This window comes from Pseudocalidococcus azoricus BACA0444 (assembly GCF_031729055.1).
Classification (GTDB): Bacteria; Cyanobacteriota; Cyanobacteriia; order Thermosynechococcales; family Thermosynechococcaceae; genus Pseudocalidococcus; species Pseudocalidococcus azoricus.
The window spans coordinates 1-57671 of record NZ_JAVMIP010000007.1; the positions used below are offsets into that span (position 1 = coordinate 1).

Here is a 57671-nt window from a genome sequence, read left to right on the forward strand (position 1 = left end):
CATAGATTAAGGATGCAAATGACTTCAGCTTTGATTTTTCCAAGGCTATCATTACATTTAGGGTTCTACCAAATTGTGAAAGTGTCTCAATTACTGTCTTATAACGTCCAGTTAGACCCTCGGCAACTAGGACGGCGATATGACGAGAATTAGTATTTTTTAATCTTTACTCTTGCCCAATAATCAAGGGTGCGAAAGCCATGATCAGAATCACACTCCCCTAGCATTAATTCAATTTCATAGTAAGTATCTAAGTCAGCACGATAAGCTAAGAGATCAAGTTTTCCACCTCGATTTTTATAGTGCCGCAATTCATGATTAATAATTTGAATATCGCCAAGGCCAAGCCTAGAAGGTTTTTCGATGATCCACCTTTGTAGCCAAGCCTCATCTTTCCCAATAGCCCGTATGGTTGTATCAAAACTATCAATAATTTCCATGATAATCTCCTCACTAGGGAGTTGTATTTTCTAGATTCTCAGCTTCTAGTTCCCGGATTTTCTCAATCGTGGCTTTGACGGTGGCAGCAATGGGAATGGAGAGAAAAACTCCTAACAATCCCGCAACTCGTCCCCCAATTAAAAGAGCAATAAACTGCCAGAGGGGATTCAAGCCAATAATATTCCCCAACAGTCGGGGAGCTAGAAAATTGTCCTTGATTTGCTGAAAAAAGACGGCTATTACGAGCACATTTACCGCCAACCAAACATTCTGAAATACCACCACCAAAACTACCAGGCCAATGCCAACGGTGGCTCCAATTACTGGAATTAACTGGGCCAGGCCAATGATTAAGGCAAACAAGAGGCTAAAGTTAACTCCCAAATAAATCATCACGGGCAAGAGGACTAAAAACATGAATAGCCCCAAGACCAACTGGGCTGAAAAGAACCGTTGAATGTTTAGGCGTAACGATTGATCAATAATTGGCCCCCAAGGCCGGGGAATACATCCGACTAAAGCTGTCCACAGTTGCCCACCATAGAAAAGCATATATACAGTTAAGACCAGCACTAAAAGCGCATCCACAAACCGTCCCAAAGTTGTAAATGCAACATCTGGTAAAACACTCAAAATCGCCTTCAATTGATTTAGTAATTCTTCCGTTACCTGTTCAAAATTAAAAGGAAACCGAAACCGATGCCCAAAGGCAATCACGCCGCGTAAGCTATCATTTCCAGAATTGACAATTTCCGGTAAACGTTCAATGAGCTGCTGAGATTGAGTGGCAATGGCTGGAATTAGGGTAAACCCGACTAAAGTAAAAATAATTAGGACAAAACCCAACACCATGATCATGGCCTGGAGCCGAGTTAGGGAAAAACGTTGTAACCAGGCCGCCAACCCGTCCAATAAATAGGCCAAAATTGCTGCAATGATCAGTACAGACAGGAGATATTCAAAATAGAGAAATAGCTGATGCCAAACCCATAAATTCAGGGCAATGATCGGCCCCAGGCCCGCTAGGGTTAAATAGCGTTGTAAGGAGTGGCGTGGCCCTAACCAATTCATCAGGATGCAGCAGGGTTACTATTAATTACTTTTTGGGCAGCCAGAGCTAGGGGCCGATACCGCCAATACCAGGCCAGGGACAGCAACCCAACAATGCCCAGCGCGCCCCAACCCAGCAAACTGGGATAAATAAAGACCGCTTGGAGATGATTAATATAGCCCGGCTCTAAGGCCCAGGTGAGGGTATGCCCGTGTTTTTCCAGATGGGGATTGATGAGGGTGACGCTGTTATCTTTGACTGATGCTTGCCCAGGCCTGGCCCCCCAAGGCGTTTCTAAGCTAATGGTTAAGGCAACTAATTCCTGGGGACTGAGAACAATCGGATCAGAACTACTGCCAGAGGCAATGCCAAAAGCACGTAAATCTATGGTGTAGTCAAACTGTCCCCGGATAAACAATAAAAGATTTTGATCCGTCACCTCGGCCTGGGCGGGAATGATTGGTAAGGTGGGGGCCTGGGTTTGATGCAGGGGAGCTAAGAGGGCATTGAGTTTCCTGGATAGATCCTCAGGGCGATCAAAGGGAATGCGTAGATCTAGGGTTTGTCCATTTTGATGTTTGCTCGTTCCCCCGAGTTTCCGGGCTTGCTGTTGGAGTTGCTCTAGAAATGGACGAGCGGAACGGGAGACTTGTAGATGTTGCTGGATTTCGCCGCCGGCCTGGCCCTTGATTTGAATGGCTAAGTCGGCCTGGACACACCCTGATAAGCCCAAGGCAAACCCCAAAATGACAAGTCCCCCCAACAGCCGCCATCGAATCAGAAGCTCCAACTGGGAAATCTGAGGAAATAATTGCCGCACCAAAAGGAGAGATGGGGTCTTGTTCACAACTGCAACTCCAGGCCAGCCTAAGCAGGACTATAACACCATCGCGTCTGAAGGGGCAAAATGAAACCAGTAGGATCCCCTTTGATAATCTGAGACAAGAATGGCATGGCCCTGAATCTGAAATTGCGCGCCCACCAGGCCTGGGTAATGCTCACGGTCTATTACGCCTATATGAACGAATATCGAGCCGAGTTATTGCTCTGGATGCTTTCTGGTTCGTTGCCCTTAATTCTGATGGGGGTTTGGATTCAAGCGGCTGAACAGGGAGACTTTGGGATCACTTCGGTGGCCTTGGCGCGCTACTTTTTAGCCGTATTTCTCACGCGGCAGTTTACGGTGGTCTGGGTTATCTATGACTTTGAAAAGGAAGTAGTCGAAGGAACCTTATCATCACGCCTCCTACAGCCCATAGATCCGGTTTGGCATCATTTTATGGGTCACTTAGGAGAACGGGTGGCCCGCTTGCCCTTTAGTTTTGCCCTGATTCCCCTCTTTTTTCTTCTCTACCCCGAAGCAGCTTGGATTCCAGAAGGAGGGCGGCTGTTGCTGTTCATCCCCTTAATTTTGCTTACCTTTGCCTTGCGTTTTCTGATTCAATACACCCTGGCTCTATTGGCGTTTTGGACGGAACGAGCGACGGCCCTAGAGCAATTTTGGTACTTGTTTTATCTATTTCTATCAGGAATGATCGCTCCCTTATCGCTCTATCCCCCCGGCCTGGCTGCGGCACTGATGTGGACTCCCTTTCCCTATCTGATCTATATCCCCGCCAGTTTATTGGTTGGTTTACCCGTCAATTGGCTCCAGGCCTTTGGGGTGAGTTTGCTATGGTTGGGGATTGTCTGGATCCTGAATCGCTGGTTGTGGCGCAAGGGACTGAAACAATATTCAGGTATGGGGGCGTGAGTACAACGCTGGGGCAACCCACAATCCCAGGCCCAGACCAGCAACCGCGCCAAAGGGAAATACTACCCAGTTGATGTAATCCCAAACCCCCACCTGCTGCAACCACCATTCCAGGGGATAGAACAGCATCATCACTACGGCAATCAGACCGCCCCAAACCCCATACTGCCCTAACCAATAGGCTTCCTGGCCAGAACCACGACTCCATAGCCAGCGACAAAACACCAGGGCCAAGACCGTGCCATAACAGCGCATACAAACCGCCATGAGCCAATGGGGCCAGAGCATCAAACTCATTTCCGGCTGGGGACAGACAAACATCCCCATGGTGTAAATGATGTCGGCAATTTGGGTCAGACCGGGTAAACCACTGGCGGCTAAAAACGGGGCAGCAATCGGGCCAGTCACCAGGCCGGCAAGGAGGAGATCCGCAGTTTGGCTTTTGAGGCGGGTTTTGCGGGATTTTTTTTCCTGAGTCGGTTTGTTGAGCGGTGGTTGGACTAATTTAGTGGTCATTGCGCCCCCTGATGCGGCCAGTTCCTCAAAAAATTAAGAATATCTTAAACTCATGACTATCCTTTAGTTTTAACGAACTCCGGGGCCTGGACGCAAATCTGTGAGGCCTGGGGGATTGGGGCCGATCACAAGTCAAATAAAATGCGATGATAGGGCGTGACTGGGACTATTCTGGACAAGTAAAAATCACTGTAAGAGCTAGATCAAGTCACTATTTTGAGCAGGGGCCTCTCTGGGTTAAGGTGGCGGGGAGTTTCCGAAGCATTTTTTAGGCAGACCGCCAAGGATAGTTAGGACAAAACCATGGAAAAAGCGGGCATGAATCGGCGGAAACTGTTCACTCTGATTGTTCTGGTGATTGGCATTCTCCCATTTTTGGTCATTTCCCTTGCACCTCTAATCGGTTCAATTTTTCGGACTGGCCCAACCACGCCCATCACCACACCCTCCCCCACCGCCCAAGCTGCTGATACGGTCAAAAAGTATGAGGCTGAGGAAACGGGATACCAGGCCGTCTTAGAACGAGAACCCGATAATATTGCGGCCTTGGAAGGACTTATTAACGCCCGCCTCCAACTGATTGGCCTGGGTAAACGCCCGGTGGAGACTATCATTACTCCCCTGGAACGATTGACAACCCTCAACCCGACCCAACCCCAATATGCTGTCCTTCTCGCCCAGGCCCAGGAACAAGCTGGCAAACCAGAGGAGGCTGCACGCACCTATCAGACCGTATTGGATAAGAATCCAACCAATATTAATGCCTTACGAGGCCTGGCCCAACTGGAACTAAAACAAGATCGTCCAGAGGCGGCCCTTGGGCTGGTGCAAGATGCGATCCAGACCTTAAAAACTGCCCCGGAAACCCCAGAATCTCAAGAAAATTTACTGGCTGTCAACTTAATTTTGGGGGATATTTATATGTCTAGACAGGACTACGCCCAGGCCCTGACCCACTTTACCCAACTTGCTCAAGATCACCCGAATGACTTCCGCCCCATCCTCGGCCAGGCCATTGCGCTCAAAAGTGAAGGGAAAAGTGCGGATGCTGCCCCCCTCTTTAATCAGGCTGTAAGTCTGGCCCCCCCCCAAGTCAAGGATAAAATTAAACGACTTGCGGCCGCCAACACCCCAAATGCCGCCACCAGCCCTGCCCCTAGCTCAACTGATAGTCCCACTCCGGCTCCTTAGACGCTAATGATTGGTTTTTTGCGCGGGACAATTCTTGGCACCCAAAAACTCGGAGTCAACCGAATCATTCTCTGCTTGGACGTTCAAGGCGTAGGCTATGACCTCTTAATCACAACTCGTCTCCTCAACGCGCTCCCGCCCGTAGCTGAACCGGTGGCCCTGTTTACCCATCTGCAAGTGCGCGATGACCAACTCCTGCTTTATGGGTTTGGTTCCGCACCAGAACGGGATTTATTTCGACAGCTGATTAGTGTCAGTGGCGTTGGTCCCCAGTTAGGATTAGCCCTCTTAGACAGCTTGGGATTATCAGAGTTAGTCCAGGCCATTGTCAGTGGCAATACGCGCCGCCTGAGTCGGACTCCTGGGGTCGGGACAAAAACGGCGGAACGCTTGGCCTTGGAACTAAAAACTAAACTTGCGGCCTGGCGGGATCAAACGGGCCTGGTGACCACTCCCGCCGCCGGGCCAATCGTGGCCATTCAAGAAGACGTGGAAATGACCCTCTTGGCTTTGGGTTATACTGCCCAGGAAATCCGCCAGGCCCTGGAAGCCGTTGGACAATCAACGGCCTTAGCCAAAAATGCCGATGCCGAGGCCTGGTTACGGGAAACAATTACTTGGTTGAGTCAGTAAGGTCTATAGATGAGTCAATGGCTACAGCCTCCAATCAGCAAATAACGAGAGGATTTGATCCAGGCCTGGGAAAGGGAAGAGCGTATAATAAATCGGAATTAGCCTTTTAAGATGATCCCCAGACTCTATGCAGACCCAAGACCGGATTCCTGAGACTTTGACTGCTCCTCTGCCCCCCCTCGATGCCGCGATCCAGGCCAGTCAAAACTATCTGCTCTCCCAACAATATGCAGAAGGGTATTGGTGGTCAGAACTGGAATCCAACTGCACCATGACGGCGGAAGTGGTCTTGCTCCATAAAATTTGGGGCACTGACAGTACGCGACCTTTAGCCAAAGCCAAAACCTTTCTCCAATCCCAACAACGGGAGCATGGCGGCTGGGAACTGTTCTATGGCGATGGGGGCGATCTCAGCACCTCTGTTGAAACCTACACAGCCTTGCGGCTCTTGGGTGTGGCGGCCGATGATCCGGATATGGAGCGGGCCAAGGAGTTTATTCTCTCTAGGGGTGGGATCAGCAAAACCCGCATCTTTACCAAGCTCCATTTAGCCCTGATTGGCTGTTACGAATGGCAGGGGATTCCTTCACTTCCGCCCTGGGTGATGTTGTTGCCGGAGTGGGGGCCATTCACGATCTATGAAATGTCCAGTTGGGCCCGCAGCAGCACTGTTCCCCTGTTAATCGTCATGGATCGCAAGCCGGTCTATGTCACAGATCCAGGTGTGAACGTGGATGAGCTTTATGTGGAAGGTCGGGCGAATGTGAATTGGAGTTTGCCCCGCAAAGGCGATTGGACAGATTTATTCCTGGAACTCGATAACGTCTTTAAGTTTTGCGAGGAATGGAATTTAACCCCATTACGGGACGAGGGCCTGGCGGCGGCGGAAAAATGGGTTTTAGAACGTCAGGAAGCCAGTGGGGATTGGGGCGGGATTATTCCGGCGATGTTGAATTCCCTCTTAGCCCTGCGTGCTCTGGGGTATAACGCCCATGATCCGATTGTCCAACGGGGCCTGGCCAGTGTGGATCGCTTTGCCATTGAGACAGAAGATTGGTATCGGGTGCAGCCCTGTGTGTCGCCGGTGTGGGATACGGCCTTGGTGATGCGGGCCTTGGTGGATTCTGGTCTGTCACCGGATCATCCGGCGTTGGTCTCAGGCGGCAACTGGCTGATTGAAAAACAAATTCTCGACTATGGCGATTGGGCGGTTAAAAATAAAATCGGCAAACCCGGGGCCTGGGCCTTTGAATTTGAAAATCGTTTCTATCCCGATGTGGATGATACGGCCGTAGTCGTCATGGCTCTGGAGGCGGTGAAACTCCCCGATGAAAAACTCAAACAGGAAGCGATGCAGCGGGCTGTGGATTGGATTGCCACCATGCAGTGTAAACCAGGGGGGTGGGCCGCTTTTGATATTGACAACGATCAAGACTGGCTCAATGACATTCCCTATGGGGATCTGCGGGCGATGATTGACCCCAATACGGCAGATGTCACGGCTCGCGTTCTGGAAATGATTGGCCGCACCGACATGACCACCGGAGAAGCCAGCGTGGATAAAGCCTTGGCCTATTTACGAACGGAACAGGAACAGGAAGGCTGTTGGTATGGGCGGTGGGGCGTGAACTATGTCTATGGCACCAGTGGCGTGTTGGCGGCCTTGGCGTTGGTGGCTCCTCCCTATGATCGCTGGCGGTTGCGGCGGGCTGTCAAGTGGTTAGAATCTGTCCAAAATCCCGATGGGGGTTGGGGCGAAACCTGTCAGAGTTATAAGGATCCGAGTTTGAAAGGCCAAGGGCCAAGTACCCCCTCTCAGACGGCCTGGGCCTTGATTGGGTTACTAGCTGCGGGTGAGGCCGTAGGGGAATATGCCACAGAGGCCATTAAACGGGGGGCTGAACATTTGCTGACCACCCAACGCGCCGATGGGACTTGGAATGAGGATTATTTCACCGGGACAGGGTTTCCTTGCCACTTTTACCTGAAATATCACCTCTATCAGCAGCATTTCCCGCTCACAGCCTTGGGACGCTATCGCCATTATCAGCAAACGGTTCTAAATCTTGATCCGGTCACGGCCTAACCCCTCCTTGATGGTCGTCTCCTGGGGCTAACTCGTGGGGACAGATGGGGAAATTTTCCGACTGGCTAAAGATGAACCCTAACAGTGACAATGGGGATAGTCCTATGTCTGATAAATACCCCCAATGGTTGCTGCTTTACCCATTGCTCCGACTTTTCCCCTGACGGCCGTTGTTGGACAGGAGGCGATTAAACTGGCACTGTTATTAGCGGCTGTTGATCCAGGCCTGGGGGGTGTCGTCATTGCCGGGCGGCGGGGCACAGCTAAATCTGTGATGGCCCGGGCGATTCATGCCTTGTTACCCCCCATTGAAATCGTCACAGGCTCCCTGAGTAATTGTGATCCAGCCAATCCTGGGGCCTGGGATCAAAAATTAATTGAGCAGATTGAATCCGGTGAACTTGTGGATCCACCCCCCACGGAAATCATTCCGGCTCCATTTATTCAAATTCCTTTGGGGATTACGGAAGATCGGCTGATTGGGGCAGTGGATGTCAGTCAATCGGTACAAAAAGGAGAAGCCATTTTTCAGCCTGGCCTGTTAGCCTCTGCCCATCGAGGAGTGCTTTATGTGGACGAAATTAACCTCCTAGAGGAGCAGATTGCTAACCTATTACTGACTGTCTTAACCGAGGGGCGGAATCTGATTGAGCGGGAAGGGATTAGTTTTCAGCATCCTTGTCAGCCCTTACTCCTGGCAACCTATAACCCCGAGGAAGGCCCATTACGGCCCCATTTACGCGACCGAATTGCCATTGCTCTTAGTGCTGATGCCGTTTTGGGATTAGATGAACGGGTGCAAGCGGTAGATCAAGCGACCAATTTTGCCAACTCTCCCCAGGCCTTTATGGCCCAATACAGCACGGAACTAGAAGACTTACAAACTCAAATTATTCTGGCCCGGGAGTGGCTCAAGGATGTCAAAATTCAACGCCAACAAATTGCCTACTTAGTTACCGAAGCAATCCGGGGCGGTGTCCAAGGCCATCGGGCGGAGTTGTTTGCGGTTCGGGTGGCCAAAGCCCATGCAGCCCTTAATGGTCGTTCTGAAGTCACCGCCGAAGACTTGCGCCGGGCCGTGGAATTGGTGATTGTTCCCCGAGCTACCCTCATTGATACCCCACCGGATCAACCCGCCCCGCCACCACCACCCCAACAAAACCCGGCCGAGGATCAAGACGAGCCGGATCAAGAAGATGAGGATGAACCGGAAGAGAACGAAGAACAGCAGGCCGAACCGCCCAGCATCCCAGAAGAGTTTGTCTTTGAAGCCGAAGGGGTAATTCTCGATGAGTCGGTGTTGTATTTTGCCCAATCGGCCCAACGGCAAGGCAAATCGGGGAGTCGGAGTTTAGTCTATTCCCAGGATCGGGGGCGGTATGTGCGGCCAATGTTACCCAAGGGCCGGGGGGGCCGAATAGCCGTAGATGCCACATTAAGAACGGCGGCTCCCTATCAAAAATCGCGGCGGGCCAAACAACCCCAACGGCGGGTGATCGTTGAATCGGGGGATGTCCGGATTAAACGGTTAGCGAGAAAATCGGGAGCCTTGATTGTTTTTGTTGTCGATGCCTCTGGATCCATGGCCTTGAATCGGATGAATGCAGCCAAAGGAGCCGTTTTACGCTTACTAACCCAGGCCTATCAAAATCGGGACATGATTGCCTTAATCCCATTTCGGGGCGAACAGGCCGATGTGTTGCTACCCCCGACTCGTTCCATTGAAGCGGCCCGGCGGAGATTAGATACCTTGCCCTGTGGCGGTGGATCACCCTTGGCCCATGGCTTAATCCAGGCCGTGCGAGTTGGTTTGAACGCGCAACAATCCGGGGATGTGGGGCAGGTGATGATTGTGGCGATTACGGATGGGCGGGGCAATATTCCCTTGGCCCGGTCGTTGGGTGAACCGATCCCAGAGGGGAAAAAACCGGATATTAAAGCTGAGTTACTGGAAATTGCCGGTAAAATGCGGGGCCTGGGGCTAAAGTTGTTGGTGGTGGATACGGAAAATAAATTTATCTCGACCGGATTTGGCAAAGAACTGGCAGCCCAGGCCGGGGGGAAATACTACCATCTTCCCAAAGCAACCGACCAGGCCATTGCTGCTGTCACCCAAAACGCCCTTAACTTCTAACTGGCCTCTCTAGCATTACTCATTTAGGGATCTTATTGGGACAAGTCAGACCATGCTTGATGGGCAGTTTTTTAAGATTTCTACTCTCTTAGAACAGTCTGCGTAAGGGGATAAACCTGACTGAATAACTCTATCCCCACAGATATTTCCTTAAAATGCATCACTCCCTCCTCAGTCCGTAGGCATAGCGATCATGGCCGGCTAAATCCGTGAAAATCTGCGTCTCAGAAAAAGCCGGGCTAGATTCTAGTAATTGTTTAACCGCTGCCCCTTGCCCGGCCATGATTTCTAACAATAGAATTCCACCCGGCCGCATAAACCTCTTGGCCCCGGCGACAATTTCCCGCACTGCCCCCAGGCCATCCGCGCCACCACTTAAGGCTAAATGGGGTTCATGGTTTTGGACTTCTGCTTGGAGGTTAGCAATCTCGGCCTGGGGAATATAGGGGGGATTACTGACAACTCCAGTGATCTGACCTTCTAAGCCAACTAAGGGCTGCCACCATGATCCTTGTAAGAGTTTAAGCGGGGCTTGAGTATCGTTTTGCTCAATATTAGCTGCTGCGACCCTTAACGCGGCTGGACTGACATCTACGCCATAAACAGTTGCCTTCGGAAAAACTGCCCCCAGGCCAATGGCAATCGCCCCTGAACCTGTGCCGAGATCTACCCAAATTCCCCCCTGATCTGGATCCGGATTGAACCGTTCAGCCAAATCAATCAAATACTCAGTTTCAGGGCGGGGAATGAGAACATCAGGGGTAACGGTTAACTTAAACTCGCGCCAATATACCCAACCCAAGAGATAGGACAAGGGAACCCGATTTTGCCAGCGTTGTTGCCAAAGAGTTGTCAGTTCTGCCAGGCCATGGGAACTATGCATTTGATTTGTCTCATCCCAGGCCCCCAAGGCTAAACTGAGGCCATCTAAATTCGTCACTTCTCGGAGCAAATAGCGTAGTTCTCCTAGCCCAGTGGCCATCTCGGCGGCCGGAATAATCGTTTTAGCCCAATTCACCCAGGCCTGGAGTTCCGCACCGGCAAGAGAATGACGATCAGCAGGGGAAAGCATTGGGGAGCTTACTCAGCAAACTGGAGAATCAGATCATAAAGTTTATGGGCCAACTTGAGTTTTGTCGTCAAGGGGACTGTAATTTTTGCACCGGATTTATGGAAAATCACGGCCTGGTTGGTGGGGCTGTTAAATCCAGAATCCGGGCGATCAATGGGATTCGCGACAATCAGATCCAACTCCTTATCTTGGAGCTTTGCCCAGGCCGGTGTGGCAATATCTTCCGTTTGGGCCGCAAACCCAATCACCTGTTGATCGGGGCGTTTCCGGCTGGCCAAATGTTTGACTAAATCGGGAATAAATTCCAAGGGTAAGGGGTTCGGAATCTGGTCTTTGGGCAGTTTTGTCGTTGCATTTGTTTTGGGCCGGATATCCCCCACCGCTGCCGCCATAATTAACCAGTCAAAATCCGCCCAGGCCTGGTTTAATCTCTCCGCCATCTCCAACCCACTCGTCACCGCTATGTGGTCAATTTCCGGGGGAATCTCCAAGGCTTGGGGGCCATGGACGAGTAACACTTCTGCACCGCGACTCTGACCGGCCTGGGCCAACGCAAGCCCCATTTTTCCCGCAGCCGGATTTCCTAAAAAGCGCACCGCATCCAAATGTTCCCGTGTCCCACCCCCGGTAATTAAAATCTTGTTGCCCCTTAAGTCCCGTTTGCCCCCAGTTATTAATAAAGAGTCGAGTAATGTTAGAAGTTCTTCCGGTTCCGCCATCCGCCCCGGCCCCACCGCATCACAGGCCAAGCGACCCGAGCGCGGACTCAACCAATGGTAACGAGGATCAGTCGTTAAGTTAGCCCAATTTCGCTGCACCACGGCCTGAGACCACATCACCGTATTCATCGCCGGAGCCAAGACAATCGGACAGGTTGAAGCCAAAACCGTACTGGTGAGCAAATCATCCGCTAATCCCTGACTCAGTTTGGCGAGGGTATGGGCCGTTAAGGGGGCAATTAAAAATACCTCTGCCCATTCTCCCAATTCAATATGTAAGGGGCGGGCCTGGTCAGGATGCCAAAACTTTTGATCCGTATAAGCCGGGTGGCGGGCGAGGGTACTAAAGGTAAGGGGCGTAATAAACTGCTGGGCTGTTTCCGTTAAAATCACCCGCACTGAATGACCGGCCTGGATCAGTGACGAGACAATTTCGCAGACTTTATAGGCCGCAATCCCGCCCCCAACTGCTACCAAAATTCGCCGGGCCTGAGTCACTGCTGCTATGCCTGAACAACAACCATCACAAGGACAAAATAGCCAGAGGTCACTGCCACTTAGGACTCATCGAAGGCCTCTAAATCAAGCAAATACAAGTAGGACTGGGTTAACTCAGGGCGTTGAAAGGCCAAAGCCCGCAACAAATGCCAATCCTCTAGGGCCGCAAAGGGAGTTTCGTAATCATCTTCCTCCAAGCGTTGGGCCAGTTGGGAGACATCCGCCACCGTATAGGCACTTAAATCTGGGGCTGGGTGTGCGGTTTGAGCCATCGTGACATCCCTCCATCAAAACCAAACTGACTAAGTTGCGCCTTAATGTTTAAATTCCAACCACCAAAGCAGCAATCTCGTCTCTACCTATTGTAAGGGTTAGCCCAGGCCCTGCTGCGATTCCTTAACGTTCTGCCACAGATGAGAGCCTAATTTGGAGTCTGCATACAGGCATATCCCCCTGGTAAAAGAACCAAAGCTGTATTGGGGGGACAATTAGCCTCGGTTACAGTTCCCGGAGCCGGTAATGGGGGCGGTGCCGTAACAACCTGAGGGGCTGGATTGGGGGCAGGTGTTGGCATATCCGAGGGAGGGGCAGGATTCCGGGGCAAAATTGAGCGCAAAACCGGTTCCGGGATTGTCGTATTGCGGTATTGGTTCAAGCACTGACTCAAATTGCGCTGAAATGGGCTACAGGTTGTGTCACCAGGCAGCGTGGGAATGAGTTGGGGAATCAGGGGCGGAATTAAGGAATTGGGGCTCGTGTAGTCAGGAATTGAAATTAAAGTCGGAATCAGTTGTCCACTGGAAAATACCTGTGCGTTCACCTCCAGGCCCGTGGCCCAAAATAAACCAGCCAGTCCCAACACAACCCAGGGGCGATACAGCCAGGCTTCCCCCAAGGGCTTAATCCGCAAAAATATAGTGGTGTAATTCACTGGGATCCGGTTCCGGGCTAGCCTCAGCAAATTCAACCGCTTCATCCACAACCCCTTGGATTTTGGTATCAATCTCCTTCAGTTCCGCCGCTGTGGCCAAGTTTTGCTCAATCATATAGGCGGCTAATTTTTTGATTGGATCGCGAGTAAACCAAAACTCTTTTTCTTCTTTCGAGCGCAGTTCATCGGGATCTGCCAAGGAATGCCCCCGAAACCGATAGGTCAAGGCTTCAATTAAGGTTGGTCCTTCGCCGGCCCGCGCCCGCGCCACTGCTTCCTTGGCCACAGCCCGTACCGCTAAAACATCCATCCCATCCACCTCAACGCCAACAATGCCAAAGGCCTTCCCCTTTTGGAAAATCTGCGTTTCCGAACTAGCCCGGTGGTGTGCCATCCCAATTGCCCATTTATTATTTTCAACAACGTAAAGAATCGGCAGTTTCCAGAGGGAAGCCATATTCAAACATTCAAAAAACTGCCCATTGTTGCTGGCCCCATCCCCAAAGAAACAGGCGGTGACTTGATCGGCTCCAGCTTCTCCCATCACTTCCCGGCGATACTTACTCTGAAACGCGGCTCCGGTGGCTACGGGAATTCCCTCGGCAACAAAGGCAAAGCCCCCTAACAGATTATGTTCTGCCGAAAACAAGTGCATGGATCCCCCCCGGCCTTGACTGCATCCTGTCGCCTTGCCAAATAACTCGGCCATGACTTGACGGGCAGGAACTCCAGCACTGAGGGCATGAACGTGATCCCGATAGGTACTACAGACAAAATCATCGGGGCGCATCGCCTTCGTGATACCGGTGGAAACAGCTTCTTGCCCGTTGTAGAGGTGGACAAAGCCAAACATCTTGCCGCGGTAATACATTTCGGCACATTTATCCTCGAAGGTACGCCCCAGAACCATATCTTCGTAGAGGATGAATCCTTCTTCCCGTGTAATTAGATCATCCGGCAATAGAATTTCAGGCAGGGCGCGTTCGGAAATCTGGGAAGAAGATGTCATAGGACTTACAAGCTTCAAAGGATGTGTGATTAACCAATGCCAGGCAATTTTGCCCATCAAGCAAGATCAAACACCAGTGTATCAAATCTCTGTGGCCTGGAAATCTCTGGGGATTCATCGGGCTACCCATTTAGGGACGGATGGGGAATGACTCAATTATTATTGAACTCACAAGAAGATAGATTCTCATCTCTAATTTTGCCCCTGGTTAGAAGTATGACATCAGATAAACGAGTCTGACCCATGAAAATCTATGGGTGACAGACCCGAGGGCCGGTTAAGCCACTAAGACAGGCATCACTGGCGGGTTAATTAGGGTTCCGGTCAAACTAAAGGGCCGGGTTGTCGTAATTTCGACGGAAACGAGCTGTCCCCGGAGAGTTTGAATATCCCCTGGTAAAAAGGTGAGGCGATTGCCCCGCGTCCGGCCCATGACTTGGCCGGGATCTCGAGGATTAACAGCTTCCACTAAAATTTCTTCAACACGCCCTAAATAACGGGCCGAACGCTCGGCAGCCTGGCGACCAACTAAATAATTCAGTTGTTGCAAACGTTCATCTTTGATCGCTTCTGGAACTTGGTTTGACCAAAGGGCTGCTGGGGTTCCCGGCCGGGGGGAGTAGGCAGCTGTATTGAGTAAATCAAACCCGATCATCTCGACTAATTCGAGGGTGCGCTCAAACTGGGCCTGGGTCTCACCAGGAAAACCGACAATCACATCGGCACTCAGGGCAGCATCGGGGACATAACGGCGAATGGTGTCAATAATCCGCAGATATTTTTCCCGAGTGTAGCCCCGAGCCATCGCTTTGAGGATGTCGTTATCGCCCGATTGAAAGGGAATATGGAAATGCTCACAGACTTTGGGGAGTTCGGCACAGGCCTGGATCAGACGTTCGGTAAAGTAGCGGGGGTGGCTGGTGGCAAAGCGAATCCGTTCAATTCCCGGCACATCATGAATGGTATAAAGCAAATCTGTGAGGGTATTTTGACGGCGGCCTGCGGGGGAAATTCCGGGTAAGTCCCGACCATAGGCATCAATGTTTTGCCCCAAGAGCGTAATTTCTTTGTACCCTTGGGCGGCTAACTCTTCAATTTCAGCTTTGATGGCCTGGGGCGGGCGGGATTGCTCAACACCGCGGGTTCCAGGGACAACACAGTAGGTGCAGCGTTCATTACAGCCATAGATGACATTGACCCAGGCCGTGACGGTGCTTTCTCGCCGCGGTTTTGTGATGTCTTCCATGATTTCCACGGGTTCAGTGGCGACTACTTGCATTCCGCTGTCAACTTGAGCCAGTAATTCATCCAAGCGATTGGCATATTGCGGCCCCATGATGAGATCTAGCTCTGGCATTCGGCGTAAGAGGGCTTCTCCTTCCTGTTGGGCAACACAGCCGGCTACGACAAGCTTTAAGTTAGGGTTTTCTTGTTTCCGTTTGGCCTGGCGACCGAGGTAGGAATAGACTTTATGCTCGGCATTATCCCGAATCGAACAGGTGTTGTAGAGAATTAAATCCGCCTGATTGGGATCTTCGACCCAGCCATAGCCCAAACTTTCTAAAATTCCAGCCATGCGCTCCGAGTCGGCTTTGTTCATCTGACAGCCAAAGGTAATGATGTGATAGCTAGATGATTCAGACATAGGGTAACGTTACTTAGAACTCAAGGCAGGAAGTCTCAGGGTCATGCACTATTGATAACCCTCAGCAATCTTCATCATATCCTGCTGGCCTGGAGGATTATTGGCCGCTATAAGACGATATTCTTTGCCAACTTAAGGGCCTGGCTTAGAAAAGTGGGATAGACTCAAGTTCTAGAGGGAGTTTAGCCATCTCAGCCTGTGATGTATTCCATGGCATTATTAAAAATGGTCTCAAAAAGGATGGCTGGTAGGTCACCTATGATCTCTATGCCCTATCCACTGACGAGTTTGATCTGGCTATCGTTTGAAAAAACCGTTCTGCTACGCACACAAGCTATAGGGCGGTGGAGTATGTTAACAAGGCAACCAGCGATTACAGTAGCCCCGAATCAAGTCGTCTATGGGTGTGCCCTGAAATATACCTTCGAGCTGTTAATGCAGCGAAATCATGTTCTATCTTATTCAGCCTGGGAGAGTACTTGGAGAGAAATAAAGCCTGTAGAGGTTTACTCGTGCGAAGCTGTTCATAGGCGTTGAGGATGGATCAAGTGACGGACTTAGACTTGCGATAAATCGGGACACTATCTACGAACAAACAAGACTCCACAAAGATGAGGAGGATAGAACTCGGTTAAAGAAAGCATGAGTATTAGTCACACCTACACCAATGATGAAGTTCTAATATAAAACAAAAAATAAGGCTACCTACATAGACAGCCCTAAATATAATATTGATTCAAGACCTAGCTAAAACTCTCATCAAGCATCTTCAAACTGATAATGAATTATTACCCGGACAGGATGAATTACCAACTAGATTTAACCAGGCCAGGTAACAACCCTTGGTGAGCCATATCCCGTAAGGCATTCCGGCACAGGCCAAAATCCCGGAAATATCCTCGTGGCCGACCGGTTAGCCAGCAGCGATTTCGTAAGCGAGTTTGGATACCGTTGCGGGGGAGTTGTTGGAGTTGGCGATGGAGAGTGAGTTGCTCATCTGGGTTTTCAGCGTAAGCAATTTGCTCTTTCAGTTCAGCACGTTTAGCAGCGTATTTGTCAACCAAGCGTTGCCGTTTTTTTTCCCGCTCGATCATGCTCTTTTTGGCCATGGAGTTTGGAGTCTTATTAAGAATGCAGCTTTACCATTATAGCGAGAACGAGAGATAGGGCAATGACTGTGTAGAAAATCGTTCTTGGGGACAGGGGCATCTAAATCTAAGTAGAGAGAAGTCATGGCAGCTTGGGTATTGGAGGGAATGCCTCAACGCCACTAAACTTACCCAATCGTTGGATCGGTAACATGATTTTTGGATAAAGGCAGAGGGGAAAACGAATTAATGATCGGGCGGTTTGTGTTCATGCCCCTTGATTTCCCAAGGCTGTTTGTTATCATTAGAGCCGACTCAGAAAATTTTTGTTCTCCAGTTAGGAACTCTCTCATGGAATTTGAAGCACTCCTGTTGGGTATTGAGCCTTTGGCTGTTTTGGCGGTGGGCATTGGGGCAGCAGCGGTCGCTCCAGTGGTTGGAGCCGTGGATTCGATGACAGGACATTCTTTAACGGAATCAGCCCGGAATGCAGCCAAGCAAGGTTTAGTTTGGGCCTTTGAAACCTATGAAAAAGCCCAGGCCAGCATGGCCGAAGCGAGTGAATCCTTTCAAGATTTAGTGGCTGAAGCTCGTTCAGAAATTATCACGACGAAAGCCGAAGCCGACCAGAGCGAACCGCGGGAAGTTACCATCAGCTAGGTTGAAGTTGCAGAAAACCAAACAATTCCCCTCTGCCTTGCTAGAAAAGTTTAGTCGGAAGTTATATCCTGATCCGGTACATCGGGAGACCTTTCTGACGGCCCTACTTACCCCCAAGCCCTATCCGCCAGCAATTCTCTGGTGCCAGCCACGCCCTAATCCCCTCCCCTTTGATGTTATTCCCCCTGTGGTTTGGCAACCGGACTGGGTTGATCGACTTGTTCTGGGGACAAAACCCGGCCAACATCATCTCCATCACCAAGGGGCTTATTACGTCCTAGATTTTTCTTCTGTGTTTGCTGCTGTTCCTCTCCAATCCCTGACCTTTCCCCAGTCTCCGAAGTTAGTCATTGATGTTTGTGCCGCTCCGGGGGGAAAGTCTATTTTGGCTTGGCGCAGTTTGCAACCCGACTTACTGGTGGCGAATGAGGTAATTGGAAAACGGTTGGGAATGCTCACCTCGAATCTGAAGCGCTGCCATCTGGCCTGTGGGAAAGTGACCCATTTAAATGTGGCCGACCTGGTGGCGGAATATGGGCAATTAGCGGATGTTGTGATTGTGGATGCACCTTGTTCAGGGCAATCTCTATTGGCAAAGGGAACCAATGTTTTGGGTTGTTTCCACCCCCGCACTATTAATCACAATGCCCAACGCCAGAAGAAGATTATTGCCACTGCGAGTCAGCTTGTCCGGCCCGGGGGGTATTTGCTCTACAGCACCTGCACGTTTTCGATAGAGGAAAATGAAGGAGTCTTAGATTGGTTTGTCCAGCGGTTTCCGGCATTTCAATCCTTGGCGGTTCCTGCTCTTACCGACTACCAATCTCCTTGGGGGACATCTCCGCAATTTAGGGGGTACCGTCTGAGTCCTGAGCAGGGCCTAGGGGCTGGAGCCTTTACAAGTTTGTTGCAGCTGGCTTAAGGGGCTATTCGGAGGGCCTGGGGAAATATCATGAAATTAGAAAAGATTAGGCCAATTTGCGGAAGTGTCTAGTAAAATAGGAAGGCTGAATTGCTGGTGTAGCTCAGGGGTAGAGCAGCTGATTTGTAATCAGCCGGTCGCAGGTTCAAATCCCGTCACCAGCTTGAGATATAAAACTCTTGCAAAATAGCGCTTTCGGGGTTTTCAACTAAATACCTTCTAACCTGGCAATAATCACTTTTGCCATATTTTCTTAACGTCATTTGGGCATTTTTTAACATCTTCTGTCATACAAAATAGGGGTATGACATGGGCAAAGTCAGTATTATTCAGAACAAAGGAAATTCAACCATTCCCCGATTGATGGTTTCGTTCAGCCACAAAGGAGAAAGACATCGCCTAAGTTTGGGATTGCCTGATAATCCTGTTAATCGCACTTATGCCGAGATGCTTTGTCGAGATATTGAACTGAAAATACTTTCACGAAACCTTGAAGCATGGTTAGATGATTCTAATTTTATATATTTCTATGGAGCGCACCTATCAGCGGTTTACTCAAGGCGATTTAATGATTACCTTAATTTATCTGATGAGTTCAAAAAGGCTATTGAAAACTTGTTAAACGAGGTTAACTCTCTAGTTCGGTGGCCAGAAATTGTAACCTTTGAAGAACTTAATTCTCCTAACCCTTGGCAGGATGAGAAAACAATAAAAAGCTGTTCATTTTGGAGTTTTCTGATTGAAAATCCTGGAATGGCATTTTTCACTGAAACTTAGAGCTTTTGACAATACCGCAAGGAAGGGCTATTACAGCAATGTAGCTAAAGCTCGATTAATTGCGGCCAAAGCCTAGTTAGTTTCTGATGCTAGCTCTCCCTATAATTCGCCGTATTCCTGGAGGTATGCCAAAAAGTTCGCTAAGATTTGTCGGTTGGTGGGATTGGGGTCGAGTTGATATTGAATTTGGAGAATAGTGTATCGAGTTTGGATTCTAGCTCGGCGAGCCGCTCGTTCTCTTTCTTGATCTGCTCGGTTTCGTTCTTCGTCTGCAAGATGATCGCGTCGAGTTTCTCATTTTGCTGCTTCAATCGCTTGGTTTCGGCTTCGATTTCCAGCGTTCCACTCTACGAACGACCATAGGTCTACAAGGCCGAGATTAACCAAGAGAGCCGCTGTCCCCAACGCAAAAACCAAGAGACTCCATTGGAGGATGGTGAGGGGGAAGAATCGGATGGGGGTGGTGTTGATGTTGCCATAAAACCTCATGAGTGCTGCGACGGCGTACAAAAAAGTCGTCAGGGAACGGGGAAGCAGTGCCAGAAAACTTGCCATGAATTCATTTTAACCAGGCCCCCACAGTCCATTTTCTCAACTTTCGAGGTCGGATCAGGTTACAGCAATGTGGCTAAAGCTCGGTTAATAGCAGCCAAGGCCTGGTCAATTTCTTCAGATGAGACAATCAATGGCGGCACAAACCGGACAACTTTCGGGCCTGCGGGAACGAGGAGTAATCCTTCAGTAATGGCAGCTTTGACAATATCCGGGGCCGTAATTGGGGAATCAGCTTCAATTTGCAGGCCATTGATCAACCCCCAACCCCGGACTTCCTTAACTAAGCCAGCGTATTGATTCGGAATTTCTTTAAGGCCAGCGCGTAATTGTGACCCGCGGGCCTGGGCATTTGCGAGTAAATGATCCCCCTCAATAGTTTGACAGACCGTTAAGGCCGCCGCACAGGCCAAGGGATTTCCCCCAAACGTACTGGCATGATCACCGGGTTGAAACACATCACAAAAAGATTTACACAGCATCGCTCCAATGGGAATGCCCCCCGCCAGGCCCTTGGCAGAAGTAAACATATCCGGTTCAATGCCCAAGGTTTGATGGCCCCAGAGATTGCCGGTGCGACCCATCCCAACTTGAACTTCATCAAAAATCAGGAGGATGCCTTTTTCGTTACAAATCTCCCGTACCCGTTGGAAATAGGCAAACTCTCCCGGCCGGACTCCCCCTTCTCCTTGCAAGGGTTCTAACAAAATTGCAGCAACTTGGCGTTCATCCTTATCGAGTTCAGCAATCGTGGCTTCGAGGTCGGCAATGTCGTTGTAATTCACATAGGCAAAGCCAGGCACGAGTGGATCAAAGTTTTTCTGATATTTCGGTTGGCCGGTGGCGGTGATCGTGGCTAAGGTGCGGCCGTGGAAGCTGGCCTGGGCGGTAATAATGACAGGGTTGGCAATGTTCAAAACCGTGTGGGCATATTTCCGAGCCAGTTTGATCGCCCCTTCATTAGCTTCGGCCCCAGAGTTGCAGAAAAACACCCGGTCGGCACAGGAATGATTCACCAGCCAAGTGGCCAAGTCGCCTTGTTGGGGAATGTAGTAGAGGTTAGAAACATGATGCAGGGTCTGGATTTGCTCGGTAACAGTCTTAACCAAAGCGGGGTGAGCATGGCCAAGGGTGCAGGTGGCAATTCCGGCGACAAAGTCTAAATACTCTTTCCCAGCATCATCCCAAACTTTACAGCCAGCCCCTTTCACCAACGTCAACGGAAACCGAGCATAGGTCGTCATCACATCCCGATCAAAGTCGCTGCGGTTGTAGGCGGTATTAAGACTAGATGTTTCGGAATGGGCTACTGACAAGTCAGAAGAAACAGTAATTGGACTCACGGGAGGCAACCTTTGGATATTCAGCGGGATATTTAAGCAGTGATTGAAGAAATTAAACGGGAATTTGTCTTAATTTAGCGCAGGGGCCTGGGAAGTTAGCGGCAACCGTTACCATTGTAGAGCGAACTTTTTTAGTCAGAACTTGGATTTGAGGCTCGTCTAAGGTTTGATTCCCCTCATGTCAGCACCCCTTGATATTTTGATTCTCTCCAACGGGCCGGGGGAGTTGGCAACGTGGGTCTATCCGGTCGTCCAGGCCTTGCGGCAAAAATTAGGAACTAATCCAGAAAATCTTAGAATTTCCCTAGTTCTGTCTCCCTGTCCCCATGCCAGTGGTCAAGAGGCGATTGCGGGGGCCAAGATTCCCGGAATTGATCGAGTCCAAGGGGCCGCCCATTTTTGGCAATTCTTAATTTGGGGCAAAACTGAAGATCATTGGGACTGGCGACCGCGGGGCCTGGTGTTGTTTTTGGGGGGTGATCAGTTTTTTGCGCTCTGGTTGGCGAAACGGTTGGGCTATAAAAGTTTGATCTATGCAGAATGGGAAGCCCGCTGGTTAGCTCAGATTGATCACTTTGCCCTCCGCCGCGAGATGCCAATTCCTGCTGCTTATCAACATAAGGCCAAGGTTGTGGGTGATTTAATGACTGAAAGCCAGGCCCTGTTAACTCCCGCTACTCAGGCACAGATTGAGGAATCCTTAAACCTCAGCCCGACCACACCCTTAATTGGATTATTACCGGGTTCTAAGCCGATTAAGTTGCATCTGGGTGTACCTTTCATGGTGACAATTGCCGCCCATCTCCAAAAGCTGCAACCCCAGGCCCGGTTTGTGATTCCTGTGGCCCCAACCCTAAACCTGAAAACCCTGGCCAACTACGCCAACCCCACAACTAACCCGGATTTTTGTCTGATTGATGGCGTTACGGCCCACCTGCAAGAACCAGAGCAAGGCCTTCCTTATCTGGAAACTACCACCGGAGCCAAAATCTATCTCTGGCAGAAGCTTCCTAACTATGATCTCCTCAGTCGCTGTCAACTTTGCTTAACTACAGTGGGGGCCAACACGGCGGAATTGGGGGCCTTGGCGGTGCCGATGATGGTTTTATTACCCCAAGAACAACTCCAACTCAAGCAGGGGATCGTTGCCGATGGCCTGGGTGGATTGATGATTGGCCTGCCTGGACTTCAGCGATGGGGGTCAGTCTTGATGTTTTGGTTCATGGTTTTACAGGGATTAACCTGGACTCAGGCCTGGCAGGTATTAACTCAAAAGCCTTTGGATTGGGCATTGATTAAGCAGGGATTAGGCTTGCGGGCCTGGCCAAATATTTGGGCGAACCAGGAAATTGTGCCAGAATTAGTGGGCCCCCTGGATCCCCTCGGACTGGCTGAACAAATTGCCGACCTCTTAAGCCAACCCCAGACTCTTATGGAAATGCGTCAACAACTCCAACGGATTCGGGGTGAGGCCGGAGCCGCGGCTAAGATTGCTAATCTGGCGGCCCAACTGCTGGACTCTGCACCAATCCTGTCTGCCCCATTGCCACCCCTGTCATCGTCCTAATGGAACCTGTTAGCCCACAGCCGGAGCTTGAACCCCTCAGTCGCACCCAGATTTTAATTGCGATGGGTTTGACGGCAATTCTCTGGCTAATTCTATCTAAAGCTCTTTTACAAACTCCTTTTGCGGGTGGTCTGCTCCCCCTCATTTGGCAACCCCAGGCCCTCATGGTTGGGACGTTAATTGCGACGGGAATTATCTTGGCTAGCAGTTTGCTCTATCAATTTTGGCCCACCTATCAAGCGGCGGCAGATTTCTACTTGGAGCTGGTGATTCGTCCCCTCGTCTGGGCTGATGTCTTTTGGTTAGGGCTACTTCCAGGCCTGAGTGAAGAACTGCTCTTTCGCGGTGTGTTGCTTCCAACCCTGGGCCTGGATTGGTATGGGATTATTGGCTCGGCAATTTGCTTTGGCATCCTTCATATGGGGGGTAAACAGCAATGGCCCTACGCGATTTGGGCCACGATTGTTGGGGGGATTTTGGGGTATAGTGCCGTGGCCAGTGGGAATCTTCTCGTTCCGGTCCTGGCTCATACTCTCACCAACTGGGCTGCCGGAGTGATGTGGAAATTAAAACATCAACCCTAAAAACTAGCGAAAGAACATTAGAGCCATTATCCCCGGCCTGGTATGATAAAACAGTTTGGATTGGGCAAAATTAGGGGCCACTATGACAACCGAAACCGCCATGACAAACGCTGTGGAACTGGAACGAATCCGCCGTCAATTTGATTTTGGCCCCTATCCCCGAATTCCCCTCGACAAATTTCCCCAAGATGACACCAATAGCCTGTTTATTCACAATGTTGTAACGGCCTATTACTTAGCCTATCAAACGGTTGTTAAACCTGAAAATTTGGTGATCTTAGACGCAGGCTGTGGCAGTGGTTATAAATCCCTGTTGTTAGCGATTGCGAATCCGGGGGCCAAAATTGTCGGGATTGATCTCTCGGAAGCCTCAGTCAAAATGGCCCAGAAACGATTGGCTTATCATCAGTTTGAGAATGTTGAATTCCATACGATGACGATTGAGGAAGTCCCAGGCCTGGGGGTGGAGTTTGACTATATTAATTGTGATGAAGTTTTGTACTTAGTGCCCAATCCCGTTCAAGCCCTCCAGGCCATGGGTTCTGTCCTCAAGCCCCAAGGTATTATCCGCGCCAATCTCCATAGCTATCTCCAACGTGCTGCTTATTTCCGGGCCCAGGCTGTTTTTCGGATCATGGGCATCATGGACAACAACCCAGAGGAGATGGAGATGAAATTGGTGCAGGAAATTATGGCTGAGTTAAAGGATGGTGTGGATCTCAAAGCGCGGGCCTGGAATCCCAAATATCAACAAGAAGATGCCGCCGAAGCTCTCTTAGCGAATCATTTACTGGTCGGTGATCAGGCATTTAATGTTCGGGATATGTTTAATTTCCTAGATCAGGCCGGCCTGGACTTCATTGCAATGGTGAACTGGCGGCAATGGTCACTGGAAAACCTCTTTAAAGATCCGGAAAACTTGCCCTCCTTTTTGGCCCTGAGCTTACCGGATGTGCCCCAAGCAACCCAACTGGAACTCTACGAACTGATTCATCCAGTCCATCGCCTTTTAGATTTTTGGTGTCACAGGCCCCAGACCCAACCAGAGTTGCCCCCGTCTCTCCCGGAAGACTGGCCTGCTGAAGTTATCCTCAAGGCTCAGGTGTATTTGCATCCCCAACTCCGGACCGAAACCATCCAGGCCAAGTGGGAACAATACATCCAAGAGCGAGTGGTTGTAGATTTGGGGACATTCCTCAGCCAGACTTCGACAACCCCGGTTTATGTGGATAGCTTGGTGCTGAGTTGCCTATTGCCCCTCTTTGCCGGCCCCCAATCGGTGGAATTTTTAGTGAAACGTTGGTTACAAATTTGCCCCTGCGACTTAACCACCTGTGAACCCCTGACTCCCAGCCAAGCCCTCACCTATGTCCGCCAATTCTTGCATCGTTTGGAACCAGCCCAGTTTGTCCTATGTCCCTTACCCATTGGAGTGAAGTCTGCCTAAAGCAACCGTTTTGAACATGGTCAAGCCAAAGGGTATCGTGAAAAGAAAGATTCTGTAATACAACCACCGATGGCTGAGAAGTTTGGCCTAAAATACAGCAGTGTGATTGGAGCAGCGGCATGGAACTAGCCACCCGGATTTATCAAGTGACCCCCTCCATTACCCTGGCCATTGACTCCAAAGCCAAAGCCATGGGAGCCGCGGGGATTGATATTTGTAGCTTCAGTGCCGGTGAGCCAGATTTTAATACCCCTGAACATATCAAAAGTGCCGCCCAACAGGCCTTGGAAGAGGGCAAAACCCGCTATGGCCCAGCCGCCGGAGAACCTAAACTCCGAGAACTGATTGCTGAAAAACTGAACCGGGATAATCGCCTCCCCTTTCAACCGGAAAACATCATTGTCACCAATGGCGGCAAGCAATCCCTGTTTAACTTGATGATGGCCCTAATTAACCCTGGGGATGAGGTGATTATTCCGGCTCCCTACTGGTTAAGCTATCCCGAAATGGTTTACTTGGCTGGCGGTGTTCCGGTGATTGTCCCGACTACGGCCGCCACGGGCTATCGGATTACCCCAGCGCAACTCAAGGCAGCCATCACCCCCCGGACGAAACTCTTTGTCCTCAACTCGCCCAGCAACCCCACAGGGATGATTTACCCCCCAGACGAAATTCGGGCCTTGGCTGAGGTAGTTATCGCGGCGGATATTTGGGTTGTCTCCGATGAAATTTACGAAAAAATTCGCTACGACGGCCTGGAGCATTTAAGTATTGGAGCCGTCAGTGAGGCCGCCTTTCAACACACCATTGTCAGCAGCGGGTTTGCCAAGGCCTATGCCATGACCGGGTGGCGAGTGGGCTATTTGGCTGGGCCGCTAGAGTTAATTAAAGCCACCACCACTGTTCAAGGCCACAGCACCTCCAATGTTTGTACCTTTGCGCAGTATGGGGCGATGGCGGCTCTCTCTGGCTCCCAAGATTGTGTGGCGGTGATGCTAGAGGCCTTTGCCAAACGGCGGGAAGTTATGGTGAGTTTGTTGTCAGGGATTTCCGGCCTGGGAATTGTCAAACCGACTGGCGCGTTTTATGCCTATGTCAATATCAGTCAGACCGGCCTAGGGTCTTTGGAGTTTGCTGAACGGTTATTGGATGAAAAACAAGTGGCCCTAATTCCCGGTAAAGCCTTTGGGACGGATGATCATATTCGCTTGTCCTACGCCACCGATGTCACCACCATTGAACGGGGCCTGGAACGGCTGGCGGATTTTGTCAGGGGTTTAGTCTAGATTGGCTTCTCGATGGACGCGAGTTGTGCTGGCCTGGGCCGTGGGCATCAAAATAATTTGATTGAGATTGACATGGGCCGGGCGGGTGGCGCAAAAAAGAATCACCTCGGCTACATCCATCCCAGTGAGTGGCTCCAGGCCCTGATAGACTTTTTCGGCCCGCTCGGTGTCTCCATGAAAACGGACTTGGCTAAATTCTGTTTCCACCAGGCCAGGATCAATACAACTGACGCGAATCGGTGTCCCCAATAAATCCTGTTTGAGACCTTCTGTAATCGCTTGCACGGCTGCCTTTGTCCCACAATAAACATGCCCCCCTGGATAGACTTGCAACCCGGCAATCGAGCCAATATTGATAATCTGCCCCTGGCCGCGAGCTAACATTCCTGGCAAAAGAGTATGAGTGACATAGAGTAAGCCCTTGATGTTGGTATCAATCATCTCTTCCCAATCGGACAGCGAGGCCTGATCAAATCGCTCCAGGCCCCGACTTAAGCCCGCATTATTAATCAAAATATCAATGGTTTGCCAGTCTTGCGGTAGAGATTTTAGGGTTGGAATAATTTCATCTTGTTTCTGGACATCAGCCGCCAAACATAGACATTCAGTTTGATATTGGATTTTCAATGATGCAGCAAGCTCTTCTAATCGAGATAACCGCCGCGCCAGTAAAATTAACCGACAACCCGCCTCTGCAAATACAACCGCACTGGCCTGGCCAATTCCACTACTGGCTCCGGTGATTAAGACTGTTTGACCTGCTAATAAAACCATGATTAAAAATTAGAGAATTAATGTGTTTCTGTGGAATGAACTAATATGGCGTTACTCATTTAGGGTGAGACCGGGATAAGTCAGAAAATGCTTTACGGTCAGTCTTTTTAAGATTTATACTCTCTCATAACAGTCTGCATAACGCTATAGTATAAAACTAGTTGAGAATCGCACCCTGGTTGAATGTATTATATCGGACTAATGCTTTGGGCTAATCTGACTGACTACTGATAGAAATATGGGAAAAGTTCTGTTTCGGAAACATAGCGACAGGCCTGCCGAAAAATTGCGCGACAGGTTCCAGTATCTAACTCCCGATGATTAGGTATGGTTAGGGTCTCCTTATGGGTTTGGTTCATGCGGCGTAACTTGATGTGGCTGCCCCGTTGACTATAAACCTCAAAGCCAAATCGTTCTAAAATGTGCACAACCTCAGTCCCGGAGAGTCGTTTGAGCCTAGGCGTATCTGGGTTGCAGTTCAAAGGTAACTAAAATAGCCGGATGGGAAACTAAGCCAAAATCGCCTGGATCTTCTCCCTCTAAATGCAGCGCCAGTGCTTCTTGTAAATTTTTCACCACCTCATCCAATGTTTCACCTTGAGTGACAACCGAAACTTCCAAACATTCAGCCACATAGCCACCTTGCTCCCCTGGACGAATAAAAGACTTGACCGTTTGTTGAAGTTGCATAATTATTCTTCTGGTTCAAATCAAAAGTTGTAGTGCTGACTTATTACTTCCAATTATCTCTTTTGCGAATCGTCTTGTGGGAGCAATCATGAGTTGTAGGAAGTAGGGGTAGATTTTAGCTAGATATTGATAAACAACATTCGTAGCAAATAAGCCTTACCCCTAAGCATCTATTTCATCTGGCCAGGCCAATTAACCTTTGTAGGCTTTGATCCCTTTATCCACCAGGGCCTGAACCTTATCCACATCCTGCCAATCGAGAATTTCGGTGACTTTCTTTTGGAGATTCTTATAAGTCCGGAAAAATTCAGCGACTTCAGCTAAGCGGTGGGGAGCAATATCTTTGAGGGATTTGACTTCACCGTAGCGAGGATCATCGGCCGGCACACAAAGAATTTTCTCATCCCGGTCGCCGCCATCAATCATCTCTAAATAACCAATTGGCCGAGCGGCAATCACACAACCGGGAAAGGTAGGCTCATCCATAATCACCAGGCCATCGAGGGGATCTCCATCATCGCCAAGGGTATTGGGAATAAAGCCGTAGTCAAAGGGATATTGCACCGAGGAATAGAGCACCCGATCTAAGATAAAGGCGTTCATCTCCTTGTCAAATTCATATTTATTGCGACTGCCCCCAACAATTTCAATCAGGACATTGACCAGGCCGGGTTTGGGTTGAGCCGGAATCCGCGATAAGTCTAAGCTCATGGGTATTGGATTTATAAGGATTTACCTAATCCAGCATAAACCGACCATGGCCAGGCCCCAAACTGTCCCTTAAAATCAGGGTGAAAGTAATAAAAGCCCAATGAATGAACCACTATTCCAAATCCCGTGGAGTAGCATTGAGGCGAGTAAATTTCCGGAACGCCAATAAACATAGCCCAAAATAGTCCCCAAAACCGCCAGAGGTAGTAAATCTGCGGCATTCAAATGGGCAATGGCAAACAGGCCGCCACTGGTTAGCATGGCTGTGACTGGTCGCATACTCGGCAGCAGCGAGGGCAATAAAAAACCACGAAAGAGGGTTTCCTCAAAAATTGGGGCCATGACCGCGACCATAAACCATAAAATCGCAAAACTACGGTAATCATGACTGGCTAGGATCACTTCCAATAGGGGATTCCCACCGCCTTGATTGTGAAGGAGTTGTTGGCTGAATACAGACGTTAACAGCACTAGGGGCAGCGCAACAAAATAAGCCCCGAAACTCCAGGCCCACCACCGGTTTTTTCCCGAAAACGAAAGCCACTGGAAAATGGGTTGGGGGTATTGCTGCCAGGTGTAAATCAGGATGCCAAACCCAGCTACCATCATCAAACTATAGGTAATCAGGGCATAAATGGCTTGGCCAAAGGGAGTTGCCACCAGGCCCCGGCCACCGATTAACTCTAAAACTAGGGGCACAATCAGAAAGCTGATCCCGAAAAAGGCAACAAACCAGCCCACCATCACGGCTAATGTGGTTTCTGATGACCAGGGAATATCTAGATTGAGATGCGGTAAAACTTGCTCCCGATGCCGATATTGGTTAATCCCCCAGACAACTAATAAAATGATCCCCAACACACTCCCAGCTAAGGGCAGCACCGCCACTAAAGCCAAACGAATGACTGCGGCCTGGGCCAACTCTTGTCCGGTTTGCTGGAGGGTGTTCAGTTGGGCAGTGTTATTTTCAACTTGATAGAGTCTTTGGCGGGCCTGGGTTTGAAACCAGCCTGTGAGATGGGTTGTGATCAGGGCCTCGGCCTGGGGCGTGATAATCGGCGGGGTTTGCCAGAGTTGCTGAAGGGTTTGGGCCAGTTGCCGATCTGAGTCTGGGCCAGTTGCCGCCACCAGTTCCCAGGTTTGAGGAGCCAGAGTTGATGTCTTAGCTCCAACGGCCTCCAGGATCCCCAAATTCAGTTGAGCTTGGCTGATCTGCTGGGACTGTTGGGCTGTGGGGGTGGGAAGTTCACGCAGGGATTGAATGGTTTTTTCATAGGCCTGGCGAGCATCGGCCTGGGGATCACGACCTAAGAGAGCTTGGGCCTGGGGATACTCTTGAAATCCCGACCATTCACTGGCCTGGAGAACAAGATTAGTTTGATAGAGGCTAATCTGTCCTTGGACTTGGGGTTCAGTCAGACTACTGAGTAATTCTGCGGAGACTAAAAAGACAACAATGGCCGTTAATGCCACCAACAAAATTCGTTTCAAAGACATAAACCCTTCAACCGCAGATGTTGCTCTCCTAGCTTAACTGGCCGGTGTTGGGGGAACTGTCATCGAAACGTGAGAGAGATGAATCGCTGTCAAATCAACTTTTTCAACATAAGGGTAATAGCCCAACCAACGACTGGCTAAATGGGCGAATTGTTCAGGATTACCACTGACTGCAAACTTAGCGGTTCCCCTCTCTCGCCGATACTGACGCAAACCCAATAGTTCTAGCTCTTGAATCGCGGCTTGAGCCACGGCCTGGGCGGGATCAATTTGCCTAACTTGGGGGGGCAGGAGAGGGGTAATCACATCGGCAATATGGGGATAATGGGTACAGCCATAGATGAGAGTATCCAGGCCAAACTCAATTAGCGGTTCTAAATAGGCCTGGGCCACTTGCCGGAGATAGGGATCCTGACAGCGATTTTGCTCAATCAGGGGAACAAACTCCGGGCAGGCCACTTGACAAACCTGAATCGTGGGCTTTTGCTCTTGGAGGGCCTGGGGATAACTTTGACTGTTCACGGTCGCCGAGGTGGCCATAATCCCAATGCGTTTCCCTTTTTTAACGGCCACTTGGGCAGCGGGCAAAATTAAACCAATAATCGGAAAATCAAATTCACGGCGCACTTGCTCAAGGGCTAAGGCTGAACTGGTATTACAGGCCATCACCCCTAGCTTCACCCCTGACTGCTGCATCCAGGCCAGGATTTGGCGGACAAAGGTAATAATTTCTGCCGCCGACCGTTCCCCGTAAGGCAAGTGAGCCGTATCGCCAAAGTATAAAAACGATTCATGGGGTAACTGGGCCTGTAAGGCTTTCAACACCGTCAGTCCACCCAGGCCACTGTCAAACACACCAATCCAACCGGCCGAAATGTTCCGATAGGACGACCTACGCCAATTATTCACTCCGAAACCTCGTACTCCTCACACAAGAAACGCCACTAAATCCAATCCCGACAATAGATAAAAGGCTATGGCTAGAGCGGATTCAATATTGGCATAGGGACAGTTTAGCAACCTCATCGTATTTAATTAAGAGTCCAAGTAACAAACAATACATCTCTTTTTTCATGTCCATTAACGTAAATGGTTTAAGCTTTCGACTTCCCGCGTAAATAAGTCCGTAATCAGGCTCATTACCGTGCGTTTACGAATTTTGATATTGGCACTCACCGCCATCCCTGACTGCAAGGGAATCTGTTTATCGTTAATTTTCAAATATTGCTGATCCAACTTGATCCGGGCCGGAAAGCTATAAAAATTTCGCTCTGGGGTCGGGGGGAGGGCATCGGCCGCAATCCCAATCAACTCCCCCTTAATATCGCCAAACTCACTGAAGGGAAAGGAATCGATCCGCACATCTGCCCGCATCCCTGAATTCACAAAGCCAATATCTCGATTGGTAATATACACCTCGGCCACCAGAGCATCTTTCGGGACAACCTTGAGCATGGGCTTATCCGGTGTCACCACAAAGCCAGGGGAATGGGCCTGAAGATCAAAGACTGTCCCCGCTACTGGAGCGCGCACCGTTTGATAATTTAAGCCGGTTTGGAGTTGCTTGACCTTCGCCAGAATTTCCGCCAGCTTTTTATTATTTTCTACAATCGTCCGACTAAACTGAGTATCAATTTCGGCAATCCGTTTATCGTTTTCGGCAATGGCTCCATACAAGTCGCGGGAGACCGTTACGGTGGTATTTTTCAGTTTTTCTTTGGCTTCGGCAATGGCCACTTGGAGCCGATTCACATCCTGCTGAAACCGATCCACTTCCGCCAGGCCCCGCTGCACTTCTTGAACTTGGCGTAAATATTGAACCCGCGCAATCGCCCCCTCCTTCGCAACAGGTTCTAAATCGTCCAAGATAGTTTGATTCACCTTAAGAATATCCCGTTGACTTTTTAGCTGCCCCTGGGCCTGATCGAGTTGTTTTTGGAGTTGGTCAATTTGCAAACGCACCGTGGCGATTCGGGAACGGGCTTCTTCCTGATTGGATTGCCAGCGAGATTGTTGCTCCGGTGTTAAGTTAACTCCTTGAGTATTCCCGGCTAATTGGGAGCGAAAGAGTTGGTTTTCTGCTAGCAGGGCCTGACGATTTTGGGCGAGAAGACGCATCGTGGCGGGAATGGTGGCTGGGGCCTGGGATTTACTTCCGGTAAGCTGTTGTTGATAAAACTGATTTTCCTGTTGCAGGGCCTGGCGCAAACTTAACTGGGAGGCTAACTCTGATTCTGATGTAGCGGGATCTAACTGAAACAGAGGTTCTCCGGCTGTGACTTGCTGGCCATTGCGGACATAAATATTGCTCAAAATGCCACTACTAGGGGAGGCAATATCTTTGACCACACCCTCAGGTTCCAGTTGCCCCATCGCTGGCACAGCCTCCTCAATTTGGAAAAAACTCGCCCAAAGCAATAAACTCCCACTCACCCCAACAATGCCCCAAACAATCGCCCGTGACCAAGTGGGGGCCTGCTGCAAAATTACCGGTCGGTCAAAGGTGGGAGATAAGGACGGATTAGACTTCGGTGATGGAGGTAACGAGGGCAAATCAGTCATAGGTTTATACCGCAGCAGCTTCCTGTTGTTGATAGAGGCAATAGTATTGACCCCGTAAATCCATTAATTCGGGATGGGTGCCTTGCTCGACCACACTGCCTTGATCCATCATCACAATTCGATCCGCCCCGACCAAACTCCGCAGCCGATGGGTCACGAAAAAGACCGTCCGATCCCCAAAGGTTTGACGCAGATTGGTAAAGACCGTATGTTCTGCCAAGTAATCTAAGGCACTGGTGGCTTCATCTAAAATTAACAACCTGGGGTCTTGGAGAATTACTCTGGCAATGGCAATCCGTTGACGTTGTCCCCCCGACAGGGCTGCTCCCCGTTCACCGACCCGACTGTTATAGCCCAAAGGTAAATCCATAATAAAGTCGTGGGCATAGGCGAGCTTGGCCGCGGTGACAATTTCTTCAGGAGTAGCATCGGGGCGAGCCAGGGCAATATTGTCTTGTACCGTGCCATCAAAGAGCAAACTATCCTGTAGCACCATCCCCACCTGTTGACGGAGGGAATAGAGATCCACCTTACTGACATCGTATTGATCAATGGTGATTTGCCCGCTATCAGCCTCGTAGAGACGCATTAATAATTTCATCAGGGTGCTTTTGCCGGAGCCGCTTTGACCAACAATCCCGACAAAGGTTCCTGGCTCAACGTTCAGATGAATATGCTTGAGTTGGAGATTGCCTTTGCCTGCAAAGCTGAAACAAACATCCTGAAAGCGAATGGCTCCTTGGATGGCTGGCAGCGGAATATTGCCCCGGTCTTCTGCCTTGACTTCTTGGGGAGAATCTAAAATGTCGCTGAGGCGTTCTAAGGAGAGGGCCGTTTCCTGGAAGTTTTGCCACAGTTGAATCAAGCGCAGGAGGGGACTGGTGGCATAGCCAGCCAAAATCCGAAAGGCAATCAATTCTCCTAAGGTTAATTTTTGTTCGAGAACAAGATAGGCCCCGACCCAGAGCAGGAGTAAGTTAGACAACTGACTGAGAAACCGACTCATGGAACCCGCTGTTGTCGAGGTAATCACCGCATTAAAGCCAGCGGAAACAAACCGGGAATAACGGTCTTGCCACTGCCACCGGGATTTGAGTTCAATGTTTTGGGATTTAACGGTTTGGATGCCCGTGATTACTTCCGTAAAGTAGGCCTGGGTTTCGGCATTACGCTCGGCTTTGACGCGGACTTGATTGCGAATCACGGGGGAGAAAATAAAGGTCAACAGGCCAAAAATTGGCACGGTCGCGAGGGCAATCAGGGTCAGTAACCAGCTATAGAGGATCATCACCACGATATAGATCACGGAAAAGACGGCATCTAAGACCACGGTTAGGGCTGTCCCCGTCAGAAATTGGCGAATGTTTTCCAATTCATTGACGCGGGTGGCCAGTTCCCCCACAGGGCGACGATCAAAATATTTCAAGGGGAGGCGGAGGAGATGGTCAATAACTTGGGTGCCGAGGGTGAGGTCAATACGGTTGGTGGTATCAACAAATAAATAGGTGCGGAAACTACTCAGGAGGGCTTCAAAAATGGCCACCACGACTAAGAGAATTCCTAGGACATGGAGGGAATCGGGACTATTTTTAACCAGAACTTTGTCAATAATGACTTGAGTGACGAGGGGATTAGCCAGGCCAAAGAGTTGGACAAAGAACGAGGCAATAAAAACTTCAATTAAAACTCGCCGATGTTTTTGAATCGCCGGCAGAAACCAGCGCCAATCAAACTTTTTCTGGGGTGTATCTCCGGTTTTTTCCAGTTGAATTAAGGAAATCGTCTCCCCATCCCAAGGAGCCAAGAAGATCGGTAACGTTTGCCGGAGTAAGCCCTGCTCAGGGGCCGCCACCACTACCCCTTGGGCGGAAATTTCATAAATCAAGAGGAGTTGATTATCCCAACAGGCCAGAAAGGGAGTCGGGACGCGTTGAATGACATTTTTCGGAACCTCCAACAGTTGCGCCCGCAGGCCCATGAGTTCGCTAATCACCCCAGCCGTTGTTAAGGAGATTTTGTTGTCCTGTTGGCCCAGTTGATTTTGGAGTACCCGGCGAATAATATCTTTACGAAAGGGCAAATTAAAGTAGGTGGCCAACATCTCAAAACAGGCCTGGGATGCGTCTAGGGGGTCTTTTCCGGCAACAAACGGATAATTAGTGGGTGTTTGCCTGTCTGTTAATTCCGGTTCGGGTGGTTCGAGGGGGGCTTCCGGGATCATCTCCCAGGCCACTGTTGTTGCGGTCCTTGGGATAGTCGTCTGGGTAACTGAGATTTGGTTTTTTGGGGCTAAGGCTGGGGTCTGAAGCGGGCTGGGCTGGGGTAAGGCGGCAATGGGGAAGCCAAGCAGACGAACTGGGGTGCTATTGTTTTGGGGCGGGCTGGTTAGCTCTGGGGAAATCTTTTGGCCAATGTCCAGGCCTGGCCAGCTTCCACTACTGAGCAACCAGCGATAATCCGGCTCCAGTTGCAGGGGCATCGGAGGTTGGGAGGTCGTAGCCGGAATAATTTTGAGTTGGGCCTGGGGATAAATTTCCGTCAGCAGATGGCGCAGTTGGTAAGGTTCCAAGGCCTGGGGCCCCAAAGCATAGCCCAATAGTTCATAAACCTCGGCTAAACTTGCCCGCTTCCGATAGTACTGATCTAAATGGGGTTCCTGGGCTAACCAGGCCAAAAATTCTCCCCCTGTCAAGACCAAGGCAATCGTATCCGTGGAGGCAATCGCCCCCTCACAGCCATGTTGTCGCACCAGGCCACTCCAGCCCACCGCCTCTCCCGGTTGGAGCATTTTCAGTGTTGGCGGTACATCTTGGTTTTGGTCTCGCCCCAGCAGCCGGACTTGTCCCTGAAAAATCAGGTAGAACTGGCTGGGAAGCTTATTCGGGGCCAACATTCCCCGGCCCATCGGAAACCGCTGCGGTTGAAACTGCTGGGACAAGGCCAACTGAGTTGCGGCTGAGAGTTCCCCAAAGGGCGGGGTGTGGGCTAAAAATTCTTGGACAGCACTTTTGAGATCAAAGGTATTCATGGCGTGACTGGGGCCGAGATATTTACCGTGAGGGCCTGGGTCTGAGCTTGGAGCCAGCGTTGCCAACATTGTTGCAGTAGCCGTTGCCGCATCCCCTCGTCCAGTTGGGCCGGCATCACTTTCTCGGGGCGGACAATCACAATCCAGTCTCCTAGACGTGTGGGTGGCAAGACTTTACCTAGGGGCGAGGTGGCTAACATTTGGACTAATTGGGGATGTAAGGTTCTCGCTTCTACCGGCCCCACTAAGCCCCCAGATTCCTGTTCTGCTCCCTGGGAATACTGACGGGCCACATCCGCAAAGTTGGTTTCCCCTTCCTTAATCCGAAAATAAAGTTCCTGAGCTAGTTCTGGGTTATTGGTTCTTAAGAGTGAGTAAACAAAGCGATCATACTGTTGCTTGGTTCGCATAAATTCTTGATCAATTCCCTGTCCCCAAGTTGCTTGTTTATATTTTTCAATTTTCCCCAGTTGGTAGGCCCGCTGCTGAAACTGCTCTGGGGAGATGCGATAGAGTTGGCAATACTGCTCTTCTGCTGCTGGGGTCGTAATTTGTTGACTTTGGCGAAAGTGATTAAGGGATTGCTGGGCTTCTTCGGGGGTGAGGGTAATGTCCTGGAGGGCCTGGTCAATGGTGAATTCTTCCAGAAATTGGGGGAGCAATTGATACTGAGTTAGATAATGGATCAGTTCATCACCAGAAATCGAGGTTACGCCGATCTGGATAGTTTGACTCATTTGGAACAGCACAGTTAATCAGGGGTCTAAATGTACCACTATCCTAAGATGTATCTTTAATTACCACAAGATAATTAATCATCTCTTAACCTGCTAGCGGCTCTAGGTCAGGGAGGGGATATTCCACAGCGATCACCAGAGTTCACCAGGCCTGGATCTTGAATTTGTACATCACAGTAATATTCTCATTCCCTGGATAACACTAAAGAGAGGCTAGTTTGCAGATAGCAAGTTAGTTATTTATACCTAATTGAGATATCTGCCATCAGTAAAGACCTTGACGATTACTGACTTCAGGCTGCACTTACTTAACTGAATTTTGCTTAACTGAATTTTGTCAACAAAATGATGTAACGCAATGTGAATTTTAATTCTGCCGTATCTTTGATTAAATTGGGTAATCCCAGAGTAGGTAATGAATTTAGCCATTGCTGATCGTAATGCATGGGGTTGAGAAATCTTAATTCATGCTTAAATATCGTTCAAAATCTGGCTAAGTCAGCAATGTTATTTCTAGTATTGATCGTATCTGCACCCGCTGCGAGGATTCAGCATTGGATTTATTAAGTCAACAAATAGCGGCCCTGAGCAGCAAAATTGATTCGTTGTATGTCATTGTTGAGCAACTGAATCAAAAGCTATCCCTGGCCATCAATGAAGGTAAAATCAAGCCCAGTATCGTCATTGCAGAAATCATGCCAGACTGTGATGAAACGGCTGATTGGGTTGGGGGAACTGCCCAGGCCTTTGCCTCTCCTGTCCATACCAGTCTTGAGCATAAAGATATTTTGAGTGACGATGAGCCTCACAACTTCCGCAGCTACAGTGGTGAACGTTACATGACCAACGAGGTACAAATTCAACGCCTGACCGCCCAACTCACCGCGGCTTATAACCAAATTGCGGCCTTAGAAGAACGTCTCCTGGCCCACCACAGCCGTTAGGATTGCTTGACTCCAGAGAATGGCGGCGGGGAAGCGGCTTTGATAGGAATTTCTTAAGCCTAAGCTGCAATTTTTTTAATCACCGGATCTACAAAAACCCGAAGCGAGGCCTGGTATATTGTTGGCAGCAGTGCGTGTGTTTACACCATCATCACAACAATTTGGGTAGGGGTTATGGGCTTATTGTTAGCAGGTAATCAGTTTGTCCGAGATCTAGACCAGGCCGGGGCCTTGGCCATGTATGTTCCCCCAGAAGGTGGGTTTGAAGGACGTTACCAACGCCGATTGCGGACTGCTGGCTACCCCACTCTGCATTTGTCAGCCCCAGGCCTGGGAGATTTATCTGCCTATCTCACCCAAGTTCACGGCATCCGTCCGGCCCACACAGGGAAAGAAAATATTCGGGTCTATTTCCGTCCTCCCCTGGTCACCTATCATCTGGAAAACTTACCTCCCCAGGCCAAGGGACTCGCGCTCTGGTTAATTGACGGCAAAAAGCTATCTCGCCAAGAACTAGCCTACTTGTCACTGTTAACTCAGCAGGAACCCCGCTTAAAAATCGTTGTTGAAGTTGGTGGGGCCCGGGACGTTCAATGGCAACCCTTGAGTACTATTGCCCAAGCGGCTTAAACATTTTTGCAACTGATGATTGAGGCTGGTACTTCTGGCCTGGGCAGATCTAGAACCGATAGCTCAGGAAATTTCTAGGGGCTTTTGATGGCGCACTGGGCTACCTGACGATCATTCAAGGTTTTGCTGCTGATGCTGATGCGAGTTTTGGCATCTACAAGTCCGCCTGTTCCGCCAAAGCTGCCATCCCGCTTCCCTAAAATACTTCCCATTCGAGGGTCAGGTCATGGGTCTGGGGATAAACACAGAGGATCTCCATGCCGGCGCTGTCAGGAACATTTTGCCCAAAGGCTTCTAAGCTTTTCACAAACTGATAATAAATGCACCCCCCCGCGGCCGTTTGTCCCCAAAGTTCATAAACACTATTGGTCGCAGCAATTCCGATAGAGAGATCCGTTAAGAATTTGCTGGGGGTACAGGCTCGAGTCGCTTCCAGCCAGCAGTCCATCGTTTCACAAGTTGTTTGGTTAGTGGGGCGGCTGAGGGTCTGAAAAAACGTGGTCGGGGCCTGGGCCAAAACTCTAGGCACGGCTGAATTTACCAGAAGCATCATGACCAGAGTATTGAGTAGACGCTGTACCACCATCGTTCCCAGGCCCAAGACAGGCAGAAAACACTCTTGATTGACTTAATTAGCGAGCGACTTTTCCAGTACCAGTTTGGAGCGTTTCACCGGATCTGGAATGGTAATTGGATAGTCCCCCGTAAAACAGGCTGAACAAAATTGACTCCCCTGCTGAGCTTTAGTGGCCGCAATCATCCCAGCCCAAGTTAAGTAACTTAAGGAATCTACCCCGATTTGAGCCGCAATTTCCGCAATGGTTTTAGTCGCAGCAATGAGTTGATCCTGGTTATCGGTATCAATGCCATAGAAACAGGGGTGAGTGACGGGGGGCGAAGAAATCCGCATATGAACTTCCTTTGCTCCGGCTTCCCGTAAGGCGCGGACAATTTTGCGGCTCGTCGTTCCTCGGACAATCGAATCATCCACAATCACAATGCGTTTGCCTTCCAAAACATCCTTTAAGGGGTTAAGTTTCATCCGGATGCCGGCCTCCCGCATGGCCTGGGTGGGCTGGATAAACGTGCGGCCAACATAGCGATTTTTAATTAAGCCTTCAGCATAGGGAACCCCTGTGGCCTGGGAATATCCAATGGCGGCGGGGACACCGGAATCAGGAACAGCAATCACCAAATCCGCCGGAACCGCAGATTCTTGTCCCAGTTGTTGCCCTAGACGTTGACGATAACTGTAGAGGGTATGACCTTCCATCAAGCTATCCGGGCGAGCAAAATAAATCATCTCGAAAATGCAAAGTTTATCCTCTGGTGGACTCCAGATGTGGGACTTAAGGCCTTGGTCGTCAATCCAAACCAGTTCCCCCGGCTGGACATCTCGGACATATTCAGCCCCGATAATATCCAAGGCACAGGTTTCGGAAGCCAGCACATAGTAGGACTCGCTAGAGTTTTCTCCGGCCAAAATTCCAAGCACTAAGGGCCGCACGCCATGACTATCCCGGATCCCCATCAGGCCGCTGGGTGTCCCGATAACTAAACTAAACGCCCCCTGAAACTGACGCATGGCATTGACACTGGCATCAATCCAGCCCAGGCCAGCATTCACTTGATTGGCAATGGCCCAGGCCATGATTTCCGAGTCGGTGGTGCTAATCAGGCTGGCCTGGCTAGGCATTTGGGCCACAACGGTTTGACGCAGGGCCTGGGTATTCACCAGATTGCCGTTATGGGCGAGGGCCAGGGGGCCGAGGGCGGTGGGAACTAGAACGGGTTGAGCATTGACAATCCGGCTGGAGCCAGTGGTGGAGTAGCGGGTATGGCCAACGGCTAATGTGCCGCCCATATGTTGGAGGGTCGATTCATCAAAAACTTGCGAGACCAGGCCCATGTCCTTATGGAGGTGGACATCCGCGCCGGTAAAGGTGGCAATTCCAGCCGATTCTTGGCCCCGGTGTTGGAGGGCATACAGACCAAAATAGGTAAGTTTAGCCACTTCCAGGCCGGGGCCATAAATCCCAAAAACCCCACAGGCTTCTTCTGGTTTGTCGGGGAATTCCAGTAGGTCTAGGCTGCAATCATCAGAGTCAACAACAGGGTTCATCTTACTGGGGTCAGAGGCAAGACTGGATTCAGACATTGGGGAAGTTACCTAACCGCTATGCACGGGCTGAAGGGACGAGAAAGACCAAGGATCACTGATTATAAAAACTGATGATGCAGAACCGAGGAAAAAACGAGCTTAAGAGAAGATTAACGAAACTACAGATAAATAAATTAAGGAATTTTGGACTTGTCCGGTCTCCCTCCGAGTTTAGATGCCTTTGTCGTAAAGTATTGGCTTGAGGCAGAACCAATAAAAGATTGAGACTCAACATCGTATCCTTAGACTCTGGCCTGGGGGAGCTTAGGAAAAAATTCCATGGGCAGAGACCTTAAGGCCGCGCTCAATTGCTTTTGTTTATCCTCAGAAAGCGAGTCATTCATGGTGACAATGCCCTGATGCCCCGCTGCCCTGGCCCGTTGCTCCCCCAGTTGAAATAGCTTCTTGATCCGTTGACTTGCATCCCTAGTTGTAGTGTTAGACACGATCTTGCTCCGCTCTAGTGAGTTGACCATCAGGCAGGATTCCGATCACCGTTAATGTTGGTGGATAAAAGCTAACCGATAACACACCCGTATCTTCCTCTAGGTATTTATATTGCACAATCTCAAGGAACTCGTAAGTATTGAGGATGGCGTATTGCCTTCCAGTCAAATTCACAAGTAACGCATCTCCTGCTGTTTCATTTCCCCCATGCCACTCCAGGCCAAGAATCACAACCTTAAAATTTTCACCAGTGGATTTAGTCCTACGAACTTAAGTAAGTTCCTAGCCCATTGGCCCAGCGATCCCATAACTCCTCAATCCTAACCTTGATTAAGGCCTGGTTATCGGCTGTTAAAATTTGCAGTTCTGCTGCGGTTTCAGTCACGATTCCAATCTCCTGAATCGGGGGATTGCCTTGAGTTTTCAGATACTCTTCCCAGGCTTCCTTTTGACTTGGATCAACCGCCACTAAAATCCGCGAGCCGCCTTCCCCAAAGAGCAATTCATCCCAACGGGAGATCCTGTCAGACAAAGCCCAAGGCAGGGTAATGGTTGCCCCAAAATTGCCACTAATACAGGATTCCGCCAGAGCTACCCCTATGCCCCCTTCACTCAAGTCATGGGCGGTGCGGATCCAGGCCTGGGCGATGCCCTCTCGACAAATTTTTTGCACCTGTTGTTCTAGCTCTAAATCTAAATAGGGTGGTTTACCCGTGACCTGATCATGGATCGTGGCCAAATATTCCGAGCCACCTAGGGAAATGGCCTCTGTTGTAGTCTTGGGTGTAAGAGGTTCTCCGAGTAAATAAATCAGATCCCCGGATTTTGCCCAACCTTGTCCGACTGTTTTCCGCACATCTGTAACGCGACCGACCATACCCACGACCGGAGTTGGATAGATGGCCTGGGGTTTCCCGTCTGCATCCAGCGTTTCGTTATAGAGAGAGACATTTCCCCCAGTCACAGGTGTATTCAAGACGCGACAGGCCTGGGAGAGTCCCCGACAGGCTTCCGATAGTTGCCAATAGCCCAAGGGTTGTTCTGGACTACCAAAGTTCAGGTTATCCGTCACCGCCAAGGGTTCCGCCCCGACACAACTCAGGTTCCGGGCAGCTTCGGCCACTGCGGCAATGGCTCCTTGGTAGGGATCGAGATAGACATAGCGGGGATTGCAATCCACTGTCGCTGCCACGCCCACATAGGGATTAGCGAGTTTCTCCCCAGTCACTGGCCGTAAGCGAATCACGGCGGCATCGGCTCCCCCAGGCCCTGTTACCGTATTGTTTTGCACCTGCTGATCATATTGCCGATAAACCCAGGCCTTGGATGCCACTGTGGGAGATGCGAGAAGTTTTAATAAGACCTCAGACCAAGACAAAAATCCTGACGCTAATTCAATTCCGGTTTCAGAAGCAGTGGGGAGTGATGACACCGACCAGGCCTGGGCCTTTTGAACATACTCTGGCGGCTCACTTAAGGATTCTCGGTGATAGATGGGTGTATTTTCAGCCAGGGCCAGGGCCGGAATTTCCGCCGCAATTTCACCTTGATGCCGAATTCGGACAATCGGTTCTGCAATCACCCTTCCAGCGACGACGGCATGAAGTTCCCAGCGTTGGAAAATATCAATGATTTCCTGTTCCCGCCCGGCCTGGGCCACAAATAACATCCGCTCCTGGGATTCAGACAGTAAATATTCGTAGGGGATCATCCCGGATTCCCGCGCCGGAATTAAATCCAAATCCAGATCAATGCCCACCCCCCCTTTAGCCGCCATTTCCGCAGTTGAACAGGTTAACCCCGCCGCTCCCATATCCTGGGCCGCCACAATTGCCCCCGTCTGAAACGCTTCTAAACAGGCCTCAATTAAAGATTTTTCGAGGAAGGGATCCCCAACTTGCACCGCCGGCCGATCCGCTTGGGATTCTTCACTTAATTCCGCACTGGCAAAACTGGCCCCACCCATACCATCCCGGCCCGTAGTTGACCCCACATAAATCACCGGATTGCCAATCCCTCCCGCCCCGGATTTAACAATTTCCGTGGTTTCCATTAGACCTAAGGCCATGACATTAACTAAGGGATTCCCGGAATAAACAGGATCAAAATAAATCTCACCGCCTACGGTAGGGATTCCTGTGCAATTCCCATAGTGAGAAATGCCGGAAACAACCCCATGCACGAGTCGCTGAGTTTTTGGATCCGCTAAATCCCCAAAGCGTAAGGAGTTTAAGAGGGCAATTGGCCTAGCTCCCATTGTGAAAATGTCCCGTAAAATACCCCCAACTCCGGTCGCTGCCCCCTGAAACGGTTCTACGGCTGAGGGGTGATTGTGGGATTCAATCTTAAAGGCCAAGCGCAAGCCTTCGCCTAAGTCCACCACCCCGGCATTTTCCCCAGGCCCCACGAGTATCCGCTCCCCAGTGGTTGGAAACTGCTTGAGTAAGGGGCGAGAATTTTTATAACAGCAATGCTCTGACCACATTACGCCAAACATCCCCAATTCCGCCGGGTTGGGTTTGCGCCCTAATCGGTTGACAATTTCGACATACTCGGCCTGGGTCAGTCGTTCCGCAGCCAGTTGTTTGGGGTCAATTGCAAATTCTGGAGCAAGGTCAGAGGCAGCAGACATAAAGACTTCTTCGTGGAGGCTAACACTGGCATTATCTCAGAGATTCTTAATGGGGAGATTTATCTGGGCCTGTTTATCGAGATTACTTGGGATTTCTGCAAGTCTTAGTAATCAGCCGCCTTACAATAGAAAATGCCTTAGGGCCTGGAGAGGTGGCAGAGTGGTCGAATGCGGCAGACTCGAAATCTGTTGAAGGGTCACACCTTCCGGGGGTTCGAATCCCCCCCTCTCCGTTTGACAACAATCTGAGACAGTCTGAGATTATCTAAAAGTCTTTACTGTCAAAGGGTTTAAGCCTTATTGGTTGTCTAAGTCAGTCTCAATTTATCTAGGGTAAGCTAGGGGTAACTGGGGGTGCTTTTAAGGGTAATACCCCCAGCGGTGAAAGGTGTTACCCCCAATGCTGACAGAACTGGCTATCCGTAAGGCAAAGCCGACTGAGAAACCCCAAAAGCTCTTTGATGGCGGTGGGCTGTATCTAGAAGTCCCGCCCAAGGGAAATAAACGCTCCTGAGCCTGGGGCTTTACCCTGCGATCACTTTGGCAGATGCCAGACAGCAGCGGGATGAGGCTAAGAAGCTATTAGCCAATGGCATAGACCCATCTGTAGAGCGAAAAGCAACCCAGGCCGCCAAGTTTGCCAGTGAGTCGGGACGGTTTGAGGTGGTGGCCAGGGAATGGTTCGGTAAGTTTCACGCTCAATGGGCAGCCAGTCACGCCAAAGTCAATATGCAACGCCTGGAGCGGGATGTATTTCCTTGGTTGGGTGATAGACCGATTGCCGACATAACAGCCCCAGAGGTTTTAGAGACTCTAAACCGGATTGTTAGCCGTGGATCAATCGAGACTGCCCATCGAGTCAGAAGTTTAATTTCTCAGGTCATGCGCTATGGCATTGTGACAAATCGAGTTACCCATGATGTGACAGTGGGACTGGTGGGAGTCTTGCCCCCATCCCCAGAAAAGCATTTAGCGGCAATTACTAACCCGAAACGATTAGGGCAAGTCCTACGAATGTTTGATGCTTACCCCGGTGGCCTGGTGGTGCGCTGCGCTCTCCAGTTAACTCCACTGCTCTTGATCATTAGAAGCCTTGGTAAAGAATCCCCCCTCGTTGAGCCTAGGATGAAACCAAAACTTTGCAGGGATAGATAATTCTGGGCTATTCTCACGAATCATTACTGTTTACTATTATGATCATTTCTAGAGTTGAGACTAACGCTTAGTGGCTTCCAACAAGGCCTCTCGTAACACTTCATCACTGACCCCATGACGTTTCAAGCTGGCAATTAGGGCCGCAACGGTATCTCCCTCTAAACGTTCCAAATCAGCCCGCAGTCCTTGGCCAATATAGGTGCGGATCAAAGGTTGATAACCCGAAAACCCCAGCAAGGGGGCAATTCGCTTTAAGTCTTCAATCACATCCTCAGGCATCCGAATTGTAATTGCTGTCATTGGACGATTCTTATCGAGTCGCTGTTTAAGAGCCGTAATTTTCATAATCTTGACGCTCCTGACGTGTGGCCTTGCGAGCCGAGATGATCCGGATCATGTCATTTTCTTGCTCAATATAAACAACGTAGAGGAGGCTCCAAGGAGCGTCTAAACCAGATACCCGTTACGCTCTTTGTAATATAGTATTGTTCATAGAAAAGATAGACCTAGTGGATATTAACGTACCAGACTTTATCCATAGAATTTTGATCGGCCTGGTTTAATGCGCTCCACCGATAACATCTGTAAGTACCTCGCTGAAAAATATCCCCAGGCCTTTGCTGAATGGCTACTTGGGGAAAACCTTGGCACAGTCACGCTCCTAAAAACAGAATTAGACTTAGAACCGATCCGGGCTGACTCAGTTACCTTTGTTCAAGTCCAAAATTGCATTCTCCATCTGGAATTTCAGGTTGTCCCTCAAACTCAGCCCCCCCTGCCCTTTCGGATGTTGGACTACTGGGTGAGACTGTATCGCCGCTATCAATCTGCCATTGTCCAAGTGTTGATTCTGCTCAAGCCAACAACTGCCAATGTTCCTGACCAATTTATCACCGCAACTACAACCCATCAGTACCGCGTGCTCAAATTCTGGGAAGAAGATGCCCAGCAATTTTTAGAAAATCCAGCTTTACTACCTTTTGCTGTCCTGGCTAAAGGGGAAAACAGCCAAACCTTGATTCAAGCAGTGGCCCAACGCATTACCGCCCTTGAACCCCCAAGTTTGCGCCAAGAAGTGAGTACGGCAACCCAACTGCTGGCTGGACTAAAGTATGAGAAGGAGTTAATTCAAGCCATTTTTCGGGAGGGCGTGATGCGAGAGTCAGTCATTTATCAGGAAATTCTGGCAGAGGGACGGGCAGAAGGACGACAAGAGGGAGAATCTCAGCTAATTTTGCGCCAACTCAGACGACGGTTTGGAACCTTACCTTCAGACCTAGAGAAAAAAGTGACTAGTCTTTCTTTACTAAAGATTGAAGCTCTCGCTGAGGCAATTTTTGATTTTGCTCAAGTTGAAGATGTCCAGGCCTGGTTGGATCAACATTAATCCCAGTACAATAATATTCAGAAATAAATGCATAAAGTTAAAAACCATCAATTTATTTAAAGACTATAGAGTTATTGAGAGCTAGACATTTTAATGTATTTATCAATAATATTTTAATAGATGAGATAGGTTTTATTTTGTAATTCTGCACATCAATAAAAATATTAAGGAAAAATATGTTAAATAATGAATTATGGACTCTTCGAGTTCCTTTTCAAATGATACCAGGAAAAGGAATTGACGGTTTAGATCAACCATTTGAAGAAAAAATTGGAAATCTAACTATTAAGCTCAGATATGCACAACAATTTTATGTTTTTGAAGTTGAAGGTTTGGAAAGTGAGCAAGCTGACAAAGAGTACCTTAATAAAATATGCATAGGTTTGAGATGGGTAATGTTAAACAGTGATTTAGCCTTCGATATACATACGGATTTCAATGAAGTTATTTATAATCCAACGCATAATTCTGATGGACTTGTTAATATAAATTATCCAACAGTCTATCCATCCAGCAATAAAATTTATACTGTTACTGCTGGCAATGCAGTTGCTACATTATTAACAGATGTTAATTATTTTCACTCATTACTAATTGAAGGACTTGATAAGAATAGTTTTGATATTACCTCTAATAAAAAACTAAATACTGCATTTGAGTTATATAATTTGCATTATTATGAGCACTCAGAAAATGCTCGGTTTTTGATATTGGTAATGGTGCTAGAAGTGCTTAAGACTTCTTGCCCAAAGCAGCAAGTAGTTCAAACTCTAATAGATCGTTGGATTCAATAAATAGAGCTAGAGAAGAATAAATATCATGAAAATTCAGGCGAATATAAAGATTTATTGGCAATAAAAGACGAAATTTGTTTTCGCAAAGATACGTCCATATCAAGACAAATACAAACCCTAGTACGTGATACCTTCTTAAAGGAAGGGCTACCAGATCAAGAAGTTGACGACTTGGAAAAGCGTACAAAGAATATCTATAAACTCCGAAGTAAGCTAGTGCATGATGGTAAATTACCTGATCAAACCCTAAGTTCGGCACTAAAAGATGCTAAAGAAATTGTACGAGCTGTATTAAAAGCTAAATTTAATGATTTAGCATAATGATTTAGCACATTGTAGTTTGCCTTAAGTTAAAGTAAAGAAATTACAAGTATTGATTAGAGAACGTAGGCTTATATTTTAGATGCCATAGAATAATGTTTTCTTTAGAATTTATCTGGAGTCTTCACCTTGAGTGAGTTGTCCATACATCGCCCAAATCGCCATCGGACGTAAATACATACAGGCCCGGAACGTTCCTACAGCCGTAATTGCCTCTGGAGTCCGAAATTGCAGGCCATTGTCATAAATTTGTTGAATTACCGTTTGCGTCAACTTCCAGGCCCCATCTTTCATCCCCATTTGATATAAAAATGCAGCCAGGCCATAGTTAATCCCAATCCAAACTTCTAGGGGATGCGTGGCATTTGGTTTTTCTGGTGAGCCATCGGGTAACAGGCCATTCGCCGCACCGAACTTGCCATCGTGGAATTTTACAAAGCAAACATCATAAACGACTTTTAAGGCTGATTCGGCACATTCAATCGGGACAACATCCGGTAAATTCAACAACCTAGCATAGTATTGCCCGCAGAGTTGATCCGCCATCACCACTTGGGAATTACTGCCACTATCGAGGCGATAAAACTGACCATTCCAAAGTTTGTCTTGATAGGTGGGGCGGGATTGATTGAGCCAGGCCTGCCATTTTTCTTGTTCTAGTTTGGTATTGATTCCCTGTGCTTCTAAACGTTTGGCAATGGCTAAAGCTGCTTCTAAGGCCGCAATCCACAGCCCCCCGCAATAGGCACTGACTCCTTTGAGTTGCCAATCGTCATAGGTTTGATCCGGTGCGCCACTATTTTCCGGTAAGCCATCACCATCCGTATCAAAAGTTTTCAGGTAATCCAAACTACTGACAACTGAGGGCCAGCAATCGGTTAAAAATTCCAGATCAGTTGCCCCAGTTAATAAGTAATCCCGATAAACCAAGAGGACAAAATCGGACGCTAAATCTTTCCAAAGGTTGCAGTCTTGGTAGCTGGTGTAATTACTGGCCTGCCAAGGATGTTCGTTGGGTGCGCCGAGATCGTGGGGGGTAGCATTGGCAATTTTGCGGGGGGCTTTATGGGCCGTTTCTGGATTGCCTTGATAGTAGTAGCCAATAATTCGCAGCTTGGGGTCTTCGGTCGGAATCGCTCTGGCAAAGGCCCGCATCACCCCTTTTTCCAATTCTGGCCACAAGTAAAGTAAAGCAAAGGAACCATAGAGTCGAACATCTAAACTTTCATACCAGCGATAATCTAAACATTCCAAAACCGCATATTGCCCCACAGGATCCGCATCCGTTGCCGCTGTCCATAAACTCCCGCCACTGGTCAGGTCATAGAGTTCATTAATCAACGCCATTTTGAACTCATCCGGCCAATCAGAATGCTCAAGAAAGGGTTGCTGCCAGGCCCCGATCTGTTCGCTCCATTTCTGATAGTTTTCTAAAGCAATTTGGGCAATCGTTTCAGCATTAGTTCCTGAGCGATCAAAGAAATCCGTATAGCGGCGAAAGTAATTAACATCCGGGGCAAACTCGGTCACAGGTAAATCCCAGGACAAGACAAAGGGAATTTCTTTGGATTCACCCGGAGTCAAGGTAAACCGCACCGCCAAGGCCGCGCCAATTTGTTCAGAATCTGTAGCAGGTTGATTGTTTGAAAGATTACTCAGTGAACCATCCCGACTAAACGAATCCCACAGATCAGCCCCATCGCCAACTGGGTTCCAACGGGTATGATAGAAAATTTCGAGATCATCTCTCACTGGCACTGAAATAGCCCATTCGCCCTCGCCTTCTTTAATGACCGTATGCGGATCCCGTTGGCGTTGGAGTAAACAACTGGCCTGGGTTTCGGATTGATGAAAACGGTTGTAATTCCCCTGACTTTGCCCCAAGCGTGGCGTGTAATCATAAACCGGACTGCCATCATCCCGAATCCGAATTTCTGAGGCAGGGGTGGCATTACTAAACCAACCGACCAGATTTTGCCAACTGAGCATAATACTGATCGTAATCGGCTGATCCGTGGGGTTATGGGCGGCCCAAACAAACACGGCAACGGGATAACTGGTTTCTTGATAGTTATCGGGAATAATCGGCGAAAATTGCTCACAGGTTAACTGGGCCTGGAACACTCCCTGGTATTCAAACCAACTGCGGGGATAGAGCGCGCCATAGGTGCCTTGATTTTGGGGATACCAATTCCAGGCCCCGAGGGTGCCATCTGACGGCGATTCAGTACACAAGGCATAGGTCTGGGAGTGATCGCCCCCTTGTTCAAAGATGGAAAATTGACAGCCGGGAATGGTTTGGAAAATATGTTCACCGCCATCCAGATGCCAGAGGTTAAAATCTCCCCGTGAGGATCGCCCAATACAGCCCGCGCCAAATCCACCGAGGGGCATGCCGTGCCAAGGGCCATCGTCTAAGTTACTGGCATAGCGGACGGTGTAAGGCGTTTCCCAACCCTGACCCATGGATCGTTGCCAGGCCTGGGGGGGGATAAAGGGGGGGGCTTGCAAGTTGATCTCCAGTAGGGCTAACGCTGCCAGACTGTTATTTTAAGGCCAAGACTCAAATATTGACGGTTCTCAGAGGTATTGATTAGCCGTCTAAGGACACTGGCAATGATTGATCCCTAAACAAAATAGCGTTACCCCTGCTGCTAACGGTCGGCCCCTAGGAAATACTCACTCGGAAACAGTTGTTAAACCTAATTGTCCCCTATGGAACCTTGCCAGGATGGAGTAACGCTATGATTAATTGATGTCTCAGTAATTAACAGGTTTAATTTGGGTGAGAGCAAGAAGATCAGGATCGTTTTACAGGCCTGTATTGAGAAAGAAATAGGGAACACCATCAAAGCAGAAAAAAAGAACCTTGATTATTGAGATTGAGGCAAGCTAACTCGAATCACTTTATTTTTTTCTTCTTCTGCTTTGGGCAGCGTCAGACGGAGAATGCCATCTTTATAGTCAGCCGCCACATTTTGATGATCCACCCGGCCGGGGAGCGGAATCACCCGTTGGAATTTGCCATAGTGGAACTCAGTCCGAGTCATGCCGCCTTCTTCGACTTTGGTTTCAGATTTCCGTTCACCAGAGATCGAAATAGCACTAGCAGTGGCTTGGATATCCAAATCTTCCGATTTAATGCCGGGTAATTCTAAGCGCAACTCATAGGCTTCGGGAGTTTCTGTGAGTTCGGCTTTGGGGGAAAATGCCAGGCCAACACCATCGGTTTGACTAGACGACAAACTATCAAAGATGCGATTTAATTCTCGTTGCATTTCATCAATTTCTCGAAAGGGTTGCCAACGAACAAGAGCCATAATCAACACGCTCCTTTTTTGAGCTAACCTACATTCTTAATCTAGGTGATTCTGGGGATGATCTAAGTTCGGTTTTACCCCCAGGCCCGTTTTGGATCACCGTACTCAATTGTTAAGTTCTTGTCATCAATAGATTGGTTTCGCCGAAGCTTTAGGGTATCTTAAAGTTATCAACAATAAATTTTTATTGCACCTCGTTCACCATGAGAAGGCTGGTTCGGCGTGGATATTGCTCTGTGTCACGTCACCGCAGATTTTGACACCCTCGGGGCCGCGGCCGGCTTAGCCTATCTTCATCCAGGTACACGGATTGTCTTAACGGGTGGGGCCCATCCCCGAGTTAAAGATTTTCTGGCACTGTATCGGGACGAGTTGCCCATCATTGCCGCCCGCGCAGTTGAGCCAGGCCGGATTCAAAAACTTTGGATTGTGGATACCCAGGCCCGGCAACTCCTCGGAACCGCCACACCCTGGCTAGAGCAACCCCACGTAGAAATTGTTGTTTACGATCATCACCTTGCCCAGAAGAGCGATTTACCTCCACATCAGGCCATCATCGAACCTGTGGGGGCCACCAGTACCCTGATTAGTGAAATTCTTCAGGGCGAGGGGATAGCCTTAACACCCGCAGTTGCAACGGTGCTAGCCCTGGGAATCCATGCCGATACGGGTTCTTTAACCTTTGAAGCGACTACGCCGCGAGATGCAGCCGCCTTGGCCTGGCTATTGCAACAGGGGGCCAACCAACTCACCATCCAAGAATTTGCCGCGGCTGGCCTGGAACGGGACTTACAACCCCTCCTCCATGCGGGCTTAGAACAACTCCAGCAAGAAACGATCCAAGGCTATGTGGTCAGTTGGGTTCTGCTGGAAACAAGACAGTATTTACCCGGCCTCTCCTCCTTAGTTTCCGCTTTGACCAGTACCAGCGAAAGTGATGTCTGCTTGTTAGGCCATGCCTATCGTTGGCAAGAAGCGGGCTGTCATTTGGCGATCATTGGTCGGAGTCAAATTCCCGGCCTAGACCTGGCTGAACTGTTCCAACCCCTCGGTGGTGGTGGCCATGCCCAGGCCGCAGCCGTAACCGTCAAAACCCCTGATCCCCAAACCGTTCTCAAAACCCTCTGGTTGCAAATCAAAGCTGCCATTCCCGCTGCCCCCACCGCCCAAATTTTGATGTCGGCCCCGGTTCGCACGATTCGCCCAGACAGTCCCATTGACCAGGCCCACCGAGTCTTATTACGCTATGGCCATTCCGGCTTGTCAGTTGTCACCGATAGCGGTGATTTAGTCGGGGTGATTTCCCGCCGAGACTTGGATATTGCCTTGCATCATGGGTTTGGTCACGCGCCGGTGAAAGGGTATATGAAAAAGCCCGTCCGCACCATTGCCCCCCAAACCCCCCTGAACGAGATTCAACACTTGATGGTGACCTATGACATTGGACGACTCCCTGTAGTAGATTCACAGCGGGGCCTGGTGGGGATTGTCACCCGGACTGATGTTCTCCGCCAACTCTATCAACTCCATCGCCCTAAGCAGCCTGTGGATCAACCACCCCATTACCTACCCGCCGACTGGTTAACTGGGTTCCCACCGGGCCTGGGAGAGATTTTAGTCACCGCCGCGACCCTAGCCCAAAATCACGGCTGGCAGTTATATCTAGTCGGTGGGGCTGTCCGGGATTACTTTTTGCGACTTCAGGATCCTGGTTACAGGCCCCCAGTGCGGGAATTTGACCTGGTGGTGGATGGGATGGATCAGATGCAACAAACTGGGGCCGGAGTCGTCCTAGCCCAGGCCTTGCAAGTCCATTATCCCGAAACGGAACTCCAAGTCTATGGGCAATTTCAAACGGCCGCCTTGCATTGGCCCCAGGGATGCCAACATTCGCGCTTTGCTGTTGATATTGCCACAGCCCGCAGTGAGTTTTACCCCTATCCCGCCGCGCACCCGGAAGTTACCGCCAGTTCGATCCGCCAAGATCTGTACCGCCGTGATTTTACGATTAACGCCCTCGCGATTCGCCTCACCTCCCCCCAGGCCGGGGAACTGCTGGACTTTTTTGGTGGTTGGCAGGATTTACAGACTAAGCAAATTCGTGTTTTGCATCCCAACAGTTTTATTGAAGATCCAACTCGGATTTTTCGGGCCGTCCGCTTTGCCGTCCGCTTAGGGTTTCAATTGGAGCCAGGCAGTCAAGACCTGATTCAATATGCCCTCACCAGTGGGGTGTTTGATGTTGTGCCACAGCGAGACCAAAAACGTCCCTCCCTCCAAAGCCGCCTCCGCAATGAACTGCGCTATATTTTCCAACTGCACATGGGGGCGACCGACTCCTTTCCTGGGGAAAAGGCCCTAGGACAATTAGTGCAACTGAATGCCCTCCAATGTCTCCATCCCCAAATTGTTATTCCCCCTGATTTATGGAGCCGGTTATCCTGGGCCTGGTCTTGGCTGGAGGCTTACGGATCCCCAAGTGAGCAACAGGGGGCCTGGGAAATCTTACTCACGGTATTACTGGCGGCGCTCTGCCCAACCTCACCGCTCCCAGAACTGGACAACCTCCCCCTGCTGATGGCCGAACAACTGCATCTCTCTGGCCCCGCCCAGGCCCGTTTAGCTGCCCTGCCGCATCACCTTGCCCTCTTATCGGAACTAACCCAAGCATCCCCCCGCGCCAGTCAACTCTGCCAGGCCTGGGATCCTTTGCACCTTGGAGATCTCATCCTCATTGGTAGTGAACTCCCCACAGCCCGAGGGTTAATTGCCCAATATCTGACCCAGTGGCGAAACTTTCGACCCCCGCTGACTGGCCATGATCTCCAAAACCTGGGTTATCCCCGCGGCCCCCGCTTTGCGGAAATTCTCAACGCCCTGCGAATTGCTGGTTTAGACGGAGTTGTCACTTCCAAAGAAAAAGCATTGGCCTGGGTGGAGAGGAACTTTCCCTTAACTTAACCTGGGTTTTATGGTTATAATCATAAAGCCCTTTTTAAGCCGGGATAGCTCAGTTGGTAGAGCAGTGGACTGAAAATCCACGTGTCACCAGTTCAAGTCTGGTTCCTGGCATCTTAATCTATAGTCTTAGGCAGACTGTTCTGAGAGAGTCAAAATCTTAAAAAGACTGCCCTGCAAGCATTTTCTGACTTGTCCCCCTCTCACCTTCAATGAGTCACGCTGTATAAAAATAAAAATCCCCCAGGCCTGGTGACATGAGGGAGGAGAAACTTAGTAGGAGTAATTTAGGGCTTAAATCTGGGGCACAAAGCGCTCCTTATCGGGAACGACCGTATATTCGGCCACGATTTGCCGGAACTCTTCCCCATCAATGGTTTCCTTGTCAATTAACAAATCTACTAGGCGGTCAATTACATCCCGATTTTCCCGGACAATTTTGACGGCCAGTTCATAGCTGTGTTGAATTAGCTCCCGAACTTGGGCATCAATCCGAGCGGCAATTTCTTCGGAATACTCGGAGCGAGAGACCAAATCCCGCCCGAGGAAGACTTCGCCATTTTGGGTTTCCAAAGACAGGGGGCCTAAATCGGACATGCCAAAGCGAGTTACCATTTGCCGCGCCATCCCGGTTACTTGCTGCAAGTCACCGCCGGCCCCCGTGGTCACTTCCGAATCCCCAAAGACGACATATTCCGCCGCCCGACCGCCTAAAGCACCCGCCATGCGCGAGGTTAACTGAGAGCGAGAAATTAAACCGGAGTCTTCCGAGGGCATGAACCAGGTTAAACCACGGGCCTGGCCACGGGGAACGAGGGTCACTTTTTGCACCGGGTCATGATCTTTCAGGAGAGTACCGACAATGGCATGGCCAACTTCGTGATAGGCAATCAGGCGCTTGCTTTTCCCATCCACTAACGGCGTGCCTTCCATCCCGGCTACGACCCGATCCACAGCATCATCAATTTCTAGCATCGTGATCGCCGATTTCCGCCGCCGGGCCGTCAAGATTGCCGCTTCATTCAGGAGGTTAGCCAAATCAGCCCCAGTGAATCCGGGTGTCCGGCGGGCAATGGCCTCTAGGGAAACTTGTTCAGCCAGTTTTTTGTTCCGGGCATGGACATTGAGAATCGAGAGCCGGCCTTTGATATCGGGGGCATCTACGGTGACTTGGCGATCAAACCGGCCGGGACGTAAAAGCGCGGAATCCAAAACATCGGGGCGGTTTGTGGCGGCGATGATGATAATCCCAGTGTTCCCTTCAAAGCCATCCATTTCGGTCAGGAGTTGGTTCAGGGTTTGTTCCCGTTCATCGTTACCCCCGCCAATACCCGCACCCCGTTGCCGACCGACCGCATCAATTTCATCAATGAAGATCAAACAGGGGGCATTTTCCTTGGCTTTTTTGAACAGGTCACGGACACGGGAAGCCCCGACCCCAACAAACATCTCGACAAATTCTGAACCCGAAATCGAGAAAAATGGCACGCCCGCTTCCCCGGCAATGGCTTTAGCGAGCATGGTTTTTCCGGTTCCTGGCGGCCCAACGAGTAAGACCCCTTTGGGAATTTTGGCTCCCACGGCGGTGAATTTTTCCGGCTTTTTCAGGAAGGTAACAACTTCTTCGAGTTCTTCTTTAGCTTCATCGACACCCGCGACATCATCAAACATCACGCCAGTTTTAGCTTCCATTTGAAAGCGAGCCCGAGATTTACCAAAACTCATGGCCTGGCCTGGGCCACCGGGCATATTATTAGACCGCCGGAATAAGAAGAAAAGGCCTGTAATCAACAAGACTGGAAAAATGAGATTACCCAACAGCCCCCAAACCGCACCGTCATTCCGGGCTGGGTGAACATCTAAGTCAATGTGCTGGTCGCGTAACTTAGTAATGAACTGGGGACTGGCACCGGGCATATCAACTCTGACGCGTAACGGCCGCCCACCCGTGATTTCTGGATCAGACACTTCCACAATCGCTGTGCGTCCGCCATCGAATAAGTCCACTTTACTGATCCGCTGATTATCCAAATAATCCAGGAAGCGGCCATAGCTCATGCGGGTACTGGCGGTGTTTACCGGGGGTTGCTGCTGGCTGGGAATGACATTAAAGGCCCCCTGCCAAATAAAGAATCCAATAATAAGGGCCGGTAAAAGCCATAACAGTGCTGTTTTCCACGGAAATTTCATAGGGCAATGCCACCGAGATGATACGGTTCTTAATCAAATTTAACTTAATTCTCAGAATTGTCACAACTTAGGAGTGGGAGAAATATTTTTAGATTGGGATTAATCCAGGCCTGGGAAAGTTGCTTAGAATGAGAAGGTGAATGTAAACAGATGTAACGTGATTCTCATGAATGCCCCCTTGGTTGAAATCTCTGAAAAACTCGACAGCCAAAATTCCCGTGATCGGATGCTTGCCCTGGCGGCGTTGCGGGATGTTCCGGCGGTGGATGCGGTGCCACTGATTAAAAAAGTCTTGCAGGATGAGGTGTTACAGATTCGCTCAATGGCGGTGTTTGCCTTGGGGATTAAACAAACTCCAGAGTGTTATGGCATTCTGGTTAATTTACTGGAAAATGAGTCCGATTATGGGATTCGGGCCGATGCAGCCGGGGCATTGGGGTATTTAGAAGATGGACGGGCCTTTGAACCCCTGGCCCGCGCCTTTTATGAGGATACGGATTGGCTAGTGCGGTTCAGTGCAGCAGTATCCTTGGGGAATTTACGGGATCCTCGCGGCTATGAAGTTTTGCTTGAAGCTCTCAAATCCGATGACATTCTCCTGCTACAAGGGGCGATTGCTGCTTTAGGGGAAATTGGGAATCCTGCGGCTGTGCCTCATATCTTGAAGTTTGTCCAGGCCGAGGATTGGCTCTTACGGCAACGGGTGGCAGAAAGTTTAGGGTTTCTGGGGGATATGAAAGCCGAGTCTGCGCTGAAATACTTAGCTAAGGATGATCACCCTCAAGTCAAAGCTGCGGCTGAAATTTCCCTCGAGAGATTAAGCCAGGCCAAGACACCCTCTTCACCTGTAGATTCCGGTCACTGAGCTTAGGCCTGCGGTCTATTTTTATAAAGGAACTAGAAATAACGCTCAGGGTTTCTACGCTTCGACAACAGCCTGAGTTACTGGATCGCTCTGGATCGGGATCGCAGCCCAGGCCCCTTGGGAACCAAATTTGCACTGACCCAATTCTCCCTCTGGACTCCGGGCCGCTTGTAAAATTTCCCCGATAATTTCTGCCGAATCCACCAGTCTGGGCCCAGGGCGATTGAAATATTGATTGCCATCCACGGCATAGAGTTTAGGATGTTCTCTTGCTAGAAAATTTACCCAGGCCGGTTGACTCAATAACTCCTGCACCGCTACTTGGGTTTGGCATAAATTAAATCCACAGGGCATAAAAATAATTACATCGGGTTGGCCCTTGGTCAATTCCGCAAAATCAAGCCAAGGGGAATGTTCACCCACCTGGCCAAAAAGGTTTTCTCCCCCGGCTAATGCCACTAATTCTGGAACCCAGTTGCCAGCGGCCATTAACGGTGCTGTCCATTCAATGCAGGCCACCTTGAGGGGATTTGTATCCGTTTGAGTTTGGAATAAATCAGGCGTTCGAGATTCTAGATTGACAATGGTTAGGCGAGTTTCGATGTCATCAAGAACGGGCTTGGGATCAAGATGCAAGGCCTGGGCTACGGTTTGAATATCCTGATAGACATCGGCCAATGTTCGGGGTTGGAGAGAAATAATTTCTGGGGCTGTTTCGGTTAATTGATTCACCGCGGCCTGGACTTCACTGAGGCTAACGGCACAGACCTCACACTGGGCCTGGGTAATAATATGGGTCGGGTTTAACTGTTGCAGTTGCTCTAAATCAACTCGATAAATACTGAGAGCTTTTTCCAAGAGTGCTGTCACCCGTTCATGAATGGCCTGGCTATTCCCTTGAGGATTAAAGTTGGGAGCCGTACAAATGGGCAACTGTTTAACGGTTTCTGGATAGTCGCACTCATGGGAACGCCCTACCAAAAAGAGTTCACCGCCCAACGCCGCCACAATTTCAGTTGCACTGGGAATGAGGGAAATAACCCGCAGGTTTTTACTTAGCAAAATTAAACCCCATACCATTTTCAAGTTGATGATACTTATCCCAAAACTCTGGAGACGCACGATGTCTTAAAGATCAGGACAGCGTTCTTGTTCTAAATGTGGCAATGCTATTTAAGTAGGAGTATCAAGGCGGCTGGCAGCTACATCGTCCTCAAATTATCGATCTCATACTTCCACGTCAGATTCTAGAAAGCAATTACAAAAAGCCGAAAGCGCTTGGGTTGGGAGTTGTTTAACATCTACTTCAATTTCCTCCAGAGTAGTTATGTTGTAAGGTATTGGTCAGAATAAAACAACTATAGCAAGAATAAATATGACATCATCAGCAATGGTGCACATCCCGCCTTAACCTGTCTAAGGAATATTAATAATGATCATAAATACTCAATTCCTGGGAAATATCCTATTGATTGTGATGTTGGCTGTAACTCTAGAGGCTACGCTTGGGTCTTCAGCCGCCCAGGCCTGTACACGCATTTTGTGGAATAACAATAAATTCGCTGTGGTGGTGGGGCGGACGATGGACTGGCCAGAATCTACGGAACCCATCCTGACGGTCTTTCCCCGCGGTATTAAACGCAATGGCGGCCTCCTGGGACAAACCCGAGTTGTGACGGAAAACCCAGCCCAATGGACAGCTAAATATGGCAGCCTTGTCACCACCGTCTATGGGATGGGCACGGCCGATGGTTTGAATGAACAGGGCCTGGGGATGCATATGCTCTATCTCACTGCCACTGACTTTGGGCCTCGAGATGTGAGGAAACCTGGGGTGCAAGCGGGCCTGTGGGGACAGTACTTATTAGATAATGCCGCCACGGTTAAGGAAGCTATAGCCCTGATGGCGCAGATTCAGCCGGTCATGGTTGCCATTGATCAGATGAAGGCAACGGTTCACTTG

55 protein-coding genes, 3 tRNA genes and 3 pseudogenes (1 of these 61 running past the window's edge) are annotated in these 57671 nt (G+C 49.6%); 26 read left to right on the forward strand and 35 right to left on the reverse strand.

Going from position 1 to position 57671, the window contains the following annotated elements:
• Window positions 1–149: 149 nt before the first annotated feature.
• From RIF25_RS08515 to RIF25_RS08525, 3 genes are read right to left on the reverse strand one after another with little or no spacing between them, the layout of a single operon-like run.
• Complete coding sequence (locus tag RIF25_RS08515; RefSeq protein WP_322878122.1) at window positions 150–440, reverse strand: hypothetical protein; 291 nt, start codon at window positions 438–440, stop codon at window positions 150–152.
• A gap of 13 nt (window positions 441–453) precedes the next feature.
• Complete coding sequence (locus RIF25_RS08520) at window positions 454–1512, reverse strand: AI-2E family transporter (protein WP_322878123.1); 1059 nt, start codon at window positions 1510–1512, stop codon at window positions 454–456.
• Window positions 1512–2339: a DUF3153 domain-containing protein gene (locus RIF25_RS08525; RefSeq protein ID WP_322878124.1), complete on the reverse strand. Its 828-nt coding sequence runs from the start codon at window positions 2337–2339 to the stop codon at window positions 1512–1514. Before RIF25_RS08525 ends, RIF25_RS08520 begins: the two co-directional genes overlap by 1 nt.
• Before the next feature lie 105 nt (window positions 2340–2444).
• Between RIF25_RS08525 and RIF25_RS08530 the strand changes: the two genes are divergently transcribed.
• Window positions 2445–3245, forward strand: a complete 801-nt coding sequence (locus RIF25_RS08530) for an ABC transporter permease (RefSeq protein ID WP_322878125.1) — start codon at window positions 2445–2447, stop codon at window positions 3243–3245.
• Here RIF25_RS08530 and RIF25_RS08535 read toward each other — a convergent pair.
• The gene (locus RIF25_RS08535; protein ID WP_322878126.1) at window positions 3228–3761 is read right to left on the reverse strand and encodes a DUF2085 domain-containing protein; all 534 of its coding nucleotides are present in this window, start codon (window positions 3759–3761) and stop codon (window positions 3228–3230) included. The genes RIF25_RS08530 and RIF25_RS08535 overlap by 18 nt on opposite strands.
• Before the next feature lie 303 nt (window positions 3762–4064).
• Between RIF25_RS08535 and RIF25_RS08540 the strand changes: the two genes are divergently transcribed.
• The 4 genes from RIF25_RS08540 (at window position 4065) to bchD (ending at window position 9805) form a co-directional block, all read left to right on the forward strand.
• Complete coding sequence (locus tag RIF25_RS08540) at window positions 4065–4952, forward strand: tetratricopeptide repeat protein (protein WP_322878127.1); 888 nt, start codon at window positions 4065–4067, stop codon at window positions 4950–4952.
• Between the two features lie 6 nt (window positions 4953–4958).
• Window positions 4959–5585 (forward strand): Holliday junction branch migration protein RuvA, encoded by a 627-nt coding sequence (gene ruvA / locus RIF25_RS08545; protein WP_322878128.1) that lies wholly within the window; start codon window positions 4959–4961, stop codon window positions 5583–5585.
• Window positions 5586–5712: 127 nt separating this feature from the next.
• Window positions 5713–7671 carry a squalene--hopene cyclase gene (gene shc, locus RIF25_RS08550; protein WP_322878129.1) on the forward strand — a complete coding sequence of 653 codons (1959 nt, stop codon included), beginning with the start codon at window positions 5713–5715 and terminating at the stop codon, window positions 7669–7671.
• A 124-nt stretch (window positions 7672–7795) separates the two neighbouring features.
• Window positions 7796–9805 (forward strand): magnesium chelatase ATPase subunit D, encoded by a 2010-nt coding sequence (gene bchD, locus RIF25_RS08555; protein WP_322878130.1) that lies wholly within the window; start codon window positions 7796–7798, stop codon window positions 9803–9805.
• A gap of 160 nt (window positions 9806–9965) precedes the next feature.
• On the opposite strand, the gene prmC is transcribed toward bchD, so the two are convergent.
• From prmC to pdhA, 5 genes are all read right to left on the reverse strand, one after another.
• A complete protein-coding gene (gene prmC / locus RIF25_RS08560; RefSeq protein WP_322878131.1) occupies window positions 9966–10877 on the reverse strand; it encodes a peptide chain release factor N(5)-glutamine methyltransferase in 912 nt (303 codons plus the stop codon).
• Between the two features lie 8 nt (window positions 10878–10885).
• Complete coding sequence (coaBC, locus tag RIF25_RS08565) at window positions 10886–12094, reverse strand: bifunctional phosphopantothenoylcysteine decarboxylase/phosphopantothenate--cysteine ligase CoaBC (protein ID WP_322878132.1); 1209 nt, start codon at window positions 12092–12094, stop codon at window positions 10886–10888.
• A gap of 59 nt (window positions 12095–12153) precedes the next feature.
• Complete coding sequence (gene isiD / locus RIF25_RS08570) at window positions 12154–12366, reverse strand: protein IsiD (protein WP_322878133.1); 213 nt, start codon at window positions 12364–12366, stop codon at window positions 12154–12156.
• A 149-nt stretch (window positions 12367–12515) separates the two neighbouring features.
• Window positions 12516–13025 carry a hypothetical protein gene (locus tag RIF25_RS08575; protein WP_322878134.1) on the reverse strand — a complete coding sequence of 170 codons (510 nt, stop codon included), beginning with the start codon at window positions 13023–13025 and terminating at the stop codon, window positions 12516–12518.
• The gene (gene pdhA, locus RIF25_RS08580; RefSeq protein WP_322878135.1) at window positions 12994–14034 is read right to left on the reverse strand and encodes a pyruvate dehydrogenase (acetyl-transferring) E1 component subunit alpha; all 1041 of its coding nucleotides are present in this window, start codon (window positions 14032–14034) and stop codon (window positions 12994–12996) included. The genes RIF25_RS08575 and pdhA overlap by 32 nt, the downstream gene beginning before the upstream one ends.
• Window positions 14035–14059: 25 nt before the next feature.
• On the opposite strand from pdhA, the gene RIF25_RS08585 reads away from it, so the two are divergent.
• Entirely contained in the window at window positions 14060–14185 is a 126-nt protein-coding gene (locus tag RIF25_RS08585; RefSeq protein ID WP_322878136.1) for a hypothetical protein, read from the forward strand.
• A 126-nt stretch (window positions 14186–14311) separates the two neighbouring features.
• Here RIF25_RS08585 and miaB read toward each other — a convergent pair whose 3' ends face one another.
• The 3 genes and pseudogenes from miaB to rpsN all read right to left on the reverse strand — a co-directional run bounded on the left by miaB (window position 14312) and on the right by rpsN (window position 16788).
• A complete protein-coding gene (gene miaB, locus RIF25_RS08590) occupies window positions 14312–15679 on the reverse strand; it encodes a tRNA (N6-isopentenyl adenosine(37)-C2)-methylthiotransferase MiaB (RefSeq protein ID WP_322878137.1) in 1368 nt (455 codons plus the stop codon).
• 354 nt (window positions 15680–16033) lie between these two features.
• Window positions 16034–16178: pseudogene (locus RIF25_RS17235) on the reverse strand (IS630 family transposase); the annotation flags it as partial.
• Between the two features lie 307 nt (window positions 16179–16485).
• A complete protein-coding gene (rpsN, locus tag RIF25_RS08595) occupies window positions 16486–16788 on the reverse strand; it encodes a 30S ribosomal protein S14 (protein ID WP_322878138.1) in 303 nt (100 codons plus the stop codon).
• Between the two features lie 330 nt (window positions 16789–17118).
• Here rpsN and RIF25_RS08600 point away from each other — a divergent pair, with 330 nt between their 5' ends.
• The 4 genes from RIF25_RS08600 (at window position 17119) to RIF25_RS08615 (ending at window position 19126) form a co-directional block, all read left to right on the forward strand.
• On the forward strand, window positions 17119–17427 hold the full coding sequence (locus RIF25_RS08600; RefSeq protein ID WP_015124182.1) for a hypothetical protein: 309 nt from the start codon (window positions 17119–17121) through the stop codon (window positions 17425–17427).
• A 7-nt stretch (window positions 17428–17434) separates the two neighbouring features.
• The gene (locus tag RIF25_RS08605; RefSeq protein ID WP_322878139.1) at window positions 17435–18349 is read left to right on the forward strand and encodes an RsmB/NOP family class I SAM-dependent RNA methyltransferase; all 915 of its coding nucleotides are present in this window, start codon (window positions 17435–17437) and stop codon (window positions 18347–18349) included.
• A gap of 92 nt (window positions 18350–18441) precedes the next feature.
• A tRNA-Thr gene (locus RIF25_RS08610) sits at window positions 18442–18513 on the forward strand.
• A gap of 145 nt (window positions 18514–18658) precedes the next feature.
• Window positions 18659–19126, forward strand: a complete 468-nt coding sequence (locus RIF25_RS08615) for an Arm DNA-binding domain-containing protein (protein WP_322878140.1) — start codon at window positions 18659–18661, stop codon at window positions 19124–19126.
• 99 nt (window positions 19127–19225) lie between these two features.
• Here the strand turns inward: RIF25_RS08615 and RIF25_RS17240 are convergent.
• Window positions 19226–19681 (reverse strand): annotated as a pseudogene (locus tag RIF25_RS17240) (hypothetical protein).
• A 59-nt stretch (window positions 19682–19740) separates the two neighbouring features.
• Window positions 19741–20922 carry an aspartate aminotransferase family protein gene (locus tag RIF25_RS08620; RefSeq protein ID WP_407682375.1) on the reverse strand — a complete coding sequence of 394 codons (1182 nt, stop codon included), beginning with the start codon at window positions 20920–20922 and terminating at the stop codon, window positions 19741–19743.
• A gap of 277 nt (window positions 20923–21199) precedes the next feature.
• Here RIF25_RS08620 and RIF25_RS08625 point away from each other — a divergent pair, with 277 nt between their 5' ends.
• From RIF25_RS08625 to RIF25_RS08640, 4 genes are all read left to right on the forward strand, one after another.
• Complete coding sequence (locus RIF25_RS08625) at window positions 21200–22588, forward strand: glycosyltransferase family protein (RefSeq protein WP_322878142.1); 1389 nt, start codon at window positions 21200–21202, stop codon at window positions 22586–22588.
• The gene (locus RIF25_RS08630) at window positions 22588–23172 is read left to right on the forward strand and encodes a CPBP family intramembrane glutamic endopeptidase (RefSeq protein ID WP_322878143.1); all 585 of its coding nucleotides are present in this window, start codon (window positions 22588–22590) and stop codon (window positions 23170–23172) included. Before RIF25_RS08625 ends, RIF25_RS08630 begins: the two co-directional genes overlap by 1 nt.
• 82 nt (window positions 23173–23254) lie before the next feature.
• Window positions 23255–24619: a class I SAM-dependent methyltransferase gene (locus tag RIF25_RS08635; protein WP_322878144.1), complete on the forward strand. Its 1365-nt coding sequence runs from the start codon at window positions 23255–23257 to the stop codon at window positions 24617–24619.
• Between the two features lie 119 nt (window positions 24620–24738).
• The gene (locus tag RIF25_RS08640; RefSeq protein WP_322878145.1) at window positions 24739–25905 is read left to right on the forward strand and encodes a pyridoxal phosphate-dependent aminotransferase; all 1167 of its coding nucleotides are present in this window, start codon (window positions 24739–24741) and stop codon (window positions 25903–25905) included.
• Here the strand turns inward: RIF25_RS08640 and RIF25_RS08645 are convergent.
• From RIF25_RS08645 to RIF25_RS08685, 9 genes are all read right to left on the reverse strand, one after another.
• On the reverse strand, window positions 25897–26679 hold the full coding sequence (locus tag RIF25_RS08645; RefSeq protein WP_322878146.1) for an SDR family oxidoreductase: 783 nt from the start codon (window positions 26677–26679) through the stop codon (window positions 25897–25899). The genes RIF25_RS08640 and RIF25_RS08645 overlap by 9 nt on opposite strands.
• Before the next feature lie 224 nt (window positions 26680–26903).
• The gene (locus RIF25_RS08650; RefSeq protein ID WP_322878147.1) at window positions 26904–27107 is read right to left on the reverse strand and encodes a type II toxin-antitoxin system HicA family toxin; all 204 of its coding nucleotides are present in this window, start codon (window positions 27105–27107) and stop codon (window positions 26904–26906) included.
• 28 nt (window positions 27108–27135) lie between these two features.
• Window positions 27136–27369 (reverse strand): type II toxin-antitoxin system HicB family antitoxin, encoded by a 234-nt coding sequence (locus tag RIF25_RS08655; RefSeq protein WP_322878148.1) that lies wholly within the window; start codon window positions 27367–27369, stop codon window positions 27136–27138.
• A 192-nt stretch (window positions 27370–27561) separates the two neighbouring features.
• Window positions 27562–28080 carry an inorganic diphosphatase gene (locus tag RIF25_RS08660; protein WP_322878149.1) on the reverse strand — a complete coding sequence of 173 codons (519 nt, stop codon included), beginning with the start codon at window positions 28078–28080 and terminating at the stop codon, window positions 27562–27564.
• Window positions 28081–28155: 75 nt separating this feature from the next.
• Window positions 28156–29577 carry a CPBP family intramembrane glutamic endopeptidase gene (locus RIF25_RS08665; protein ID WP_322878150.1) on the reverse strand — a complete coding sequence of 474 codons (1422 nt, stop codon included), beginning with the start codon at window positions 29575–29577 and terminating at the stop codon, window positions 28156–28158.
• A 33-nt stretch (window positions 29578–29610) separates the two neighbouring features.
• Window positions 29611–30486, reverse strand: coding sequence for a glutamate racemase (gene murI / locus RIF25_RS08670; protein WP_322878151.1), 876 nt, complete (start codon window positions 30484–30486; stop codon window positions 29611–29613).
• Window positions 30487–30657: 171 nt separating this feature from the next.
• A complete protein-coding gene (locus tag RIF25_RS08675; protein WP_322878152.1) occupies window positions 30658–32139 on the reverse strand; it encodes an HlyD family efflux transporter periplasmic adaptor subunit in 1482 nt (493 codons plus the stop codon).
• Between the two features lie 4 nt (window positions 32140–32143).
• Complete coding sequence (locus RIF25_RS08680; RefSeq protein ID WP_407682376.1) at window positions 32144–35167, reverse strand: peptidase domain-containing ABC transporter; 3024 nt, start codon at window positions 35165–35167, stop codon at window positions 32144–32146.
• The gene (locus RIF25_RS08685; RefSeq protein ID WP_322878154.1) at window positions 35164–35904 is read right to left on the reverse strand and encodes a peptidylprolyl isomerase; all 741 of its coding nucleotides are present in this window, start codon (window positions 35902–35904) and stop codon (window positions 35164–35166) included. Before RIF25_RS08685 ends, RIF25_RS08680 begins: the two co-directional genes overlap by 4 nt.
• Window positions 35905–36458: 554 nt before the next feature.
• On the opposite strand from RIF25_RS08685, the gene RIF25_RS08690 reads away from it, so the two are divergent.
• Together RIF25_RS08690 and RIF25_RS08695 are read left to right on the forward strand one after the other, a co-directional pair.
• Window positions 36459–36848 (forward strand): hypothetical protein, encoded by a 390-nt coding sequence (locus RIF25_RS08690; protein WP_322878155.1) that lies wholly within the window; start codon window positions 36459–36461, stop codon window positions 36846–36848.
• A 174-nt stretch (window positions 36849–37022) separates the two neighbouring features.
• On the forward strand, window positions 37023–37478 hold the full coding sequence (locus tag RIF25_RS08695) for an NAD(P)H-quinone oxidoreductase subunit N (RefSeq protein WP_322878156.1): 456 nt from the start codon (window positions 37023–37025) through the stop codon (window positions 37476–37478).
• Between the two features lie 74 nt (window positions 37479–37552).
• Here the strand turns inward: RIF25_RS08695 and RIF25_RS08700 are convergent, their stop codons facing one another.
• The 6 genes from RIF25_RS08700 to purL all read right to left on the reverse strand — a co-directional run bounded on the left by RIF25_RS08700 (window position 37553) and on the right by purL (window position 42718).
• Window positions 37553–37690 (reverse strand): hypothetical protein, encoded by a 138-nt coding sequence (locus RIF25_RS08700; RefSeq protein ID WP_322878157.1) that lies wholly within the window; start codon window positions 37688–37690, stop codon window positions 37553–37555.
• The gene (locus RIF25_RS08705) at window positions 37675–38031 is read right to left on the reverse strand and encodes a hypothetical protein (RefSeq protein WP_322878158.1); all 357 of its coding nucleotides are present in this window, start codon (window positions 38029–38031) and stop codon (window positions 37675–37677) included. The genes RIF25_RS08700 and RIF25_RS08705 overlap by 16 nt, the downstream gene beginning before the upstream one ends.
• A 75-nt stretch (window positions 38032–38106) precedes the next feature.
• A complete protein-coding gene (gene purF / locus RIF25_RS08710) occupies window positions 38107–39600 on the reverse strand; it encodes an amidophosphoribosyltransferase (protein ID WP_407682377.1) in 1494 nt (497 codons plus the stop codon).
• A 281-nt stretch (window positions 39601–39881) separates the two neighbouring features.
• Window positions 39882–40085 (reverse strand): hypothetical protein, encoded by a 204-nt coding sequence (locus tag RIF25_RS08715; protein ID WP_322878160.1) that lies wholly within the window; start codon window positions 40083–40085, stop codon window positions 39882–39884.
• A complete protein-coding gene (locus tag RIF25_RS08720; protein ID WP_322878161.1) occupies window positions 40078–40317 on the reverse strand; it encodes a hypothetical protein in 240 nt (79 codons plus the stop codon). The genes RIF25_RS08715 and RIF25_RS08720 overlap by 8 nt, the downstream gene beginning before the upstream one ends.
• Window positions 40318–40348: 31 nt before the next feature.
• Window positions 40349–42718, reverse strand: a complete 2370-nt coding sequence (purL, locus tag RIF25_RS08725) for a phosphoribosylformylglycinamidine synthase subunit PurL (protein ID WP_322878162.1) — start codon at window positions 42716–42718, stop codon at window positions 40349–40351.
• A gap of 146 nt (window positions 42719–42864) precedes the next feature.
• Between purL and RIF25_RS08730 the strand changes: the two genes are divergently transcribed.
• The 3 genes from RIF25_RS08730 (at window position 42865) to RIF25_RS08740 (ending at window position 43873) form a co-directional block, all read left to right on the forward strand.
• Window positions 42865–42951: transfer RNA gene (locus RIF25_RS08730), tRNA-Ser, on the forward strand.
• Between the two features lie 167 nt (window positions 42952–43118).
• On the forward strand, window positions 43119–43232 hold the full coding sequence (locus RIF25_RS08735; RefSeq protein ID WP_322878163.1) for an Arm DNA-binding domain-containing protein: 114 nt from the start codon (window positions 43119–43121) through the stop codon (window positions 43230–43232).
• 26 nt (window positions 43233–43258) lie between these two features.
• Entirely contained in the window at window positions 43259–43873 is a 615-nt protein-coding gene (locus RIF25_RS08740) for a tyrosine-type recombinase/integrase (RefSeq protein WP_322878164.1), read from the forward strand.
• Between the two features lie 60 nt (window positions 43874–43933).
• On the opposite strand, the gene RIF25_RS08745 is transcribed toward RIF25_RS08740, so the two are convergent.
• The gene (locus RIF25_RS08745) at window positions 43934–44218 is read right to left on the reverse strand and encodes a hypothetical protein (protein WP_322878165.1); all 285 of its coding nucleotides are present in this window, start codon (window positions 44216–44218) and stop codon (window positions 43934–43936) included.
• Window positions 44199–44333, reverse strand: a pseudogene (locus RIF25_RS17245) (BrnT family toxin); the annotation flags it as partial. The gene RIF25_RS08745 and the pseudogene RIF25_RS17245, both read right to left, overlap by 20 nt.
• Before the next feature lie 102 nt (window positions 44334–44435).
• Here RIF25_RS17245 and RIF25_RS08750 point away from each other — a divergent pair.
• From RIF25_RS08750 to RIF25_RS08760, 3 genes are all read left to right on the forward strand, one after another.
• Entirely contained in the window at window positions 44436–45260 is an 825-nt protein-coding gene (locus RIF25_RS08750; RefSeq protein WP_322878166.1) for an Rpn family recombination-promoting nuclease/putative transposase, read from the forward strand.
• Window positions 45261–45436: 176 nt separating this feature from the next.
• Window positions 45437–46054 (forward strand): hypothetical protein, encoded by a 618-nt coding sequence (locus RIF25_RS08755; protein ID WP_322878167.1) that lies wholly within the window; start codon window positions 45437–45439, stop codon window positions 46052–46054.
• Between the two features lie 54 nt (window positions 46055–46108).
• Entirely contained in the window at window positions 46109–46375 is a 267-nt protein-coding gene (locus RIF25_RS08760; protein WP_322878168.1) for a HEPN domain-containing protein, read from the forward strand.
• A gap of 111 nt (window positions 46376–46486) precedes the next feature.
• Here the strand turns inward: RIF25_RS08760 and RIF25_RS08765 are convergent, their stop codons facing one another.
• Window positions 46487–48841, reverse strand: a complete 2355-nt coding sequence (locus RIF25_RS08765; protein ID WP_407682378.1) for a GH116 family glycosyl hydrolase — start codon at window positions 48839–48841, stop codon at window positions 46487–46489.
• A gap of 407 nt (window positions 48842–49248) precedes the next feature.
• Complete coding sequence (locus tag RIF25_RS08770; RefSeq protein WP_322878170.1) at window positions 49249–49695, reverse strand: Hsp20/alpha crystallin family protein; 447 nt, start codon at window positions 49693–49695, stop codon at window positions 49249–49251.
• 222 nt (window positions 49696–49917) lie between these two features.
• Between RIF25_RS08770 and RIF25_RS08775 the strand changes: the two genes are divergently transcribed.
• On the forward strand, window positions 49918–52656 hold the full coding sequence (locus tag RIF25_RS08775; protein ID WP_322878171.1) for a CBS domain-containing protein: 2739 nt from the start codon (window positions 49918–49920) through the stop codon (window positions 52654–52656).
• 38 nt (window positions 52657–52694) lie between these two features.
• A tRNA-Phe gene (locus RIF25_RS08780) sits at window positions 52695–52767 on the forward strand.
• 180 nt (window positions 52768–52947) lie between these two features.
• Here RIF25_RS08780 and ftsH2 read toward each other — a convergent pair.
• A complete protein-coding gene (gene ftsH2, locus RIF25_RS08785) occupies window positions 52948–54843 on the reverse strand; it encodes an ATP-dependent zinc metalloprotease FtsH2 (protein WP_322878172.1) in 1896 nt (631 codons plus the stop codon).
• Window positions 54844–55009: 166 nt separating this feature from the next.
• Between ftsH2 and RIF25_RS08790 the strand changes: the two genes are divergently transcribed.
• A complete protein-coding gene (locus RIF25_RS08790) occupies window positions 55010–55708 on the forward strand; it encodes a HEAT repeat domain-containing protein (protein WP_407682372.1) in 699 nt (232 codons plus the stop codon).
• Window positions 55709–55762: 54 nt separating this feature from the next.
• Here RIF25_RS08790 and RIF25_RS08795 read toward each other — a convergent pair whose 3' ends face one another.
• The gene (locus RIF25_RS08795) at window positions 55763–56770 is read right to left on the reverse strand and encodes a cobalamin-binding protein (RefSeq protein ID WP_322878174.1); all 1008 of its coding nucleotides are present in this window, start codon (window positions 56768–56770) and stop codon (window positions 55763–55765) included.
• 370 nt (window positions 56771–57140) lie between these two features.
• Between RIF25_RS08795 and RIF25_RS08800 the strand changes: the two genes are divergently transcribed.
• On the forward strand, window positions 57141–57671 hold the 5' end (the start) of the coding sequence (locus RIF25_RS08800) for a linear amide C-N hydrolase (protein WP_322878175.1). 540 nt of this gene lie beyond the right edge of the window; the window shows 531 of its 1071 coding nt (coding positions 1–531); its start codon is at window positions 57141–57143; its stop codon lies beyond the right edge, outside the window.

Bases quoted from the DNA above. Each gene is read 5' to 3' on its own strand.
- RIF25_RS08515 (WP_322878122.1), bottom strand. From the start codon at position 440: ATGGAAATTATTGATAGTTTTGATACAACCATACGGGCTATTGGGAAA.
- RIF25_RS08520 (WP_322878123.1), bottom strand. From the start codon at position 1,512: ATGAATTGGTTAGGGCCACGCCACTCCTTACAACGCTATTTAACCCTA.
- RIF25_RS08530 (WP_322878125.1), top strand. From the start codon at position 2,445: ATGGCCCTGAATCTGAAATTGCGCGCCCACCAGGCCTGGGTAATGCTC.
- RIF25_RS08535 (WP_322878126.1), bottom strand. From the start codon at position 3,761: ATGACCACTAAATTAGTCCAACCACCGCTCAACAAACCGACTCAGGAA.
- RIF25_RS08540 (WP_322878127.1), top strand. From the start codon at position 4,065: ATGGAAAAAGCGGGCATGAATCGGCGGAAACTGTTCACTCTGATTGTT.
- ruvA (WP_322878128.1), top strand. From the start codon at position 4,959: ATGATTGGTTTTTTGCGCGGGACAATTCTTGGCACCCAAAAACTCGGA.
- shc (WP_322878129.1), top strand. From the start codon at position 5,713: ATGCAGACCCAAGACCGGATTCCTGAGACTTTGACTGCTCCTCTGCCC.
- bchD (WP_322878130.1), top strand. From the start codon at position 7,796: ATGGTTGCTGCTTTACCCATTGCTCCGACTTTTCCCCTGACGGCCGTT.
- prmC (WP_322878131.1), bottom strand. From the start codon at position 10,877: ATGCTTTCCCCTGCTGATCGTCATTCTCTTGCCGGTGCGGAACTCCAG.
- isiD (WP_322878133.1), bottom strand. From the start codon at position 12,366: ATGGCTCAAACCGCACACCCAGCCCCAGATTTAAGTGCCTATACGGTG.
- pdhA (WP_322878135.1), bottom strand. From the start codon at position 14,034: ATGACATCTTCTTCCCAGATTTCCGAACGCGCCCTGCCTGAAATTCTA.
- miaB (WP_322878137.1), bottom strand. From the start codon at position 15,679: ATGTCTGAATCATCTAGCTATCACATCATTACCTTTGGCTGTCAGATG.
- rpsN (WP_322878138.1), bottom strand. From the start codon at position 16,788: ATGGCCAAAAAGAGCATGATCGAGCGGGAAAAAAAACGGCAACGCTTG.
- RIF25_RS08600 (WP_015124182.1), top strand. From the start codon at position 17,119: ATGGAATTTGAAGCACTCCTGTTGGGTATTGAGCCTTTGGCTGTTTTG.
- RIF25_RS08615 (WP_322878140.1), top strand. From the start codon at position 18,659: ATGGGCAAAGTCAGTATTATTCAGAACAAAGGAAATTCAACCATTCCC.
- RIF25_RS08620 (WP_407682375.1), bottom strand. From the start codon at position 20,922: ATGACGACCTATGCTCGGTTTCCGTTGACGTTGGTGAAAGGGGCTGGC.
- RIF25_RS08625 (WP_322878142.1), top strand. From the start codon at position 21,200: ATGTCAGCACCCCTTGATATTTTGATTCTCTCCAACGGGCCGGGGGAG.
- RIF25_RS08630 (WP_322878143.1), top strand. From the start codon at position 22,588: ATGGAACCTGTTAGCCCACAGCCGGAGCTTGAACCCCTCAGTCGCACC.
- RIF25_RS08635 (WP_322878144.1), top strand. From the start codon at position 23,255: ATGACAACCGAAACCGCCATGACAAACGCTGTGGAACTGGAACGAATC.
- RIF25_RS08640 (WP_322878145.1), top strand. From the start codon at position 24,739: ATGGAACTAGCCACCCGGATTTATCAAGTGACCCCCTCCATTACCCTG.
- RIF25_RS08645 (WP_322878146.1), bottom strand. From the start codon at position 26,679: ATGGTTTTATTAGCAGGTCAAACAGTCTTAATCACCGGAGCCAGTAGT.
- RIF25_RS08655 (WP_322878148.1), bottom strand. From the start codon at position 27,369: ATGCAACTTCAACAAACGGTCAAGTCTTTTATTCGTCCAGGGGAGCAA.
- RIF25_RS08660 (WP_322878149.1), bottom strand. From the start codon at position 28,080: ATGAGCTTAGACTTATCGCGGATTCCGGCTCAACCCAAACCCGGCCTG.
- RIF25_RS08665 (WP_322878150.1), bottom strand. From the start codon at position 29,577: ATGTCTTTGAAACGAATTTTGTTGGTGGCATTAACGGCCATTGTTGTC.
- RIF25_RS08675 (WP_322878152.1), bottom strand. From the start codon at position 32,139: ATGACTGATTTGCCCTCGTTACCTCCATCACCGAAGTCTAATCCGTCC.
- RIF25_RS08680 (WP_407682376.1), bottom strand. From the start codon at position 35,167: ATGAATACCTTTGATCTCAAAAGTGCTGTCCAAGAATTTTTAGCCCAC.
- RIF25_RS08685 (WP_322878154.1), bottom strand. From the start codon at position 35,904: ATGAGTCAAACTATCCAGATCGGCGTAACCTCGATTTCTGGTGATGAA.
- RIF25_RS08695 (WP_322878156.1), top strand. From the start codon at position 37,023: ATGGGCTTATTGTTAGCAGGTAATCAGTTTGTCCGAGATCTAGACCAG.
- RIF25_RS08700 (WP_322878157.1), bottom strand. From the start codon at position 37,690: ATGGGAAGTATTTTAGGGAAGCGGGATGGCAGCTTTGGCGGAACAGGC.
- RIF25_RS08705 (WP_322878158.1), bottom strand. From the start codon at position 38,031: ATGATGCTTCTGGTAAATTCAGCCGTGCCTAGAGTTTTGGCCCAGGCC.
- purF (WP_407682377.1), bottom strand. From the start codon at position 39,600: ATGAACCCTGTTGTTGACTCTGATGATTGCAGCCTAGACCTACTGGAA.
- purL (WP_322878162.1), bottom strand. From the start codon at position 42,718: ATGTCTGCTGCCTCTGACCTTGCTCCAGAATTTGCAATTGACCCCAAA.
- RIF25_RS08735 (WP_322878163.1), top strand. From the start codon at position 43,119: ATGCTGACAGAACTGGCTATCCGTAAGGCAAAGCCGACTGAGAAACCC.
- RIF25_RS08745 (WP_322878165.1), bottom strand. From the start codon at position 44,218: ATGAAAATTACGGCTCTTAAACAGCGACTCGATAAGAATCGTCCAATG.
- RIF25_RS08750 (WP_322878166.1), top strand. From the start codon at position 44,436: ATGCGCTCCACCGATAACATCTGTAAGTACCTCGCTGAAAAATATCCC.
- RIF25_RS08755 (WP_322878167.1), top strand. From the start codon at position 45,437: ATGTTAAATAATGAATTATGGACTCTTCGAGTTCCTTTTCAAATGATA.
- RIF25_RS08765 (WP_407682378.1), bottom strand. From the start codon at position 48,841: ATGGGTCAGGGTTGGGAAACGCCTTACACCGTCCGCTATGCCAGTAAC.
- RIF25_RS08770 (WP_322878170.1), bottom strand. From the start codon at position 49,695: ATGGCTCTTGTTCGTTGGCAACCCTTTCGAGAAATTGATGAAATGCAA.
- ftsH2 (WP_322878172.1), bottom strand. From the start codon at position 54,843: ATGAAATTTCCGTGGAAAACAGCACTGTTATGGCTTTTACCGGCCCTT.
- RIF25_RS08790 (WP_407682372.1), top strand. From the start codon at position 55,010: ATGAATGCCCCCTTGGTTGAAATCTCTGAAAAACTCGACAGCCAAAAT.